Source organism: Rubritalea profundi (assembly GCF_002954445.1).
Lineage (GTDB): Bacteria > Verrucomicrobiota > Verrucomicrobiia > Verrucomicrobiales > Akkermansiaceae > Rubritalea > Rubritalea profundi.
Genome location: NZ_MQWA01000001.1, coordinates 829,602 through 887,272, shown reverse-complemented (window position 1 = coordinate 887,272; position 57,671 = coordinate 829,602). Strand labels below are relative to the sequence as shown.

The following is a 57,671-nucleotide window of genomic DNA, read 5'->3' as shown; positions in this document are numbered from 1 at the left end:
CCAGCTTACGAATGGATCTAATAGATAGGCGACGATTCCAGAAACGGCTATCGGGATGAGCACTGGCTGTAGATAGCCTAACACTTGGCTTCCAATCCATATGAAGCTTACTAACAAAAAACCAATGGTGAAAATGCCAATGCCTGTGAGTGCGCGCCAGAGCGTCTTCTTTTGAAATTTTGTGGGGTAACTTGGATCCATCTCAGGAAAACTAAACGTAAGCAGTCAGTTCTGGCGATTGCAAAATCTAAGAACAATTGGAATACCTTGTTAAATCCAAAACTTTTGGCAAAGCAGACCTAACAAATTACGGCATCGTTAGCATCGATGACTGTGATCGCGTCTTCCTTCTTAAACATCTTAGCAAAAGTACTGCCCATATTAGCAGCTTCGTGCAAGGTTTGAGTCGTGGCGACGTCGGAAACGTTTCCGTTGTCGTCATATTGGACTCGGTAGGGTGGTGAGTACTTCTCAAAGGCCGCGTCGGTGCGACCGATAGGAAATGTGTATTCAACCTCGGGAAAATGCTTCTCAATGTGACTCTTAAGTTGTTTCTGGATCAGTAGCGGCACTACTTCATGAAAGTTGAACTCGTCCGCAATTTCATCTTCGATTCCATATATAGAGAGGGTAAAGGTGAAATCTGAGGGGTCAGCAACAATGCTGATCTCGATGGCCTTGTGGTGGTATTCGAAGTTGAGGCGGACACCGACATTGTAGAGTTTCTTATCCAGTGGGGATTCACAATCCATCAATATGATATCCATTGTGAAGCCACTGTCTTTCACGGCTCGCGCAAGCTTTGAAAACACGGGGACAATGACATCATCCGTGATTCGCTCCATTTCATCACAACCTAGCATGAAATTCTGACGCTCCCAAATTTGGCTATCCTCTTCCTTCGCTGCCTTTACGGCCTCGGTCTCTGCATTTTTTTCAGCTGAAATTTCTTGCTGCATGAATGAGTTTGTAAAATGTAGACGGTTTTTTTGAATTAAAGAATCTAAAAACTAGCAAAGATTTATAAACATGCCATATAATTTTAAGTTTTCTTAAATATGTGAGGGTTATTTTGATAAACATCCGTTTGATTGCGGGTTTTGCTTGCAAAAATAAGACTGATCTAGCATCTTATAAGCCTAAATGCTGTACCCCCAGCTGTTTCTATAGATTATATTGTTTTTAGAAAAGTTAGCAAGAAATCACTTAGACTGGATTATTTTTAAAAAAACTTAAATATAACCTTCTGTTAGCTATTTTGTAACCTAATAATAATGTCCACAGCTGAAAAAATTCCCGAATTTGCTGACCTGTATTTACGGCCATCTGAGAAAGAAATGAAGGATCAGCGAGGGCGCTACCGCCAAGCGGTGCGTATCGGCTTTGTAGAGATGGAAAGAATCTCTGAAGAGGTGGTGATTCCAGAGTTTGAAAAGGTTGGGGCGATTTTGATGGATGCAGGCTACGACGTGGAAATTGTCGTTTTCGATACTGAATCGAATGTGTGCGATGATCTATTTGTCTGTGGTGCAGGTCTTCGAATCTCACGTGGGCACATGCACAGTGCTATTGTTTACACTGGTGACCCATATTGTTTTGAGTTTACCTTACAGACGCATAATTACGTCGGAGCTGTGACCGAAGTGGATGTGGCATACCACAAATTGACTCCAGTTTGGTTTCACCGAAACGTCTTGAGCTTCTTAACGGCTTCTTTCCCAGAAGTAGATTTCAGCGATTTTGCTGAGACTGAGGATGACCAATGGCTCGTGATGGAAGGTCCATTCACCGTCAAATTAGAAGACGAAAGTGGAGATTACCAAACTGTAGCAGAGGCTGAAACAATTGAGGAAGCTATGAAAATGGCTTCCATGTTCTGCACTGCATTTAACTCTGAGGATAAGCTAGTTCTGGAAGATCGGATGGGCCGAAAGGTCTGCTAACAATCTCACAATTGTGGACTGGCAAGAACGTTACCTTAGTGGTGATACTCCATGGGATAAGGGAGCATCAGCGCCTTCTATACAGCCGCTAATCGAGGAGAAACCTGAACTTTTTTCTGGTCATCGAGTCTTTGTTCCAGGATGTGGAATCGGTCATGATGCCAAAGAGTTAGCTAAATACGGCCTAAATGTGGTCGGTGGAGATATCGCGCCCTTAGCTATTGCACGAGCAAAAGAGGAGAATCCCCATCAAGTGGATTTTAGAGAACTCAATATTTTAACAATTCCTGAGTCCTTGGTTGGTAATTTTGATATGGTCTGGGAGCATACCTGTTTTTGCGCATTAGATCCTACGCTTCGAGCTGACTACGTGGCAGCCATGTGGAAGCTTCTGAAGCCTAGTGGAGTAGTATTAGGGGTTTTCTTCACGAATCCTGACGTGATTCCAAATGAAGGGCCGCCCTACAAGACGAGTTGCGAAGAATTACGTGAAATATTTAGCTCCCATTTTTCCTTGGAGTGGGTGGATGAGCCGAAGGCTTTCTATCAGGGGCGAGAAGGCCGTGAGCATCTTATGCTATTTAAGAGGCTCTGATTTTGGAGTCCAAATTTCCAGACTGAGTAAGTTTGGAGAACTATTGCAAATTCTCTCGCTTCTTATACTTGCCGTCAGAGTTAGATTTGCGCAGAGTGCGCAGTAACAACTCAATTGTTCTATGTTTAAAAGAATCGGAAATCTCATCAAAGGCTTTATTGGCCTATTCGTCGGCGGCCTTGAAAAGCGCAGCCCGGAAGCATTGTTAGACGTGGAGAAGGAAAATCTCCGTAAACAGATAGCTCAGTTCAACCAAGGACTGGCGACGCACGCTGGCTTGGTGGAAAAGCTTATCTCACAGGTCAAAAAACTCGATAGAGAGGAAAACGACTTGCGCTCAAAAACTTCTGCCCATCTCAAAGCCGGCAACCATCAGCTCGCTGGTGACTTCGCTCTCAAACTCAAAAAAGTGGATGCTTCTCACGATGAGGTAAAAGACCAACTAGTTGATGCTGAAAAGCATTATAAAGAACTTCTCCGTGCGCGCGACGTGTCTGTGAAAGAGGCTCGTGACAAGATCCAAGAACTGCGCCGTGGAATCGACGATATGAAAGTCAAGAAGGCTATGGCGGAACTCAATGAAATGGCTTCAGGGATGATCTCAGAAATTGGTGGTTCAGGGGATAACCTCAACCGACTCGAAGAAATCGTCGAAGAAGAGCGAACCAAGGCCGCTGGTCGTGCTCGTGTCGCTAAAGACAGCATGGATCTGTCTGATATCAACATGAAACAAGAGGAGCAAGACGCTCTCGCTGAAATGGCTCTTGCCGACTTTGCTGCAGCAGAAGGAATCGAGATTGAAAAGACTGACAATCAAGCTCCACCAAAGAGCGATTCTCAATCTACTAGTTCACAGGGAACAATGGGACCTGGAGTTTCTGAGCAGTAAAAAAAGCTGAATTATTCACCAGGTAAATGGCTGTCTAGGTGATCAAATTCTGTAGGATTACATCTCAATTTATTGTGTGGAGCTCTTAAATGAACATTATCTTGGGCAAGGTAGGCAGAAAGTCGTGTACCGACACCCATGTGACCCTAACTTATGTATCAAAATCCCCAAGGCTAAGCCCCGACTGCTTAAAAGTCTCAAAAGAGAGATAAAATACCTCAAAAGGCATCAACAGAAACTACAGTTTTTGTCCAATTATCTAGGCGAAATAGAGACTAACCTAGGGAAAGGTTATCTATTTTCGTTGATATGTGACCATGACGGAGCTGTTTCAAAACCGCTAGAGTCGATTTATTCTGAGCTAGATGGATTGGGTGAGAAGGTCGCATCCATGTATCAAAGTCTCTTAAAAAATAAATCTGCCGTGAGTGAACTGGAGCCTTGTAATATTTTGGTTAAAAGGTGGGAAAATGGGGATTACGAACTCTACATAATTGACGGATTTGGTAACTCAGACTTCATTAAAGTATGCGATTTTTCACGAATATTCCTTAAGAATAAACTGACTAGAAAATTCAGAGGATTGTGTGAGTTACTGGATTTACCTCAGTCTTTTTTGGATTGAAGATCCGTAACAGAATTGATGGAGATTGGCTCTCCCCGCGCTATGCATGAGGAGTCCTTACCCGTTTCTCTAGACTAGCGATTAAAGAGGGTCAGGGTTAAATACAACCACAGTAAAGCTTGGCGACTCATTATTGTTAGGTTTGATTCAGTTCGATTTGAAAGGTGTGAATTGAGTAATGTCTAATATCGATCAATCACTTGTGAACTCAACCCAACTATAGGAATTCTACCATTTCCCGATAATTTGATCATGCGTAGCGCGTGAAGAGCCTGGGAATTGTCTATGACGTGGTTACTGTCATAGGGCGTTTCACAGTCAATACTTCCTACTCACTCTGTCTAGTGAGTTCGCCAATGATCTTCAGTTGCAGGCCGATATGATCGTTCACAAGGTGACCCGCGAGACGTGAGAAAAATTTTCCTGACCCATAGCGTATGCCCCAATGCGTACGATTGATACTCATGTTAGCTTGGGCAGCGGGGCGAAGATCATCAGTGACGCCGGTCGCGGCAAAGAGGCTGACTGCCTTAGTTTGGCCTCTCATAGTTAGGTCTCCTTCTACTTGTAGATTCAGTGAGCCATCATTGAGGCTACCTTGAGCTTCTGAGCCGGTAAGTTGAAATTTCCCGGTAGGAAACCTATCGGTGTAGAAAAAATCGTCGCTTTCGAGATGCTGGATGAGAGTGTCGTGCACTTCAGGGTTTGTGATGTCGTTGCAGGTGATGCTTTTGAAATCGATGATAAGTTCTAGATCGACGAGGCTGCCGCCTTGGATTTCTAGATGGCCTGACGTGATGGCAATTTCCCCGGAGTGTGAATTGATAAGGTTTTTACCAGTCCACTGGACACATGATTCCTTGGTGTCTATCGGGTAGAGACCGTCGGCTAACTGAGCTGGCTCTGGTTGCGGGCTTAGACCGCTTTCCATAGGATGACCATTGTTAGTCCATCCCGCGAACCCAGAGGTCATGTCGTAGATTCTGTCATAGCCCAGTCGAATGAGCTTTTGAGCGGCCTCTGTCGACTCGATACTACCCTTCTGAGTGCCGTAGACGCAGATAGGAGTGAGTAGATCAGGAACGAGTTCTGCCATCTTATTTGCAAACTGAACATCTAAAAATGGGTTGTTGATTGCGTTTGGAATACGCTTAAAATCGTAATCATCGGCTAGTCTGACATCGATAATAACTAAAGAGGAGCGTGTGGTCATTAACGAGTTTAGCTCGTCTGGGTGAATTGGGTTAGCTGGCATTTGTGTGAGATAAATTGAGATTGGAGGGGACTTATATACACATTATACTTCCCTATAAATTTATATTCTGCGAGACTTAACGTGTCTTATTCTACGATTTTTAAGTCACAAAAAACGCCCATAGGACATTCTCGTCCTATGGGCGTTTTGAGTAAATGTGTTGCAACGAGTTACTTGCTTTGTCCCGTGAGCTCAGCAGTGGCTTGCTCAAGACCTTTTTCTGCGATTGCTTCTTCGGTGAAGCCGTTGTCTTCAGCGTACTTGCGCACGTCGGCAGTAATCTTCATTGAGCAGAATGTGGGGCCACACATGGAGCAGAAGTGAGCGGTCTTGGCGCCTTCTGCTGGCAGTGTTTCATCGTGGTAGTCGATCGCACGTGCTGGGTCGAGACCGAGAGCGAACTGGTCGCGCCAGCGGAACTCGAAGCGCGCCTTAGAGATCGCATTGTCGCGCTCCTGAGCTGCTGGATGACCTTTTGCGAGATCGGCAGCGTGGGCTGCAATCTTGTAGGTGATGACCCCTTCACGCACGTCGTCGCGGTTAGGCAGACCGAGGTGCTCCTTAGGAGTCACGTAGCAAAGCATTGCACAGCCGTACCAACCGATGTTAGCAGCGCCGATGCCAGAAGTGATGTGGTCGTAACCTGGAGCGATGTCAGTAGTGAGGGGCCCAAGCGTGTAGAACGGAGCCTCGTGGCACCACTCGATTTGCTTCTGCATGTTTTCCTGAATGAGGTGAAGAGGCACGTGGCCAGGGCCTTCGTTCATCACCTGGCAGCCTTTTGCCCATGCGCGTGTGGTGAGTTCCCCTTGGATCTCTAGCTCAGCAAGCTGGGCGTAGTCGTTGGCGTCTGCAATAGAGCCAGGACGGAGGCCGTCACCGATAGAGAAGGAAACATCGTAGGCGGCACAGATGTCACAGATCTCATCCCAATGGGTGTAGAGGAAGCTTTCTTTTTGGTGGGCGAGACACCACTTAGCCATGATGGAACCACCGCGGGAAACGATGCCAGTCATACGGCGTGCGGTGTGTGGCACGAAGCGTAGCAGCACTGCAGCGTGGATGGTGAAGTAGTCGACGCCTTGCTCAGCCTGTTCGATGAGCGTGTCGCGATAGAGTTCCCATGTGAGTTCTTCGATCTTTCCGTTTACTTTCTCAAGCGCTTGGTAGATTGGAACTGTGCCGATTGGAACCGGTGAGTTGCGGAGGATCCACTCGCGAGTCGCGTGGATGTTCTTTCCTGTAGAAAGGTCCATCACGTTGTCTGCGCCCCACTTTGTCGCCCACTGCATTTTTTCGACTTCTTCGTCGATCGTTGAAGCAACAGCGGAGTTACCGATGTTAGCGTTGATCTTCACCAAGAAGTTGCGACCGATAATCATTGGCTCGTTTTCTTGGTGGTTGATGTTAGATGGGATGATTGCGCGGCCGCGAGCCACTTCAGAGCGGACGAACTCTGGAGTGATCATTGCTGGAAGTGAAGCGCCGAAGGACTGGCCAGGATGCTGGTGATCCATGCGATTACGAGACACTTGCTTGAATGGATCAATGTCAGATGGGCGTGGCATTTCGTAGCCTTCTGGAGTTGTGCAGAGTTGCTTGATGCGGTCAGACGCGTCAGCTGGAAGGTCTTTGAGATTTGGGTACTTATCAGAAATTGTTTTAAAAATCTCCTTGCGACCGAGGTTCTCACGGATCGCTATGTATTCCATTTCTTTCGTGATAATGCCCTGTTCCGCATACCACTTTTGGGTCACGGGATGACCAGCTGAAGCGCGGAGCGGCTTGCGCTTGAGGCCAGGGTAGACCTTGAGCTTGTTCTTAGTTGCCTTGCCTTCGTTGTATTTCTCAGCGTGCTTTTCAGAAAGGTAGCCGTTGTCAGAAGAGGTGACTTCACGACCATCGTATTCTTCGACATCGCCACGATCGAGGATCCACTGGCGACGAAGCGCTGGGAGTCCTTGTGTGATGTCACCTTTAAATTCTGGGTCTCCCCATGGGCCTGAGCAATCGTAGACGCGGATCGGTGGGTTTTCCTCAATCCGGCCATTTGGGTGCTCGGTGTCAGAGAGGCGGATCTCGCGCATTGCGACTTTTACGTCTGGGTGGATATCACCCTCTACATAGATGCGAGTAGAGTTAGGGAAGATCGTTGGATCTTTCTTAAGAGCAGCAAGCTCCTCTGAGTTGTCGATATCTTCGATAAAATTACCGGTGTAGTCTGCGCGCGCTGAGGAATTTTCAGGCGTTGGAGTTGAGTTGTCTGGTGAAATCATGGCTGGAGTGTGAAGTTATAAATGAAAATGTTAGTTGCTGATGAGGAAATATTTTATGGAAATAAAAAACCTGTCAGCTGAGGGCGGACAGGTTTGGCGGATTTCGGATGATGGAAATGCGACTCCCTTCGCCGGTGCTAGCGTGGCAGGTTCGAAGGGTCACGCGCGGTGATGCACATTCTCAGCCTCATCGGCTCCCCTGTCTGAGTGGCACTTTAGTAGGATGGAGGTAGGATGCAAGAAGTAAGATTTTAGAGCAGCCTTCTGCCGACCGTTTGGAAAGCTGTTTATTGTGTGGACGAGGGTGATTTTTTTCGAATAGTGAATGAAATTTCTAATACTTACGTAGAAAGAAATACCGGAATCACTAAAAATGGCCAACGCCCACCCTATATTCGCCACCATTATAGTTCTTACGGCTAGTTTTCTTTCAGCTGAAGACTCAAAAGTTGCAGCACAAGGGGGGGCTGGCCTGCGCATGGAGGTGAAGACTGAGCACGCTGAAGACCTACGAGTCACTAAGCGTATAGCTCTCGCGGTCGCAGAGGGGGAGTCCCCAACTGCGCTTTTAGCGCCAGCTCAATTTACTGCCACATGGCAAGGTCAGCTGAATATTGAAAAGCGCAGTCGCGTGTATTTCTCGTTTGAAGGGATCGGGGCTGCAGAGCTTTTCATCGACGGAGAGTCCGCTCTGAAAGAAGATTCAAAGCTAGGAAGCTCCGAATCTGATCGACTACGTCTCAACTCTGGTTTGGTTCCAGTCAAAGTAGTTTACACCAGTCCAGAGAATGGAGCAGGGCATTTTCGCTTGATCTGGCGTGGCCGTGATTTTGGAAAAGAGCCCTTGCCTGCTTCATTACTTAAGCACGTGAGTGACGAGAAACTCTCCCAAGCAACTCTCGTACGCAGGGGGCGGGCACTTTTTGCTGAACTAAAATGCGCACAATGCCACGACAGCGCGAGCGGCATGCCTGAAGTGAGTGAAATGGCTCCATCATTGGCAGGAGTCGGAAGCCGGCTCGATGAAGCTTGGATGGAAGCGTGGGTGAAAGACCCTAAAAACCTCCGAGCGTACGCTCGCATGCCTAAAGTCCTAAGCAACGACGACGATGCGAAACACATCGCAGCTTACCTCAAGACTCTCACCGAAAGTGCACCCAAAGTGATCGCTGGCGATAAAGCCGCAGGAGCGAAGAAGTTCCACGATCTAGGTTGCATTGCCTGTCACCGCTCTGAGTCGGATCAAGACATGGCGACATGGAACCACGCGCCTATTGACCTTTTCAATGCTGGGAATAAATACTCAGACGGAGCGCTCGTCGCCTTCCTCAAAGAGCCGGGTAAAAATTACGCGTCCACCCGCATGCCTGACTTTGGTCTGGATGACAAAGAGGCTGCAGATCTCGCCAGCTTTGTACGCGGTCTAGCAGTAAACAAAGCGGTGCTTACAGAAAAAGGGGACGCCTCCAAAGGCAAGGCCCTCGTAGCCAGCAACCACTGCGCACAATGTCACGAAGGCGTGGAGGAATCCGCAGCCAGCTACGCGCCACTCGCTCATCTGTCTAGTAAATCCACCGCCGCCAGCAGCTGCCTAGGCGATACCGGCAAAGGTGCTCACTATGGGCTCCTTGCTGCTGACAAAGCTGCGCTCACAGCATTCCTAGCTGACCAGCAAGCTGTCAAATCTCTAGCACATTTCAACAAAGCTGAGTACGCTGAGCGCCAGTTCGAGAACCTCAACTGCGCCGCGTGCCACCAGATGGATGACGACCTCAGCGGTCTCACAAAGACCCATCCGCTCTCCGCTAAATACTCTGGTGAAGCCTACAAAGCGCCCGGTAAAGGAGCGACACCGCCGGATCTAACATTCATCGGAGAAAAGCTCCGTGCCGACTGGATGACTCAGCTGTTTTCCGGGACCTTAGAGAGACGCACCCGACCGTGGCTCAAGCAACGGATGCCAGCCTTCCCGTCCCGCGCGAAGAATCTAGCAGAAGGTTTTCCTGCGGCTTACGGAGTGATTGCTGAAACGGCAAAGGCGACACCAATGGAAGAGCCTGGAAAGCAACTCTTCGGTATGGTTGGCGGCTTTGGCTGTGCTGCATGTCATGGGGCAGCAGACGCGAAACCCCTCGCAGTATTCGAAGCAGCAGGGGTGAACCTCCAGTTTGCAGGAGCACGGCTTCGCCAAGATTACTACCATCGCTGGATGCGCGATCCGCGTCGGATTGACCCAGCAACCATCATGCCGAAATATTTCGTGGAGGAGAACGTTACGACACTCAGCGAACCTCTCGATGGTGACGGCCAGAAGCAAATGGAGGCCATTTGGAACTGGATGCAGGAGCTCAATGAATAATCTGATAAGTAAGAAATTTCCCAACAAACAACTTAATAACATTCAAATGAAACTAACAACATCAATGCTCAGCGCGGCGCTCTTCGGAGCCGCTTTTGCGAGCACACCTTTGGTCTTCGCTGAGCAGCCTGTGCTGATCACTGAAGAAGAACAAGTAATTGGTTGGAAGCCGCTCTTCGACGGCAAAACACTCAAAGGTATCGACAGCTGGAAAAGCCGTAAGGCGCTCGAAGCTGGTGGCTGGTCCGTCAAGGACGGCGTGCTCACTCTCGCCGCTAAAAGCGGTGGCGGAGACATCTACTTCCCTGCGTCACTCGCAGAGAACTACGAGCTTGAGCTCGAATGGAACACTAAGGGCAATAGTGGCGTGTTCTTGCGTGTGGATCCTAGTGGTAAGGGCGCTATTTGGGCGAACGCGCTCGAAATGCAGGTGATAAACGACACAGCTAATGACCGAGGAACACATTCCGCTGGAGCCCTGTATGACTTCATCGGCATGCGTAAAGGTAGAAAAGTACTGAATGAAGATGGCTGGAATAAAGTGAAAATAATTTGCCGCAATAGCGAGTTCACGCACTATCTCAATGGTAAAGAGCTCTACCGTTACACAGTGGGTGACGAGACTTGGTTTGATAAGCGACTTCCGAAGAGTAAATTTAAAAACAACAAAGACTATGGGATGCTCCAGAAAGGCGTCATTGGCCTACAGGATCATGGCGACGAGGTGTCGTATCGAAATATTAAGTTCCGCGAGCTAACAGGCGCAGATGCCGCCAACGAAGCTCAGAAATTTCGTAAAAAGATTTTCAGCAAGCGTGGCCCAGTGATCGGCAACGTACTCTCCGGCAACGACGACGCCTACGATGTGAATTGTGCGTACTACGTCAACCTCCTCGACGACTCCACCAATGTTGGAGCAGTATTCAATGCTGACACATTCCAGCTCGCGGGAGCTTGGACTAATGGTGGTGGCGCAGGCTTCCACGGCTTGCCTTATCAAGGTGGCCACGGAGCGACTCCTTCTTGGAATGAGAAGTTGGCTCTCTTTGCTGCTAAGAATCAACCTGGCTGGGCAAATGCTGACGGATCATTTTCAGATCCACGTGCGTCCGACGGCCAACTTCCAAACCTCGGCAGCCTGCCGAAAGACTGGGCAAAATTCAATGGCTACTACGTTGCCGATGGCAAAGTTGTTTTCTCCTACAGCGTAGGTGAGGCTTCTGTGTTAGATAGCCCGGATGCTGTGCAAATAGACGCCACCAAAGTGATTGTTCGTCAGTTAGAGCTTTCTAAATTGAGCAAAGCTAAAGAGCTCTACATCGCCGACAGCAAAGGCGAGGTGGCTGTGGATGCTTCAGGTACCATTGCTAAAGTCAATGGCACCACATTTGTCGCTTCTGCAGGAGCTAAGTTCAGTGCCAAAGATGGAGCTATTTACTTAACTATCTCAGCTAACAAGTCCGAGAAATCTATCACACTCGCTGTGTGGACTGGCAAAACAGCCCCCGCTGAAGTGATCGCAGCAGTGAGTAAATTTGCACCACTTTCAGCAAGCATCAAGGGCGGTAAGCCACGTTACTCTACGGAAAAACCAATCGTCACCACTGGAAAGGTTTCCACCAAAAAGGCTCCTTACGTGACGGACAAGATCACTCTGCCGCATGACAATCCATTCGGATTGAAGATACGTGTGGGCGGATTTGATTTCTTTGAAGGCGGTAAGAGCCTCGCATTCTCGACTTGGGATGGCGACCTTTGGAAGGTCACTGGGATCGATGAAAAACTAGAAAAACTCGAGTACCAACTCATCGCAACCGGCCTCCACGAGACACTCGGTCTGACGATTGTTGACAACACAATCTACACTGTAGGTAACGACCAAATCACGAAACACCACGACCTCAACGGCGACGGCGAGACGGACTTCTTCGAAACATTCAACAACGACTGGAAAATCAACAAAGGCTTCCACATCTTCAGCTTTGATCTAAAGACTGATGCTGAAGGCAACTTCTGGTTCGCTCAGGGATCTCCTGTGCGCTCTGGAGGACGTGGATTCGAGCGTATTTCTCCAACTAACGGAAGCATCTTCAAAGTCAGTAAAGAAGGCAGCACTCTGGAGCAATTTGCCTCAGGATTCCGTTCTCCTAACGGTATTGGTGTGGGACCTAACGGTGAAATTACCGCAGGCGACAACGAAGGCTCCTTCATGCCGCGTTGCCCTATCCACTGGGTGACCAAAGACTACTTCGGTGGTGTGGTCGACACCTACGCCCAGAAAGAGAAACTCAAGAGTTCTATTTGGGGTGCTAAACCAGAAGTGAATGATGTGAGCGAGATGGCTAAGCCATTGATGTGGCTTCCTATGGATGTAGACAATTCTGGCGGTAGCCAAGTCTGGACCACAGATGAGCGCTTCGGAATGCCGAAAGATCAGTTGCTGCATTGCTCTTACGGAAAAAGTTCGGTTTACCGAGTCTTCCACGAGACCGTGAATGGTCAAGTTCAGGGAGGTGTGACGAAAGTCCCATTCCCCGCGCTTACTTCTAGTGCCCTCCGTGCGCGTTTCAACCCAGCCGACGGCCAACTCTTCATTGGTGGACTTAAAGGGTGGCAGACAAATGCTGCCGAACTCGGTGGCATCGACCGTATCCGTTTCACTGGCGCGCAGCACAACACTGTGACCCTCGTTCAGGCTAAAGAAAAGGGACTACTGGTTCACTTTAACTTCGAACTCGACGGCGAGCTCGCTGGAGATCCTGAGTCCTATTCAATCAAAGCAGCAAACATCAAATGGAGCGAAGTCTATGGTTCTAAAGAGTACCTCATCGACGATGCTACGAAACAGGGCTGGAGCAAGCTCGCGGTCACTGCTGCAAAGCTACAGGAGGATAAAAAGTCCGTCTTCCTCAGCATCGATAACATGCAGCCAATGCACGAGCTCAAGCTAGATGTTGATGTCGAAACCAAAGACCTAGACGAAGCAATCTTCCCAGTCTGGATGACCATTCACGAACTAGGTAAGTAAGTTCCTATCTATTAAAACAAAAAGCGAGGCCCTCACCGGCTTCGCTTTTTTTGCGATCCTCCAAATAGCGGCATGCGACACGACAGAGTTTTGTTGAGTTGCTTTCTTTTCGTCAGTGGGGGGGATAAGGTGACGACCTCAAGCCCGGCCGTAAAACAGGCAGCAGCAAGCCGAAAGGCAAGCTCAAGAAGAGCGGACTCTGGTCGCTCCGTCGTTTGAACGAAGGCTGATAAAAGTATCACACCTATGATACTTTTCTATTGAGCGCTTACGGATTAGACACACAATATTTACGCAACGCTTACGGATTAGACACACAATATTTACGCAATGTGAAGGTCTCTCCAGGTAGCGCGACCGTCTCGGTCGCTCAAAATGATCCCAGCGGAGCTGCTAACTCACTGCGATTGCTAGGAATTTGCTTTTTGGGTGGCATCCTTGAGGGTGCCGTTGAGAGGGAGGAAAGGGGGGTGATGAAGAAAGAGTAAAACGCGGGGAATCAAACGCTCGCGTGGCAGCTACTTTTTCTTCTTCGCTTTCTTCTCTTCGCGGGCCGGCATGATGGGGGAATCCCATCCGGCGAGTTCGGAGGGCTTCACATTCTTCACATTGCCGCCGAAGGAGAAGGTGCTCGGCTGGTAGGGGCCGACGAATGAGATGTCGAGACCGGGCTTGATGACTTTTTCCATGCCAGCCGCCCACAGGACGCCGTTGATGATCATGCGGCGGTAGTTTTCATCCAGAATATCCTCTGATGCGCCTTGGGTGGAATGGAAAACGCGGTGCTTCTTCCCGTCCTTGGTCTCGTAATGCCTAGTCCATGTGGATGGCATTGGCGGTTTTTTTGTGTCAGGCTCGGCGTTAGGATCCATCGAAACGAGCGGCTGCGATTTGGTCAGAACGGTGAAGTCGGGGCCGGGTTTTCCAACATATGCACCGGCATGGGTGAACGCATTGTCGCTAACACCCGTGAGGATGGCATGCTCCTTCTGTGCGGGGATGATCTGGATGCGGGTACCCTGTTTGTGGTTGGTGCCGTAGTGGCCGACCCAGGTATTTCCAAGGATCTGGTGGCCGAAACCTTTTTCGTATCCTTTGACGTTGGATTTGAAGTCATACTTCGCATACTTCGAGTTCTTGGGAATCTTGAAAGCATGGGAGGAGGTACGCAGCCCGACGACCGGGCCACCGCGCTCAATGTAGGATTCGATGTGAGCCATCTGGTCGTCCGGCGGATTCAGGAACCGGGCGAAGATGAAGAACAGGTCAGCATCCTTGAGCGCTTCCAATCCGGAAATATTCGAAGAACCAGCCTCGATGAAGCCATCTTTATCAACTCCGAAAACGACTGTGCACTTGAAGCCGAGGCGTTTTGCGAGGATGCGAGCGAGCGCTGGGCTGGTTTCTTCAGTACGATATTCGTGATCGCTGGCGAGGAAGACGATGTGCTTGCCAAGTCCTGGACCGGCATCTCCTTGGTAAACGATGGAGGTGTCGGCCTGTGCTAAACCTGTGAGCAAGGCGAAGAGTATGAGGATATTTTTCATGGTATGAATTGTCTTTGTTTCAGTTTGAATTGGGTGGAAGTCTATTTCATCGGATGAGCTTTGAGCAATTCCTCGGGCTTCCAGAAGATGCTTCGGTCACTGGTGGCGGCGCGGACTTTTTTCACTGTCTCAGCCTTCACCGGCGCGGCCTTGTTGCCCCATGAGTTGCGGACGTAGGTAAGGACGGCGGCGGTTTCTTTGTCGTCGAGGAGTGAGCCGAAGGCTGTCATTGGCGGGACGCCTTTCGTCGGGTCGTAGGTTTTGCCTTTGACTTCAATCTTACCCCAGAGTCCGTGGAGAGTGAGCTTGGCAAGTCTTTCTTGGTCTCCAGTGACCCATTGGCTGCCGGCGAGTGGAGGATAGACGGGGTCCATGCCCTTGCCATCCGGTTGGTGGCAGGTGGCACAATGGGCATCCCGGTGGAATATCTCGCCGCCGAGCTTGTAAGCCACAGCATCCGCGCCGGAAAGGTGGGCGGGAACGTCGATTTTAAGTTTTTTCTCAACCTCCACGATTTGGGTCGCCATTTTCCCTTGAGTCGGGTCGGCTGGTCCCCAGAAATGCTTTACTGTCGCGGCGGCGATGCGGGCGTGCTGCTCGGGGGATTCGAGCAGGGTGGCGAGCAATTCCTCGTTGCGGACATGATTTTGCTGATACAGCCAAAGCGCTTCAAGAAGGGGAAGGGCATCCTCAGCTTTCTTGGGGTTGAACTGTGTCACCCATTCGCCGAGAGCGGCGATGACCTCGTCGGACTTGCGTGCGCTTAACTCAACCCGCGTACGATGGCGGACGCCATCGACAGGATGTTTCAAGTTGTCGAGCAGGGCGGCGACCGGTTGGCCGGCGATTGCTACCGGTTTTTGCAGAGGTCTGTCCTTACAGATCAGGCGGTAGATACGGCCGTGCTTCTTGTCCCGATAAGGATCGCGGATGTTGTGCTGCATGTGGCCAATGATCACGTTCTGCCAGTCGGCAATATAGAGTCCTCCATCTTCGCCGAAGACTGCATCGGTGGGGCGGAAGTTTTTGTCGTCGCTGTAGAAAAAACTGTCGGTCGGGGTACCCCAGATTTCACCGGGCTTGTATTCTTTTTTTCCGTCAGTGAAGCCGTCGCGGTGGAGTTTGTAGCGTTTGATGCCGAGGTAGCCGATGGTGTTACAGACGAGGAAATCCTGCTGCAGGTCATCGGGGAAATTCGAACTGGAAACGATAGCATCTGCCGCTGCCGGCCTGACTTCCTTTTTCAGCAGAGTGAACATTTTAAACCCTTTGCCCGAAGGGCGCACCTGGTAGGAGCGTCCGCCGGTGCCGTCGTTGGCGAATTGGTATCCCCAGCGGTCGAAGCTGATCCCGTGGGGGTTTGGGCGGTTGCTGGCGTGGAAGGTGATCGTGTGCTGGCGCGGGTCGAACCGATACATCCCGGATGCCGTCGAGGACAAAGAGGGACCCCACGGATGCTCGAAATTGTTCTGCAGGAAGATCCCGCTTTGCCAGTAGAGCGCACCGTCTGGGCCGACGACGAAATTGTTGGCCGCGTGGTGGGTGTCGGAGGATCCGATACCCTGGACTAGGACGATGCGGAGGTCCGCCTTGTCATCGCCATCCGTGTCCTTGAGGAAAATGATGTCAGGCTGGGTTGCGACGATCACACCGCCGCCCCAGAACTCGAAGCCCAGCGGGTTGTGAACTCTAGCGAATTCGATCGCCTGGTCGGCGACCCCATCGCGGTTTTCATCCGGTAGGATTAGCAGGCTGTCGTTCATTTCCTTGAGAGGCTCCCATTTCGGGTAAGTGTTCCAGCATGCAGCCCAGAGGCGCCCTTTGGCATCGACCTGCATCTGCACAGGGTTCGCCATTTCAGGGAACATTTTTTCATCAGCGAACAGGTTCACTTCGAATCCCTCAGGCATGTGCATCTTGGAGATCGCCTCCTTGCCGCTCAGGTAGTCCTTGTTGCCTTCCTTAGCAGCGCTGGAGCTCTTGCTGCCGCCGCCAACGTTGGAAATCACCTCGATCGGTTTGGGTACGTTCGAGTCGTCCACTTTGTATTTCTTGCCCTGTGCCACCGCCCATACCTTCAGGTCGCGGTTCGCTGTGGTTACATCGAGCATCGAGAGTTCATGCTCAAGCACTTCGCGGTTGGTTTGGCCGTTGACGAATTTCAATCCAGAGCGGCCGCCCCAGATATCATTGCCATCGACTGCGCGGTAGCGGTTATGCCAGTGCCAGTTCTTATCGAGCACGGCTTGGCGGAGTGGTTCAAGTGTAGCGGTAGCCTTAACTTCTTTGCCGGTGAGCGCCGAAGCAATCACTTCACCAAGCTTGCGATTGCCCTCGGGTAGGAGATGGATGCCGTTCAAGGTGAGTGGGGTGTCAGCTTTGCTATAGAGTCCCTGGGTTGCAGAAAATAGATCAACAAATCCCACACCCTTCTCGTCGGCGACTTGTTTGATGGCACCTGTGTAGAGGGCTAGGTTGACGTTGTTGGAGTTGCCGTTCGGCAATAGCTGCGTGCCGTGGTCCTCATGGGCAATCGGGGAGAAGAGCACCAGGCGCGGCGCGGACTCGCCATTGAATTTGATACCCTTGTATTTGTCGATCATGCTGCCGAGGTCGCTCTTGAATTTCCCAACCTGCTTGTCGCCGCCGAATGACTCATTGTAGCCGAAAAAGACGAAGATGGCATCCGTTTCGCAGTGTTTCAGGTAGTCTTCCGGTGAGGTGAAACCCTTGTTGCGTGGGCGGGAAGTCACGGTGTCTCCGGTGAAGGAAAGATTTCGGAAGGACAGTTTTTTGTCGGCCATCTGGCTCTGGATCACCGTCTCGACCCAGCCGTCGTGCTGCATACGGTCGGCGAGACCATTTCCGATGATGCTAATCTTGTCCCCGTCTTGCAGTGGAAGCTGGGCGAACGCGGAGAGTGGTAGGAGGGCTGCGATCCCTAGTGAGAGGGCCGTGTAAAGCGAAGAAGGGGTAGGAATACTGGATTTCAATTTCATGGGAAAGTGCAGTAAACTGCTAACAATTGGCTTTTTAGAAGGCGGCCTTGACGGGCGCCGTTGAGAGGGGAAAAGGGGGGGGCGGGGGGATGAGTGGACAGTGACGAGTGGACTACGCTCAAGCAAGGGGGAAATCGCAAAATAATGGAAAATGAACAGAATCGCGGAGGGGTGGACGACTGACTGCTAGGGATTTACTTTTTGGCTGCGGCAATGCTCAAATGCCACCGCACATGATGCTCGCGTTACTTGTTTATTGCTACAGCAATGGAATTTTAAGCTCTCGAAAAATCGAACGCGCCACCTACCGCGATGTTGCCGTGCGCTTTCTAACCGCGGACACCGATCCCGATCCCGATACGATCTGCACCTTTCGCCGAAAGAATCTGCCAGCCATATCCAAGGCATTCGTTGAAATCCTTCAACTAGCCTGTGAGATGGGTTTACTCAAAGTCGGGTAAGTAAGTACCGAGGGAACGCACATCAAAGGCCGCGCCTCAATCAATCAAAACGTCACCTACAAGCGTGCCAAAGAGATTCGGCAATCCTTGCAGACAGATATAGCCGAACTTCTTAGCAAAGCTGAAAATACTGACAAAAATGAAATAGACGAGCAGAAACTCCCTGATGAAATAGCCCCCAGAGACGCCGAGACAATAGCAATGGAGAGCACCGCGCACGTCAAGCCGCCCCTCTACCGCAAAGTAGTTCATAGATGAAGGACGCTAAATCTCCTTCACGCGCTCACTCTGAATCCAGCCGCGGGTGCCGTTGGCGAGTTCTATGTAGGACCATGAGCCGCGCTCTGCGATGATTCTGCAGGGCGATGCTGGATTTGCTTTGATCATAGTTTTTTTATCGAGTTCTTTACCAGACACATCAACGGGTTCGGTTAGGACTGAGGCGAAGTTAGTCACGATCCCAGGCTTGCCCGTGGTGGTGGCGATCCGTTGGGGGTGCTTGAGCCAGGCGGCTGAGGAGAGGACGATCCAAAATGGGCTGAGAATGATGAGTGTGAGCACCAGGGCAAACCTGCCATTGTGCAGATAAAAGAGCTTCAGCGCGATGAGTGCTAGAACCAGTGTCCAGACTCCGAGAAAGATGGATTGTTGGTAGGCTGCGGCGGGGAGTTCTGAGATCCATTGTTCTAGCTCACTGAGCTTCGGGCCGAGGATGCTTCCCTGGGTTTTCTGAGTGAATGCGAGGTTCTTGGATGCTTCAGAATGGAATGGATCGATCACCAGAGCTTTCTTGTAATAGAGCGCAGCCATGCCCGGTTGATTTGTCCGGTAGTAACTGTCGGCCACATTAAATAGAAGGTCGGCGGACTCTGGGTTTTGCTGGCTCGCCGCGAGGTAGCCATCGAGCGCGGTCTGGTAGTCGCCTGCTTCCCAAGCCTTGAGACTTAGCTCGTCCGCACGGCTCTGCTGGCTAAACGTGAGGAGAGCTATCAGAGTGAGCACCGAGAGTGACTTGAGCAATTGCAGGATCGAGCCGCGTTGTTTCGAATCTAGATTTTGCTCAGTATCGGGTTGGTAGCACTGGCTATCACGTTGATTGAGGACCGCTTGGGCTTCCATGGAGTCGGTTAACCAACGCTCGACGTAGCCACCAGCTTCTTTGAGGAAGTCTTGGTCGTTGATCGAGTTGAGCTTTTTAAGTTCATTTATCTGGAGAGATTTCTCCAAGTTATTCTGCTTTGAGTCACTGAGTTTGCGTTTGCCGGCAATGACTAACATGACGACTAGTATGAGAGCGGGGATTGCCTGCCAAATCCAGACTGGAAGCTGTGCGATTGTAGAGCTCACTGGCTTTGTGGGCCTAACATCACTCAATGGTCCGAGGATGTCTTGCATGGATTCTAAGGGAACAGCCGTGGCTGGAAGGACCGCACTGCCAGTCACTTCTGGGACTGTCACACTGATAGCACTGGTCGCAGTGGTATTGATAACGAACTCTTCGGCTACAGGGTCGAAATGCGCGAAGGTGAAACGTGGTAGAGCATTGGCTCCACGCTGTGGTTGTAGGATATAGGTGAACTGGCTTTGGCCACTAAGTTCTTTGCGTTCATCACCTTGTTGGACGCGTGAGACGTCGATCACTTTCCAAGTCGCTGAATCTTCTAGCACAGGTGCGACGATGTTCGGCAGGTTGCCAGTTCCCTCGATGGTCACAGTTGCTGTGATCGAGTCATTTAGGCTAATGCTCTCGTTTGCTGGGAGGTTAGCTTCGATAGTGAACTGGCCGACGGCCCCTTTGAATTCAGCGGGTGGAGTGCTGGGAAATGGTAAAATATCAAGTGTTAGATTATCTGAGGTGATTGGCATCTCTGCTGTTTGAGTACGGTTGTAACCAAAGCGCGAGTTGACTCTTGAGGGGGCGATAATGAGCTCGGTGGTGAGTGGGCCAAAGCTAGCATCGCCAGCCTTGATCGAGCTAAGCACCGTGGTGTAACTACCGACGACGTAACCTTTGTTGTCGATAATGGCTTGGCCTACGTCGCGGTTAGAACTCGGCGGTGAAAAGCGCCATGCCGTGCAGTTGAATGTCTTATCCGGCTTAGGGAGTCCCCATCCTTGAGGGTTAAGATTAGCTGGGAGGTAGATTTTATATTCCACCTTAGTTGACTCACCTGGGTAGAGTGAGGTCTTGCCGATAAATACCTTTGAGTAGCAACTTATGGTGTTTTCCTGATACTTGAATCGTTCAATTTTAAGGTCCTTAAGAGGGACGACCTGAAAACTTGCGGGCTGGGATTTGACGGTGGTTCCTTGGAGCTGGAGTTCGAGAGCTGGGATAGTATAGTTGCCAGCCTTGGCCTCAGTGATGGGATACTGATAGATGAAATAGCGGTCGCCATTGACGAACTGCTGTTGGAAACCGCGCTGGGTGAGCTTCATGCCGCCAAGATCGATCGACTCGGGTGGGGCTTGCTTTGGATTGACGCCGCGGTAGATCAAACTAAAATAGCCCACTTCTCCTTCAATCAGGTTGGTGGAAGAGATCTGTGTGATGATGGATACTTCTTGCTGCGCCTGTGCGCAGCAAATGCCGAGTAGGGTGAAAATAAGTGTGAGAAGTCGCATAATGCCTTACCAATCGATTTCAGGTTTGTTGATTCTCCATTGATTCCGCGAGGAATCTGGTCGTTGTTGCATGTCCGCGTGGCGCTCTAGCAGCTCGCGGGCATCTTTTTGTTCTTTAATGGCATAGCCATTTTCCTGGGAATTTTTGTCTTGGTCTCCTGCGGGAGTCCCTTGTTGACCTTGTTGCGGATCACCAGCCTTCTTTGGGTCGCCGTCCTCTTTCTTGTCACCATCCTCCTTCTGATCCCCGTCCTCTTTCTTATCACCGTCCTCCTTCTTGTCACCGTCCTCTTTCTTATCACCGTCCTCTTTCTTATCGCCATCCTCTTTCTTATCGCCGTCCTCCTTCTTATCACCGTCCTCCTTCTTGTCCCCGTCCTCTTTCTTGTCGTCCTCTTTCTCTTGATCCTGTTTTTGCTGCTGCTCGAGAGCTTTGCGCACTTCTTGGATGGTTTGGATGACTTCTTGGCTGGCAGTGGCGTTCTGCTGGCTGATGGTTGACTTGCTCGTGTTGTTACTAGATTGAAACTTTTCTAAAGCGTTAGCGAATCCTTCTTCATAGAGATCAAGATCTTCCTTGGTGAGTTTCCCTTCACCTTCTGGGGCTTGTAGGCGCTGCATGAGATAGTCCTTGAGCGCGCCGTCTCCAATCCCATCGAATTGGCTCCATTGATCCTTAAAGAGGGTATTTCCGAGGTTGTATTGAGCTTCGTTCTGGAGAGTGTTTTGTTCAGATAGCATCGCCTTCGTGAAGGCTTCTGAAGCCGCTTTGTAGTCACCACTGCGGTACAGCGCCTGGCCGAGAGCTGAGGATAGTTTGGCGTGATTTTCGCCGGTGGTGTTTTTACGGGCGCTTTTAAGAGCATCGATAGCCGTTTTATAATCCTTTTGCTTGAGCGCCTGGTAGCCGCGTTTCTCATCAGCAGGACCGGTGAATAAATTGTGCTTTTGTTGCTCGAACCAAGAATCTTGTGCGTCTACCTGAGTGGGGCTCAGGCTGATAAATCCTGAAATAAGCATGAGGAAAGCAGTCTGGCCTCTCCACCTAGCTCGCACAAACGCCGAGAGCAGGGCAAAGGATACCGCTGGAATGACGAACCAATAGTAGCGTTCGTGTGGAATCACCTGAGCGCGTCCTTCTTGCTCGAAACTCTTCATTTTATTGATGGTTGAGGTGATCACGGCGTCTGGGCGGTTGTTTACTGAAGTATACGCGCCATTGGTCTTGATTGCCAATTCTTGTAGTAGAGACTCGTGTAGCTTGGTGTGGACGACCTCACCTTTGTTGTTGCGGTGCTTGCCGTCGCTTTCTTTTGCTGAAGGGATAATGCCTCCAGATGGTGTGGCCACACCGATGGTGATGATCTGAACTCCCGCCTTGTTGGCTTTTTCTATAGCCTTTTCAATCCCGCTGTCGTGCTCTTCACCATCACTGAAAATAACTAGCGCGTTGGCTCGCTTGCCAGTGGTTTTTAATGTCTCAACTCCTAGGATCACTGCGTCCGCTAGATTTGACCCCCCCATAGGAATCGAGTTTGTATCTAGCTGAGATATCGTATCGTGGACCGCTATGTGATCCACTGTCAGTGGTGCAATGACATTACTGCTACCAGCAAAAATGAGCACGCCGATCCGATCCGTCGGGAAGCGTTCTAACATCTGCAGAGAAAGTGACTTAGCGGCTGTCAGGCGGTTGCTAGAGACGTCTTGGCAGAGCATCGACTTTGAGGTGTCGATCGCTACCAGAATGTTGCGGCTCTGAATTTTCTCGTGGGTAATATGTTCGCCCTGGTAGGGCCGAGCGAGTGCCACGATGATGCAACCAAAGGAGAGAAGAGCTAACGCCAGAGCTATCCAGTGGCGCACTGTTGGCGCCTTGTTGATCAGTTTGCTAGCTAGTCGTGGAGCTACCAGTGACTGCCATGCTCGTGTTTGTGATCGCCTTGATAAAATCGCTAAAATGGCGAGCAAGGGGATCAAAGCGAGGGCGTAAAGCCATTCTGGAGTGAGGAAGTGCATCGTTGGCTATTCGGGTCCTGCGGATTTGTGGAAGCAAAGGATAACTAAGTGGCCTAACAAACTGAGGGCAGCAGCAAAGGTGAAGTAGTGGTGGAAGTCTTGGTAGGTAGCCACCACTTTTTGAGTGCGTTCAGTTTTCTCTAGGGCATCAATGCTGCTGAAGGCCTTGACCAAATCATTAGTGGACTTGGCGCGGTAGTATTCACCGTCGGTGATTTTAGCGATTTGCTCAAGCGTCTCAGTGTCGAATTCTTGTGCTGCATTGCGCTGGCCATTGAGGCGGCCGCCCTCGGTGCCAATAGCCACAGTGTAGACCTTGATGCCGAGTGTCTTGGCTGCTTCAGCTGCCTGAATAGGGGAAAGTTTCCCTGAGTTGTTAGAACCATCTGTCAGTAGAATGATAATGCGTGACTTGGTGTCCTGGCGCTTATCTAGGCGAATAGCGGATGCTGAGAGAGCCGAGCCAATAGCAGTGCCTTGTGAGAGTTCTCTGTTAGGACGCACTTTATCTATCTTACCAAGCAGCCAATCATGCTCAAGAGTGATGGGTGATTCTTGATAGGGTTGCCCAGCAAAAGGGATCAGGCCGATCCGGTCGTTCGGCCGTTGCTTGATGAACTGCTTCACCACTTCACGCGAGACGAGGTCTCGCTGGACCGTGCGTCCATCGAATCGGAAGTCGGCGATTTCCATCGAGAACGAGACGTCCATGCTGATGATGATATCAATGCCGCTTGCTTTGCGTTCGGTGTGGCTATTTTGCTTTTGCGGACGTGCTAAGCTGATGGCTGAGAAAATGATGAAGAGCGAAAGGAAGGCGAGAGAGATACGGCCGGCAATGTCGCGTTGGCGAGTTCCCAATGAGCCTAACAAAGAGAGCGAGGAGAAAATGATACTACTTCGCGAGCCTGCTCTATTTTTCAACAAGGCAAGCGGGATAAGAGCCAAGAGGAGGAGTAACCACCATGGCTGCGTGAAAAGATATCCTGTGAAATGCGTGTCGATAGGGCTTAGCTCGCTTGAGTGGTTACTTGTGGGGCGGACAAATCGATGGAGTCGAGGTTGCGTAAGAGCAACTCCGCGTTTTCAATCAGTGATTCTAACGCCGCTGGATGATTAGGGTTCGGCGCGTATTTGTGATCCGCTACCGCTGTGAGGTAGTTCTTGAGTTGCTCCGTGGCTTCCGGTGAGAATCTTTCTAGCTCAGTGGAGCGAGCATGGAATTCTTCATCAGTTTCAAACAAAGCCGTATCGCCAAATGAGCGTTGGATGAATTTTCTAACAATCAGTGAGAGGTGGACAGCGAGTCGGTTACTGTCGTTTTTTGATGAGTCCAATGCCGTGAGCTGCTGCAGGGCTAGGTCGAGATTCGAATGCGAGGGGAGTCTAGGTTGTCCCTTTTTGCGCTTTAAAAGAAAGCTCAACAGATACAAAAATAAGCAAACTCCTATGCCTACTAGCGCCCATTGCCACCACAAGAAGAGAGGCGATGGATCACTGGTTTCAATGATGTCGTTTATCTCAGGCATTATTCTTAAGCGTGTTTGCTAGAGCGTGTTTTGAAAAGTTGATGGAGCAAGGGCAGGTAGTCGGCATCTGTGGCGGCGTCGACGTGGTCGATTTTATATTTTGCCAGCGCCTTTTGTAAGCCTTCTAACCTGCGTTTATTGAGCTTTTTATAGGCGATTCTGACGTTAGCGTTAGAGGTGTTGACCATTGTTTCCTGACCAGTTTCTGGATCAGTTAGGTTGACCTTTCCTACATCTGGAAGTTCTTCTTCTACTGGGTCAAAGATCCGGATAGCAATGGTTTCATGCTTTTGGCTCAGTGTTCCCAGTTTCTTGTGAAAGTCGTTGTCGACGAAATCTGAGAGCATGAAAACGAGCGCCTTACGTTTGATCGTGCGGTTGATGAAATCACATGCTCCAGCAATGTTGGTGGATTTTTTAGCAGGATGGGTAGCCAGAACCTCGCGGATCATTCGTAGAGTGTGACGGCTTCCTTTCGCTGGAGGTAAATAGAGCACCGGCTCTTCAGCAAAAAGCAACAGCCCCACTTTATCTCCATTATGTTTGGCTGAAAATGCGAGGACTGCAGCGATTTCGGCAGCGACCTCGCGTTTTGAAAAATGCTGACTGCCAAAGTCAAAGGAGCCAGAGATATCCACTGCCAGCAAGACCGTGAGCTCGCGTTCCTCACGGAAGGTTCGGATGAACGGGGTGTTCATCCGCGCGGTCACATTCCAGTCAATGAAACGGATTTCGTCTCCATGTTGATACTCACGGAAGTCCTCGAAATCGAGCCCTTGCCCTTTGAACGAGGCATGGTATTCGCCCGAGAATGATTCGCGTGAAAGCCGCCTAGCCTTGATTTCAAGGTGGTGGACTTTACGCATCATTTCTTCGATGGAATGCTCTTCTGTCAGTGAATTCTGCAAATTAAGTAATTACTCGGGTTAGTCGTAGAAGATGCCTCTGGCTTCTTTGGATTTTGAGCTTTTGGTCTAGCGCTGCACGCGCGCTACGACTTTGGCTGCTGTTTCTTTGAAAGCGGCACTGACTGTAGAATTTGTTTCAGAAAGTAAGGCGATTGGAGTGCCGTTGTCTGCGCACTCACGGGTTTGCACATCGATTGGGATTTGACCAAGCAATGGGACCTTGAGACGCTCGGCCTCGCGCACTCCGCCACCTTCACCGAAAATAGGATATCGAGTGCCGTGATCACACTCGAACCATGCCATGTTTTCCACCACCCCGAGGATGTCTACGTTGACCTTGGCAAACATAGAGGCCGCCTTGCGCGCGTCGATCAATGCCACTTCCTGAGGAGTGGTCACGATGACTACTCCGCTGAGTGCGACAGTCTGGACGATAGTCAGCTGGATGTCACCAGTGCCGGGCGGGAGGTCGAGAATCAGGTAGTCCAGCTCACCCCACTCGACTTGGCGGAGGAATTGCTGAGTGTAGCGAGTGGCCAGTGGACCACGGACAATCACTGGAGAGTTGTCATCGAGCAAGAAGCTCATGGACATCAGTTTGATCCCGTGAGCCTCGATCGGGATGATCTCGTCGCGCTCGTTTGCCAGAGGCTGTTGCTTGGTGCCAAACATTTGAGCCGTGGATGGTCCATAGAGGTCGCAATCACAGAGACCTACTTTGGCGCCAGTCTTAGCCAGCGCCACTGCGAGGTTTGTGGAAATTGTCGATTTGCCGACGCCGCCTTTGCCAGATGCCACTGCGATGATTTGTTTGACACCTGGGATCGAGGTTTTCCCCCCAGCTGTCGATTGATCACCACCAGCTTGCGCTTCCGGGTTTTTCACGTCGACATTGACGCGAGTCGTCCCAATCCCATCGATCTGGTTGAGAGCATCTTGGCACTCTTTGAAAATGGTTTCAGGGACCTTGGGGTCCTTGGTTTGGATCGAGATAGTGACTTCCACGTCAGAGCCGTCGATCTTGATGTCTTTGACGAGTCCAAATGCGACGATGTCGCGGGAAAATCCTGGGTATTTGACGTTAGATAACGCGCTTTTGATAATTGCTTCAGTCATGATGCGAAAGTTGCTCAGCGATTGATGCGGGGAAACTATGCGCAATATGAGCGAGGGGCAAGCGTGAGAATGCAGAATATTTGCTATTCCGCGCTTTGACTAAAGGAATTTTGGCGAGAGTTGTTACCGAGTTGATTATCTTCGGATCCGCTGGTGCTGGCTGAGCTGTAAACTATAGCAGTTTCCCCGCTGGTAAGAGAGGAAAGGGGAAGGGTGGTGGTGTAGACTTGACCCGGGATCAGGCTATTGATGCTGATGTCTGTGGTGCCGTTAGGAGTCTGGATGCGCAATGGGCTATTGAAGAGTGTCTCAGTCCCTTGGTTTTGCACCACGATAGTGACCACAGGGCTGCCAGCGCTGTTGCTTCCTAGTACTTGGCTGGTGACTGCGATGTCGTAAATTCCCGATTGGCCGTTTTCTAGTGCCCTCCCCAGATCCAGCGAACCTTGCCCGTATTGTGGATCGCTGCCAACTTGGCCTGCTTCGTTAGAGAGTTGGAGTACGAGGTCTGTCGCTTGTTGCGCTGTGTAGCCTGGGTTTTCTGACATGACCGCCGCGATCGCTCCGCTGACAAATGGGGTGCTGGCTGATGTGCCGGTGAATGCCGTTAGTTGGTCTTCACCCCACGCAGCATTCACCTCGTAACCAGGTGCCACGATCGAGAGATTCTTTCCCGTGTTAGAAAAATCGAGGTGCTGGCCGCCGGCATCGATAGCCCCCACAGAAATGACTCCATCGTAGGCCGCTGGGTAGGCCGGTGTGCTGTAGCCTTCGTTGCCAGACGAGGCAACAATCACCGCACCACGCCCCTGCGCGTAGGTCACTGCATCCGCTACGACAATGCTGTTTCCCTCGGAGCCCATCGAGATGTTGATGATTTGCGCCCCCCCATCCACCGCCGCTATGATGCCCTCTGCTAGAGTGAAGGAGTTTGAAGCCCCTTGGTCATCGGTGATACGAATCGAAAGAATGTCAGCCGCTGGCGCCACCCCCAGTGTCAATGGATGGTTTCCTGAAATGATAGAAGCCACTGCCGTGCCATGCCGAGCTGGGTGACATCATCGGCCAGTTCCGTGAGTGTGAGTCGCTTGATTCCCTCTTCTAGCGCAATATGCTGGTTCACCCCAGAGTCGATAACGGCGACAGTAATGCCTTTCCCCCATGTTGAATTATCGCCGAAAATCCCGATAGCTTCGAGGACGTTGGCTCCAAATGCCTGGGCGCCAGCTTGGACGCCGACTTCAGGTGGAGAGGGTATGAAAACTGGAAAATTAGGAGAGATCTCAGAGCCGTCTATACCTTTGAGTTGGTCAAAATTTGTAAACCCCACACGCACTGTCTTTAGAGTATCAGAGTTGCCGAGAAGACGAAGGCCTCGGCTCGAAAGATTATTTAAAAAGGCTCGATAGTTTTCATCGTCTTTAAAGCGGACGAGTCCTTCCTTAGGCAGTTCGGAGTCTAGGTTTTTAGCGGCTTCCTCCGCGAGCCCCGTCGGGCTCTGCTTGCTAGCGCGATGAGTAGAAGGGCTTCGTTGAACCGACTCTCTTGGGCTGGATTGCTTACGCTCAGCATCTTTTGAACTCGATTCTGAACCAGGGAAAGTCGCCATCAGAAAATAGCCGAACACTGCGATCAGCACAATGCTCAGGCTCCCCACTAGTATTTGTCGTTTCGCCATCATATCCCTGAAAAACTAAACTACTCCCGTTCGCAAAAGTTGCACGGATAAATATTTTAAGGAAGCCATTGTATTCTAGCGGCTATCTGCAAATTTGATAAAGTCACCAGACTTTCGACATTTTGACCTTCGACACATCGATCCATTGATGAGCCTCCTCTCTCCAGTTTCTCTAACGATTCTCTGAATCAACATCGGGAATGTGGGTGAAGGAGATACGCATCGGCGCGGCGGAGAGTCCGTCTTGTTCGCAGGCGAGGTGAATGGATTTTTGACCGTGCTTTTGCCGGATGGAATCGAGCGCTTGGTTCAGTCGCTCTCTTGTTGGGTCTATCTGAGAGAAAAGTGAAGGCGTGTAGTTGTTTTGTTCTAAAAGGTGGTTAAGCGTCATAGCTACCTGCAGCAGGGGAGCTTGCTGGTCAGGGCGTTTTTTCCAGAGCGTGCGGACTACCTTGGCGAAGTGGAGTGAATCGTTCGAGTGCTCGAAGCGCATTTCAGCTGACCACCCCGGGCCATGCAGGTAGCGAAGCTGGAGCTGGAGTGCGCCTGCGAGGTAGCCTTCTTTTCTCAAACGAATCGAAGCTTTTTGCGTGAGCTTGTGCACCACTGGAAGCGCCATATCTGGTTTGCGTTTATCTGGTGGCAGGACGTGGCTGTGGCCGATGCTGCGGCGCGTGGTTTTCTGTTCGCTTTGTTCAATGCCGTGGAGGTCCATCCAGAACCGGTCACCCCCGATGCTGCCCCAGATACTGTGGAGAGTTTGCTGGGAAGCGGCGCAAATCTCCGCGACACTGTGGATGCCACGGGAGTGCAGTCTGAGCTCCATGCTGCGGCCCACCCCCGTGAGGTCGGAGAGCTGGAGCGAGTGCAGCGCATCCGGAAGATCCTTCGACTCAAGAATCAGAAACCCATCTGGCTTTCGCATTTTTGACGCCATTTTTGCCAACCATCGGTTAGGCGCAACACCAATCGTGCAAGTGATATTTGGGCTGACCTGATCCGCGATGGCGCGCTTGATATTCTGACCTATTTCGGCGAGCTGCTCTAGGCTCCGCAGATTGTAAGGAAGCCAGCACCAGAGTTCATCGATCGAGAGAACGGCCTCGACGTGAATAGTTGATTCTATCGCGGCAACCAGTCGATGGTGGTATTGGACATAGAGTTCCGGCCGGGCTGCAACAATCGTGATGCCTGGGCAGAGTTGCCGAGCATCGCGGATCGACGTTCCCGTCTTCACTCCATGCGCCTTGGCTTCATAACTCGCCGCAATACAACAAGAAGTCTCAGCATCCACCGGTGCAATGCCGATAGGACACCCCCTCAGATGCGGCTGTAGATGCTGCTCCACCGAGGCAAAGTAGGAATCAAAATCAAGAAATAGGGCGCTTAGCGGTAGCTCGTGCATTACAAAAATGTAATGTTCAAATGAACATTAGTCAATGCTGCTAGAGTGAGCAAGGGCTACCTCCTCCCCAGTACGCTGAAACCAACCCCTACCGCGAAAAGGCCCTTTGCACGAAACGCTTTTCTGGCAAGTGCAGCCTGATGATCAGCCTGCCAGGGTAAATCGATAAACAATGAATCAATTCTCCATTTACCTAGTTGCTAAAGTTGACCGAGTAGGAGGTGATTTTTCCTGCTACAAAAAATGCCGAGAGGCTGACATTCACTGTCAACAACCCGGCATCTGTAAACTCTTTGTGAGCTTCTCTGATTGGTTCCTTCCTTACTTGCTCGTTTCCTTGACGGCGGTGTCGATCAAGTTCTCGATGGCGGAATTGTCCGCCCAGGCGCTGATCTCAATGGCCGCACTCTTGCCTTTGATCGACTTGGGAGCCGCGGCTTTGGCTGAGAGTGATTTGGCGGGCATGGTGTAGAAAAACGGAGTGTCCGTGCCACCGAAGTGGTTTTTCCAGCCGTTGGCCAGGGCGGAAAGCTCGGCGCCGTAGTTGGCGGCTTTTTCACCTTCAAACATGTTTTCGCTGCAGAGGAAAAGGATTCCCTTTAAGCTGGCAGGACCAAACGAGTGGGTCATGACGTAGTAGGCCTGTGAGGCATCGGTGGTGACGGCACTCGGCAGCGACGGATAGCGTCCCCAGGGGGCTCCATCGGGCACTTTTTTTGGTGGCGATGAGCTGCGGGATGTATTCGCCCCAGAGCTTTTTCCAGTCGCCCATATAACGTTTGGCGTTGGCATCGTAGATGTCGTTGCCGGGGTTGATGGTGGCGAGCTGTTTGTAATCGGTCATTAAGCTGGGTGCTTGCTTGAGGTAGGCATTGGGGATCCAGTGTTTGAGGTCGAGCGGGACGCGCTTGGCTTTCTTTTGGCCAGGCACTTTCACGCTTGCGGTTCCCTGCATGATAATGATTCCGACAGGGTTGCCGGATTTGGAGGCGAGCCGTTGGCCGAGTGCCAGAGTTGAGCCGCTGGCGTCTGCCCAGATAGAGGCAAAACGGTTGAGCGGAGTGGTCGAGACACACACGCTGTAAGGTCTGGCCCGGCCAGCCATTCCGCCCTTGGCCTTGCGCTGCATGACGCGGATGATACCTTTTGATGCCGGGTTGCCTTTGATCTCGAGATTTAGATTCGGTGTGGCCACATACCAGACGTCACCGATGACGACGTTTTTGACGGTTCGTTCGTGGATGACTTCGCCGTCGATGGTGAATGTCACCTTCAGTGTTTTTGGTTCGGCGCTAGGTTTCATGGCGGGCAGGACGACCTGCCACCGTTTCATGCCGGCTATGACCGGGATGGTTTTTTCCACACCTGCAAAGCTGAACTTGATAACGGCTTCGCCATCGGCATCGTGGCCCCAGTCGTGGACTGCTGAGCCAAAGATGGTGACGGGAACGCCAGATTGGAACACGGCGTTGTCGCGGAACTGGGTGCTGAGCAACGGCATTTTGCGGTAGGCGTAAACTTTGCCACCCATGTTCGGGTCGGGCACGACGCCGGCGATCTGGATCGGATCGTGGGGCCATTCTTTGGCGGTCACCATTTTGTGATCGTAGAAAATAAACGGAGTGGTCGGCAGCAGTGCCTTGTTGTAGAGGTTCGGCTGGAATCCGATACCACCGGTGCCGTAGGAAACGCCACGGGGGGCTTTGACTCCGGCGGAGGTGACGATGGCTTGATTGCCTTCGATCTTCACCGTGGCCGGGTGCCAGATGCGGTCTTCACCAGCGAGGGAGAAGAGCCCTACTTTATCGGCTCCGTTCGGAATGACAGTCGGGACGGCGACGCTCTTCGAGTTGGTTTGGGTTTCGGCAACGACCAGTCCGCCTTCTGCGTGGTCGAATTCGATAATCAGCTTGTTGCCCTCAACTTTGTAAGACTTGAACATCGGTCCGTCGGCGACGATTTTTTTACCGTATTGGTTTTTCAATGCGTGCAGTGCGAGGCGCTGGCCGGGGATGGCTTTGTTTTGGTAGTGGATGGCTCCTTCGATATCGATCTGGCTGGCCATGTTGGCATGTGGGATATCGCGTGCGAGCCAGGTGCCGGCGCGCATTTCAGCGGTGCTTCCGATGCTCGGGTGGTTGTGTTTACGACCACCTTTGACGCGGGGGCAGTAGAACTGGTGGAAATAGACGGGGAGCTCTGGCTTGTCCCAGAGTTTGCGCCAGCCACGGATCAGGCTGTGCAGGTTGTTGTAGTAAACTAGGCCTTCACCCATGTTGGCGTACCCTTGGTTCCAAATGGCACCGCGGATGGCGCAGGGGATCATCGGGTTGAGGCGGGCGTTGAACAGCCAGGTGGCGTCGCGGTTGCCGCTGAGGTTGCCCGGAGTCTTGGTTGGAATTTGCTTGGCCGGCTTGCCATTTTTTACAAGTTCGGCATTTTCTTTGATCGTGTTTTCGATGTCCTGATAGAACTTATCCCATGCGGCTTTGTGCTCGGGTGTGGACGGGTCGGTCTCCAGCGTTTTTAGGTAGAGTGCCTTGCTGTAATCATCCTTGGCGTCGATGTATCCAACGCGTGGTGTCCATGCTTGGATGGCGGTTTGACTGAACGAGCAGTTGAGAATACCGATCGGCACGCCGAGCTCTTCGTAGAGCTTGTGGGCGAATGCGAAGGCGATGGCGCTGTAAGTTAAATAATCCCCATTTTTCCATACGCCGGTGGCGTGTTCGATCGGGTGCAGTGCGGCGAAGTAATTGGTCACCTTACATTCACGGATCGGGGCGACCCCGTTTTTGTCCTCCACTATTAAATCCTTACAAACGCTCTTGGCTGTAAGCCATTGCATGTTCGACTGGCCGGATGCCATCCAGACTTCACCGACGAGGATATTTTTCAGGGTGACCTTTTTGCCTGTGCTTTCGGTGATGAGCATCTCGGCGGGTTTGAAGCTGGCTTTAAGCGGAGCGAGCTTGAGCATCCACTTGCCGTCTTTGTCGGTGGTGGCGGATTTTTTCTGACCGGCGAAAGCGACGGTCACCTTGGTGCCCGGCTTCGACCATCCCCAGACGGGAAGATCCATTTGCCGCTGCAGGATCGCGTTATCGGCAAAGGGTGCACCGAGTTCGATGGCGGGTTTAGGTTTTTCCGCATCCTTGGGTGCGGGGATATTAGCGGCCTGGACAGCCAGGCTACCTGCGAACAGCACCATCAGTGCCAGCGATTTTGATTGGAGTAATCGTTTCATAAAGTTTAAAAGATCTGGTTTATAAGGTTCTGTAAATGATTGCTAGATTTTTTAGGTAAGCTGTTCGGAGGAACCGGGATGGGGGCGATTGCTGCCGATCGCTCAAACAGAGCATTGGCAGGGTTTTGTGCTAATCCAGATTTTCAATCTGAACTTTGATGACATCGGCACCATACGCGGCCTCTATCGCAGTGGGTAGCTCTGAGAATGGCAATTTCTGGCTGATCAGGCCCGAACGTCGATCGCTCCTGAGCTGATGAGAGCCATCACCCGGTCAAAGACATTGGCAAAGCGCCACGATCCTAGGTATTTTATTTCCCGAGTAAGCAGGGTGTTGGCTGGAATACTGATGCCATTTTCAAGAGTGCCGACCTGGACAACTGTGCCGCCCTTGGCAGTAAACTCGAATGCCTGGTTCAGCGCGGCAGGGACTCCTGAAGCCTCGAATGCGACTTCGAACCCATCCGGGGCGAGGGCATCCATTTGCTCACGGAAATCTTCCGCCGTCGGATCAATAGCGGCGCTGGCTCCCTGCTCTTCAGCGAAGGTGCGGGAAAATGGTTTAACATCAGTGACCACTACCTGACTGGCTCCGAATGCTTTGGCGACGATGAGAATCATCTGACCAATCGTGCCACCACCGGTGATGAGCACGGACTTTCCGGAAACTCCACCAGATCGCATGATGGCATGCGTCGCCACGCTCAGAGGCTCTAACAATGCACCCCAGGCAAACTCAAACGCATCGGGGATAGGGACACAATTTTTAGCTGGCGCTACGACATATTCTGCAAAGCAGCCATCACTCGGTGGGGTGACGCTGGCTGAGCCAAAGTACACCATTTCTGGGCAAAGGTTATAACGCCCTTGGCGGCAGATTCTGCATTGACCGCACGGACGTGAGGGGTCTACGGCAACACGCGTGCCTAACAAAGATTGTTGATCGGCATCACCGACAGCCACGATTTCACCAGCAAATTCGTGACCCAGAATAAATGGACGGGTTGGAACAAAGTCACCACAGCGTCCGTGGGAATGGTAGTGAAGATCACTGCCACAGATCCCGGCTGCGCGGACTTTGACGAGAACCTCATTAGGTCCAGGTTTCGGTTTAGGAACTTCTTCAAGGCGGACGTCTTTGGCTCCGTGAAGGACGAAGGCTTTCATGTTAGATGAATCTGGCATCAAGGTAATATTAAGGTAAAGGAACGGTGAAGAGGCGGGTGAAAACTAGCTCAGTTCCCAGCGCGAAAAGAACAGCGGTCTGAGCGAGTGGCAGTAAGTGCGCTTTCTCCCATCCTGCGATGATATTTCCAATCAGAAAGATAGAGACGCTGATCACCAGAATGTAGGGCACATTGAATTGTAGCGCGATGATCGTCAGAGCGAACACAATCAGCGAGAGAGTAGCGGGCTTGTTGAATCGGGAAGATTGCTTTTCGCCACCCATTTGATCCTCCGGCGGGTGCTTCAGGATCAACATGAGGAAAAATAAAATAGCCACGATGATGATGATGTAGAATGGGAAATCGGGCGTTTTGAGCGTCGTGGGTGTCATCACACTCTTGAGTGCTTTTATACGGTTTTTAAGATACTCATCGAGCTCGCTTCCGCTGCGCATAACAGGATCAATCGATAGCTCATCAAGTTCTTTGATCAGGTTAGGGTGGGTGAATGCCTTTTCCAGAGCAACACGCATGGTATCGATGATGTGTTGTGGAGTGCCCTTGGGCGCGAACCAGTAATACGCATTGTTGGCAACGACAGGGAAGCCCTGCTCGGTGCATGTGGCTAGCTCAGGCACAGAAGGATGGCGCTCACTATCGAACGAGGCAATGGCTTTGATATTCTCAGAAGGTGGTGTGTCTTTAGAAGCTAGGAAATCGTGATACTCTCCTAAGTTGAAGATAGCGGCGTCCAAATGCCCTCCTAAGAGATTGGTCAAACGCTTTGCGCCCCCAGCAGAGGGGATGTATTTCATCTTTGCTCCGTCAACATGTTTCTCTAATGATAAGGCAGCCGCAAGGGCGTCTGACCCAGCATCGGCACCAAAATTGATCGTGTTAGGCTTAGCGGCAGCCTCATTAAGCAATGACTTGAGATCGGTGAAGCGCGAGTCCGCCCGCACTACGACAACTAAGATCACTTTTCCCGTCTGGATGATCGGTAGTAAGTCCTCAGATCCAAAATCAACGACGCCCGAGAGCTTGGCCGTGAGCATTGCTTCGTGGTGACAGAGCAGCTTATAGCCATCGGGAGCAGCATCTATCACGTCCAGCGTTCCTATCGTGCCGCCTCCACCCGCTTGGTTGAGTATGGTGATGCTCTGTGGTAGCAAGTTTTGTTGTTTGAAAATGGGCTCGACTTTACGAACAAACGTGTCCGTTCCTCCACCGGCCCCGTAGGGCACTACGATACGAACAGTCCTTTGCGGCCACTGATCGGAGTTTTCTCCAGTCGGGACAAAACGCCAGACTAGAAGCGCAAGGATGATGAGCGATAGAAAATATTTCACTGCGTTAGATTTCATGATCGAGTTTAGGCTGGATTCATTTTTGATTGATTACGCATTTTTTTGAAAATAGGTAACAGCAGCATGAATACGGCAACAGCTATGAAGACGATTGAAATCGGCCTGGTGAAGATAGGCGTCTCTGATAACAACGCGATGGTAAGGTTTTCTTCGGCAATCGGCCCTAATACAAAACCAATGACAAAGGGAGCGAGTGGGATGTTTTTGCTTTCGAGAAGAAATCCTAACAAACCGAAGCCCAGCATTACCCAGATATCGAACACTCGGTTATTCAGGCAAATGAGCCGATGATGCAGAACGCTAGAATCAGCGGCATCAGATAGGGGAGTGGTATTTTGGCCAGCTTGGCGAGAAAACGCATCGAAACCAACATGATGGCGGCCATTGCAAAGTTCGCCATGATGGTGGCTCCCATGATGGTATAAACCATCGACGGTGATTCAGTGAAAAGGCGTGGTCCGGGCTGAAGTCCGTGCACAATCAGCGCACCTAGCAGAACGGCTTCCACCACCGAGCCGGGAATTCCCATCGCCACCAGCGGGATCAGAGCGCCGCCAATGGTCGCGTTGTTAGCGGACTCAGCGGCTACAACTCCATCTTCGTGACCGGTGCCAAATTTCTCGGGCTCCTTCGAGGTCGATTTAGCCACCGAGTATGCAGTGACCGATCCAATGTTTGCCCCGATGCCAGGCAACAGCCCAATCCAGGTGCCGATGATTGACGAGCGAACCATATTGACTCCGTGCTGGGCAAAGTCTTTGAGTCTAATTTTTGCCCCTGTAGTATGAATAGCGGGAGCTTTGCTGGTTTTGCGGCTGTTGATTATTTCTCGAAAGATCTGATTTACAGCAAACAGGCCAATCAGGACTGGCAGGAGTTTGAAGCCGTCGTTTAACTCAGGGAGATTGAAAGTCAGCCTCGTCTGACCGGTCGCAGCTGCCATGCCGGGCATCGAGAGCAGGATGCCTAGAAAACCCGCAAACAAGGACTTACTCAGTGACTTACCACCGATGGTAGCGATAAGAACAAGCGCCATAAGTACTAGAGTGAAGTATTCCCAGGGGCCAAAATTAAGCGATAGTTTTGCAATGGGTTTGGCCAGTAATATCAGAAACCCCCACGAGATAAGGCCGCCCACAAAGGACGCCATCACACCAAGTCCTAAAGCGCGTTCAGGTTGTCCTTTTTTCGCCATCGGATAGCCATCGAACGTCGTCACGATGGATGCCGGTGTTCCCGGCATACGCAGTAAAGTAGAGGTGACCATTCCTCCCGAGATAGCCCCTACATAGATAGCAATCAGCAGCGTCAGCGCCAGGTGCGAGTCCATCGTATAAGTGAGCGGTAAAACTAGGGCAATAAGCATGACCCCTGTGAGCCCGGGAATAGCACCCACAAAGATGCCGAGAGCTGTTCCTAGTAGGATGAAAAATATCCCTTGAAAAGAGAAGAGAGTAGAGAATGCGTCAGCCACGGTCTCGCGAACGTTACAGAAATCACACCGAGTGCATAGTAGATAAAATTCAATTCTCCTAGCTTCCCCGTTAGTTGATGAGAAAGGAGGTGTCGCGTCAAATTAATGGTAACATTGCGTGATGTTATCGATCTCCCCCCATGCCAACCCTTCTGAGTATCTTACCTCAAAAGTCAATTTCTAGCAGTCAATAAAGTTACGATTTTACTGGCAATATAAAAGACCTCGCTGCATTTTTTCTTATTAAAAATAAAAGTGGTGTACTACCGCTTCACTAGATCTCTCTTCTATCTATATGAAAAAACTCATCAAAGTCCTAGGAATTTTAGTGCTGACTACAGCCCACCTTATTGCTGCACCGTCTGGTAAGATGAAAATACCTGACTTCCTCAAAGGCGATGCTATCCCCGAGGGCGCGACCCATGACTGGAATCTCGGCGCAACTGGAGCTCGCGGATGGATCTTCAGCAATCAAATGGTAACTTCCGAGGCTCGGCAAATCTATATCACCAAAGTAGATGCACGCTCACCTGCCGCCAACGTACTAAAAGTGGGTGACGTAATACTTGGAGTCTTCGGCAAACTTTTCTCCTATGATCCAGGAACCGAATTCGGCAAGGCACTCACAATCGCCGAGTCGGATGCCGGCAAAGGAAACCTCTCTCTAATCTGTTGGCGCCAAGGAAAGCAGAAGCAACTAGTGGTGAAACTTCCTGTTCTCGGCACCTACCGCGCCATCGTAGAACCCGCACCAAGTGGAATTATGTTTGCCGACCAAATCCAGACAGCAGGTCTGAAGCTTTTTGCCAAGCACGGCATTAGCGAGGGTATTGAGCTGACTGCAGCTTATGCAAAAAACATGAAACAACATGCGAGTGAGAAACGTATTACCGTAGTCATGGAGCTTATGAAGAGCTACGGAGCTCACGGACAGCGCGCCATACCGATGCTTGAGGATGCAATTGACTACTTCGATAACAAAGAAAAGAGCTTCCCCAAAAGACTCGGAGAATTCAAGTCCAAGACCGTAAGAGATGCCATTAAAGAGATCAAGGAATCCACTGAACGGCCGAAGCTCCGAAGCATCAAGTCAGCGCTCTAACCATTACCAAAAGCAACCATCATGATGAAAAAATTATTTTCAATAGCAACGATCTCGACCGGATTATGCGCTGCCGCACAATCGCAGGTGAAAAGCGATTTCCACCAAGCCAAGATTATCAAAAAAATAGCGTTTGGTTCGTGCAATGAACCGAAGAAAGGGAACTCTCCGATGTATGAGGCAATTCTTAAACACAAACCCGATGCGTTTCTCTTCCTCGGCGACAACATCTACGGCGACACCGCGGACATGGAGCTCCTTTCGAAAAAATGGCAAAAACTCGGAGACAGCGAAGGCTACCAAAAACTTTGTAAAAACACTCCTGTGATCGCGACATGGGACGACCACGACTACGGCATCAACGACGGCGGCAAATCCTACAAGATGCGTGAAGAGTCACAACAGATCTTCCTCGATTTTTTCAAAGACCCAGCCGACTCACCGCGACGCAAACGCGCTGGAGTCTACGCCTCATACACCTTCGGTACCCCTGGCAAAACCTGCCAGATATTGATGCTCGACACCCGTTATTTCCGCGACGAACTACCACGCACAAAAGGACCGAAAGCGAAAGGAACCGTCGGTTGGTACAAGCCCACCGACGACACCTCCAAGACTCTTCTGGGCGAGGCACAATGGAGGTGGCTCGACGAACAACTCCAAGTCGCTGCTGACATCCGCATCATCGGCAGCAGCATCCAGGTGCTCGCTCACGAAAAGGGCATGGAGAACTGGGGCAATGTCCCGCACGAAAGAAAGCGCCTCTTCGAATTACTCAAGAAGCACAAGGCGGTGCACACCTTTGCGATCTCTGGCGACGTGCACTTCGCGGAGCTATCGAAGACGGATGCCCTAGGTTACCCGTTTTACGATCTTACCAGTAGCGGAATGACCCATGCAAGCAAGGGATGGGCCAACGCTAAAAACTCATTCCGAGTCGGCAAATCATTTCCCGTACAAAACTCCGGGCTCATCGAAATCGATTGGGACGACAAGTCGATCGCGCTCAGCATCATCAACAATGCAGGCGAAAAAGTTCTCCAGCATCCGCTGAAGTTCTCAGAGCTCGAATTCAAATAGAATCTCATGCGCTGGCACAGGCGCAGAGATGAGACCAAAGCTCACTTAGTATCGGTGAGCTTGAACTTCTCGTCTTTGTGTTTTGCTAACAATGCATTGAGTCGTGGTACGATTTCAGCTTTGTTGCCGAGCACCATCCAGTTGCAGTATTCCAAGGTGGATTGCGGGCCGAGGCGGACGGTTCCGATCGGTGCTAGGTGGATGCACTGACCATCATCGGTGAAGCTGGCCATGATGTTGAGTTTGGGTTGGGCTCTGGCCCATGGTGGGCCAGGTTTCTGGCTAACCATCTCCCACCGTCATTTTTTCTTCTGGGTCGCCTTGTCCCACTGGTTGAAGGAGTAGTAAACGAGGTTGATCCCGAGATTTATTGCGGCGTCGCGCATTTTTCGGCGTCACGTCTATGGACCCCTTCGATTTCCAGGCATCGTTCATGTCACCTGGGTGATAGAATACGCACCAGCGCCCGTCGTGCTTAATTCCCAGAGGGCGCCTGCACCGTGGTGCCAGAAGGCGGGAGGCCCATCAGGGAATCCGTTAGGCAGTTGGTAGATCATGTCGTCGTCGGCGATATCTACGAGGGCTTTGTCCGGAAAGACCTGCCGCATGAAGTGGAAGAACGATTGGTGGAATTTCGCCTACCGGCATCGGCGATGAGCATTCCGCCTTTGAGGCAGTATTCACGGAGGACTTTTGTACCTGCGGTGCTGACCCGTCCCATGCTTCCGTTTCCAGTCAGGTAAACGAAAGGAGGGAAGCCGTCATCCGGATATTTTTTCAGAAGCCCGACCGCGTGGCTTTCGCCTTTCTCGGCGACCTTGAATCCGGTCGCTTTACCGAAGGCTTGCAGAAAATTGGTGTCGGCTCCGCTTTTGCCCATGCCATCGTCCCATCCATTTCCACCGTGATTGAGGCGGATGAAGCGAACCTTTACATTCGCCATAGCCTTGGGAAAACCACGCATTGGGCTCACAGCTTTGCACTCTGACACTCTTCCGCGCTCCGGCTTGGTGGTGGTCTTGTAGGTTAACTGTGTCATCAGCTCCATATATTCATCGATCTCTTCCGTGATCTGCGGGTCCTCAGCGTTGAGTGAGGAAAAGGAACCCACTAGGATCACCAAGGTCAGATGGATGGAGCGGGAGAACATGTTTTGATTTTTTCTCATTTGCTCTTCTTCTGGATCGCGCTCGTTGAGCTGGTTGAACTGCTAGAAATTTACCTTTTGGCTAAGGTGTTCGGAGGGCTGGCATGGGGGAAGATAGCGGCTTGTCTGCTCACCGGTAAAAAGATGGGGGAGTGAATCACGGAAGGGTCACCGGCCCGATGTCATGCAGGTTGCCGTTTGGATCGAGGTATTTGAGTTCATAGGTTCCTGCTGCAACCCCTTTGGGTTCGATGTAGCCCGGGTAGGTTTTTTTTCGTCCGACAAGACTAGATCCTCCGGCCAGCCTAAAATCGGCAGTGATGTGGATCTCCTTTCCGACAACCGAACTGTGGACTTTGGACATCCATTGCGCTGAGTGGATAATCGCCGTCTTGAACTTGATCGGGATTCTATGGGTTCCGTCTTTCTGAACCGTGGGGGCAGTTACGATAATCCCTTTTGGAGCAAAAAAGTTACGAGATTTCTTTTCGGCGGATGCGGTTCCGAGGCTGATGGTGATCAGTAGGGTGGTGATGAGGATTCCTTTGATCCCGAAAATGAGCGGGTTCTGATTTGCAGACGTTGGTGTTTTCATAGGATGCAATAGTGGCGTGGGATTGTGAAAGAGTATGTAAATAGACTGTAAAATCCGAATGGCCGGAAGCATTTCCTAAGAAATTTCAGCTTGGAGTGGAGCCAGGTTTCTGGAGAAGGAAAGGGGGCTGGCATGAGAATCTATCGCTACTCGCCGCTTCCTTTACGGCTCACGAACAGAAAGACTCCTTTTTTATTTCCGACGCCGAGGTCGCTTTTACCATCGCCGTTGACATCTGCTGCCACCAACTGGGTTCCTGCCCCGGAATCTGAGTCGAGGAGATGGGGGATGAAACGCGCCCCCTTATCGTCTCTAACAAGCTCATACCAATAGAGCACTGCGGCTCCTTTGGCGTCCGGGTCTCGACCGTCGTGGGCCCAGTAACGCTTTCCTGTAGCGAAGTCAGTTAGGCCGTCGCCGTTGAAATCACCTGTTACCAGCGCATGTGACTGTGTGAAACTGACTCCTCCGACGCCGGGAGACTTGTCCTCAGGAATGAGCACGTGCTTCTTAAAATGAATCTGGCCATCTCGCTTTTCGTTCTCGAACCATGCAAGACCCCATGCGTGGGCACTGAGGCTGGTCACGATATCCTGATCACCATCGCCATCGATGTCATAGACTAACATTTGAGCGCCACCTTTTTTTGAGGATAAGCTATAAGGGTGAAATTTCCAATCGCCGGGCTTAAGCGGATCAGCTGGCGCTTCATACCAACCTTCCTTTTCCAGAATATCAATTTTTCCATCGCCATTGAGATCACCAAAACCTAGACCGTGGTAGTAAGGTGACCCTGTGCGCTTAGGTGAGATGGGGTGAAATACCCAAGGTTTCTCTGCGTTTTCCCAGTCTGGGGTGAAGAAGCCAAACCGCCCTTCCTGCATTGCGATGAATTCCGGCTTGCCGTCTCCTGTCAGGTCGCCCATCTCGGGTGATTCATTACCGACCTTTGCTGCTACGCGGTGGCGAGGCCAGTCTTCTGAGGGATTTTCGGGTTGCAGGTAGAGATCAAGATGGAATTTTCCATCGTGTGCCACTTGGAAGATGTCGGCTCTGCCGTCTCCGTTCATATCCATTATCCAGCTTTGAAAAGAGTTGTGGGCGTAGCCTTTTGGAGAAACGGCTTCGCCAGCGCGGTAGCGATGTTTTTTCTGGAAATCCGGTCCTTGCCACCATAGTGGGCCGGCAACAAGATCGATCTGGCCATCGCCATTGACATCTCCGAAGGATGCTCCCTCGGTGTAAATCCCCGGGGCGAGGACTATTTTCTGGTGGTTGGTAGAATCGGAATGAGAATCGATGGCTGCCATGAGCATGGCAACTAGACCGAGGGGGATGATGAGATAGATGGTTTTCATTTTTATGGAATTCTATTTTGTTTGAGTCTCGATAAGGAAAGGAGCTAGGCGTTGGGTTGAATTGACAGCTAGGGTGAAGCGGTCATCCGCTCCCCCGGCATTAACTACGATTGTTGCGGGTCCTTCTTTAGGGAGTTTGATTTCTTTGATGCCGTCAAAAAGATACATCTGGTGAGTATTATTTATTTTTAGAATGACTTTGCCCTTCTTTTTAGAGCCTAGACCAAATCTAGCGACCCCCCAACGACTATTTCCCCTGCCTTTGACTATCGGAAGATCACCTGGACGGATTCCCCCATTGACGCGACTGACTAGTGGAGTCCACAGGTAGCCTTTGAATGGCTCGGCGAAGATAACTGCTCCTCGGTGAGCGATCTGGTCAGCCACTCTCTTGTGAGACTGAAGCACCTTCCATTTACGAATAACCTGCCGGGCATCGGTTTTGAAGTCACCCTCTTTGCCGAGCTCGGAAAGGAACCGGACTAGGTCGATAAATTCGTCTTCCCGCAGGCTTGCGGTGAGTCCCGGAGGCATCATGGAAACCGGGCTTATTTTGAGGGACTTAATGTCAGCTCTGGCGATGCGGATGCTTTTGCCAGCAAAGTCACGCAGAACGACTTCCTCTCGACCTTCGCTCACAAGCCCGCCAGTGTGGGCATTGCCATTTTTCTCAATCACCGACGTGGTGTGGTAACCTTCTTTGATCTTGTCATTGGGGTTAAGTAGCGAGGTGATGAGGTAGTCTACAGGGGCACTTGCGCCGATGCTGACAAGGTCGGGACCAATGGGAGAGCCTATCCCTCCGATAGCGTGACATGCCGTGCACTGCATAGCTACACGACGGTAGATGGTCTCGCCACGATGAGGGTCGCCATCAGTATTGACGCGCTTCACCATTGTGGCCATATCCTTCGCCGAGAGCTTTTGTGTCATGGGCTTGAGTTTTCCGGCAATCTTGAGTGCTTCCATCAAGTCTTTTGGTGGCTTTCCTGAAGTTCCTGCGCGTTGTAATCCAAGGCTGGCAATCTTGGGTGAAAGCGTTTTTCCTTTCAGTGCGTTAGCGAGGGCTGTGGAAGCTTTAGGGTTTTTCAAGAAGAGACTCAAGAGGCTGTGCCGATCTGAGCCATCATCCTTTGCCAGTAGTTCAACAGCGGCAGCCGCGGCTTTGTCGGGCGCAAGACTCGCCAGTTCCCTAACGGCAAGAATGCGAAGTGGCTCGTCCGTGTTTTGCTGAATCATTTTTTCAAACAAGGTCACCGCCTGAGCTCCCCCGTAGAGCCTAAGGCCTTCCGCCGCCGCTTTACGTTTTTTGGGTGAGTCCATCAATGCTGCAACGAGTTTTTTGCGCGCAGGGGCAAGCTTCCACAATCCAGCGAGTTGTGCCGCTTTACTGAAAATTTCCGGCTGATCACTCTCCAGTAATGGGAGGATTTTCTCTAGCCCTTTAGCTGGCTGAAGCTTTCTGATTTTTTTAGCCGTGATGAGATGATCCAGTACGGCCGGATTATTAGGAGCAAGATCGAGCAGGCGTTCCAAATCCTTGGCATTGCCAACCTGCGAGATCACTTCAATGGCTTGAGCCTTTTGTTGCGCGTCGAGCGAGTCGTCATCAAGTCCTTTGAAAATGATCTTCAATGAGAGCGGTTTGCCGAGTGACTTCATCGCAAAGAGAAGATGAGGAAGGTTGCCGTCGAAGATGTTTTTTCCCGATTCAAATTGCGGAACCCAGTGAGCTTCGTGCTCGCGCACAATCGACCAGAGCGCAAAATCGATGGGTTTGTCCACGGGGTGATCCAGCGCACGGAGAGCCAACGGGACCGATTGAGAATCGGGCATTTGCGCTAGACAACTGATGGCCCCGAGACGCACCTGAGCGTTCTTGTCGTCAATGGCTTTCCTAACAATTTCCTTCGCTCCCGTCACTTCATCGTAGCGATGATAGATCAAGCGCAACGCAGCAGCTCGGTAACGAGGGTCGCTGGATGAAGCTAGAGTCGTTACGATGTCGACGTTGGTCGAGTTGAGCGCTTGATACGCCCACATGGCTTGTAGCAGTGAAAAATCATCCTTCAGACCAGCGCTCCATGACTTCAGTTTCGGAAAAGTCTCAGATTTTTTGCGATTCCGGAGTTCGGTCCGCGCCAGATCACGGTGGACGCGTTCCTTTGAAAGCAGGCTGCTTAGAATCTGATCAATCGTAGCCTTGGAAAAATTCTTCTTCTCAATCAGCGGGCGATCCTTGAACGTGACGCGCCAGATTCTCCCCCTTGTGTGGTCTCGTCTTTTGTCCCGGAAATCCACTTCACCGTGCTGAATGATAGGGTTATACCAATCGGCAATGTAAACCGCTCCGTCTGGTCCCATTTTCACATCAATAGGTCGAAAGGCCCGATGGGATGAACTCAGGAAATCTGCAATCCGAGTCGAGGTGTAGGTGCTGCCGTCGGGTGTGAGTTTGTAGGTGTTGATCCGATGGCCGCGGAAGTCTGGTGAAATCATCACACCGCGCAAGGCATCGGGAACATGGGAGCCTGAGAGGATTTCGAGTCCACAGAGTTTTGGCTGGCCTGGGTTAAGCCCTTTCATCACGCGCTTGGCTCCGGGAGAAGGGTGAAAAACTGATCGTGGGAAAATATAGTTGATACCTTGTCCTCCTGCCCCATCGGTAGCAAAGGTTTGACCGTAATCGTCGAAGGCAAATCCCCAGGGATTCCAGAGACCTTTGGAAAGGATTTCTGCGCGTTGGGTCTCTGGTCTGAAATGCCAGATTCCACCACCCATCAGACGACGCACGCCATAGGGAGTTTCAAGATGACTATGAATATAAACCGATTGCATAAAATAGATCATGCCATCTGGCCCCTGCTTCAGGGTGTGCACAAGATGATGCGTGTCTTCGGTTCCAAAACCTGAGAGTACAACGGTCCGCTTATCAGCCTTGCCATCACCATCAGTATCTTCCAAGAAGAGAATCTCGGTTGAGTTAGCAACATACGCTCCACCATCGACAGGCAACACGGCTGTTGGGATGTGTAGATTTTCGGCAAAGACAGTGCGCTTGTCAGCCTTGCCATCACCATTGGTATCCTCAAGCACCAGAACTCGATCATTCTCCTCAGCTCCGGGAACGATGTGGGGATACATTCCGCTCGAAACAAGCCAGAGACGACCTTGCGTATCAAAATTCATTTGCACGGGTTTCGCGATCATGGGATCGGACGCGAAAAGTTCGATTTGCATGCCCTCCGGTAGATTGAAGCCTTGCTTCTGTACGACCGGATCAGGATTAGGAATATCGGTTAGCCCGCGCTGAGCGTGGGCAGAGAGAGTGCAAAACAAGACGGTAAGTAAGGTTCTCGGGATCATTATTTGACGGTTGAAATGGATTGTCTGAAGGTTTCGATCTCTTTTTCACGTTCTGCAATGAAAGGATCAAACATGGGTAGTTCCTTGACGTTGTTTCCCTGTTCATGCTTACGGAAAAGACGCAGGTAGGTTTCGTTGGCTGGTCGCCAGCGGTGGAAGAAAAGTTTGTTTTTTGCTACGATGGTTTCGCGGAGCTTGCCACCCCGCTCGCTCTCAAGCTGGCTTTCGTTAGGTGGAGTCAGTCCAAGAGCCTTGGTGAACTTCGGAGCGATTACACGATAACCTTTTTCATGGAAATGTAGTCCATTATCGGTGAGACCCTTCCCTCCGGTCCCCACTGCAGTATAAAAATCGGCAAAGGAAAGCTTCCTCTTCTTGGCTAGCTCGGCAATTGCATTCGAGTACTGTGCCAAACGCTGGTTGTGCTCCGTCATATCGGGCATGGGATCTCCAAGGCTTTCGGCCGGAGGTGGTGAAACGAGAACAATCTCACGCGGGTTTGCCGTCTCCGCGATCATATTTAAGAGACCTTCGTATCCCGCGATAAATTCTGGCAGTCCTTTATCTCCCTCAAAAGCGGCTAACGCGCCGTAGCAGACGATGACCACATTCGGCTTGAGCTCAGCTAGGTCGGCCTTGAGTCGACCGATTCCATCTTTCGGAGGCCCGAAATAACTGCGAGCGTGCCCAAAAACGCTATCACCACTCCAGCCAAGGTTTCGAAACTTGAGGTTCTTTTTCCCAGCAGCCAAAGTGACTGACGTCTCCAAGTGGCCATACTTTTGCGCGCGTTCGATCACGGTGTTTCCCAGAAAAACAACCACATCGCTGTCCTTAAATGTAATTGCCTCCAGCCGCGGGATTGACAGCAGGGTGACCAAAAATAATACTCTTCCTAACATTGGAAAAAGGCTTCTCTTTATGAGGACATATGACAAGGATGATCTTATGAAAGTTTTTTTCCTCACCATCAACGCAGTCCTCTAGAAAGCCATCCAAAAATCAAATTCCTAGCAGTCAGTAGCAGTAACTTGATGTTTGCTGAGTCTGAGTGAAATATAGTACTACAAGCAAACGTTTTAAAAGAGATCATGAAAATCAGAATGACAATTTTTGCTACATTAGCTGTGGCTTTACTTGGTGGACCGCTAGCGACTGCCGAACCATTATTTAACGGGAAAGATCTTGCGGGCTGGAAGACCGATGTGCCAAGTGCCGATAAAACCCCTGGCATTCAGCCCAGCTTTATTGTGAGGGATGGAAAATTGGTGAGCCTTGGCAGCCCTCGCGGCCATTTAATCTCTGACAAGTCTTACGAGAACTATCGTCTTACCGTGGAGTATCGTTTCACTGGAAAGCCCGGCAATTGTTGTGTGTTGGTTCATTCCTCCACGCCACGAGTTCTTTATGGAATGTTTCCAAAATCGATCGAAATTCAGATGCAATCCGGTCATGCCGGAGACTTCTGGTGTATCGAGGAAAATATTGAAGTCCCCAACATGGATCAGCGCCGGCCGAAGAAAGAGGGACAAAAATATGGTGGAAGTAAAGGCGATGCACGTCGCATCCTGAACCTTACGGATGATTCCGAGAACAAGCTAGGTGAGTGGAATAAAATGGTCATCGAGTGTAAAGCTGACGAGGTGAAAGTATGGGTCAACGATATCCTTGTAAACCATGGGACTAAATCAACAGCCAGAAAAGGGCAAATCGCGCTTCAAGCCGAAGGCTCCGAAGTTGAATTTAAAAAAGTCGATCTTGAACCGTTAGCAAAGAAGTAGGTTTGCCTCGAAGGGGATTGGTAGACATCCTTTATTTTTTTGCTGGCAGTGCCCCCCTGGCCAGAGTCTTGACCGAGTAAAGCGACTTCCTAGCTGTGATGAACAAGGTATCGAAGTCCTTGCCACCAAAACAAACATTGGCTGGATGTTCCTGTATCGAGATCACGCCGAGTTTTTTGCCATCCTTATCAAACACATGGACACCACCTTTGGAAGTGGTGTAGATGTTTCCTTTGGTGTCGATACACATACCATCGCAGCGTATCGGAATCTCGAAGACAGGTTTGTCTCCGATGGTATCTCCTAACACGTCGAAGGCTCTGATGATGCCCACCTTGCCCGTGTCTGCGATATAAACGCGTTTTTCATCAGGAGAAAAGGCAATGCCATTTGGCATGTCGAAGTCCTTGTATATCACAGTGATCTTCTTCGTTGTTACATCGAGCCGGAACACCCACTTGCCTGGAAGCTCGCTTGGTTTTCCCCGTAACCCGTAGCTAGGGTCGGTGAACCAGATCGAACCATCGGATTTGATCGCGAGATCGTTGGGGGAGTTTAATTTTTTTTCTTCAAATTTATCGACGAGCACGGTGATGGTGCCGTCGGGTTCGGTGCGGATGATGTTACGTCCCGCATGTTGGCAGGTGAGAAGTCGGCCTTGCAGGTCAAGGATGTTGCCGTTCGAGGCCTCGGATTTTCTGTAGGGCAGGAGTGCATCTTTTTCCGACCACTGCATTAGCATGTTGTTAGGGATGTCACTGAAAACGACCATGCTATTCTCAGGCAGCCAGACTGGCCCCTCGGTGAACTTCATGCCAGTGGCGAGTAAATTGACCTCGGTGCCGGGTGCGATGATGCTGTTGAGATTCTTGTCCTGCGCTGGTGCCACAAGCGCGAGGTAAAGAAGTGTCATGGGGACGAAAAATGGCGATTTCATAAGGTAGTTAGACTGGCGTTTTAAGGAGGACGCATCAAGGATCAAGATAGCAAACCCGCCGAATCAGATCAAGTGCTAGAATGGTTCGTCGAGCAGCCCAAGCCTGCCTTTGCTCTCCACGGACGGTCACTATTCCTCAGTGTTTGGTATGTGGATCTCCCCTTTGATTCTTGGGACAGGAACAAGCTCAACTTCTGGAATTGCGATTTTACCAAGGAGATGCTTGGTCGTTGATTCCGGCTCGACGACTTCTAGCTCAGGTTCTGGGCAAACGATGCCTTTGAGGACATTAAGGATAGGATCAGGATCTGCATGAACCGGGATGGTTTCAGAGGTCTTGTCGGGTCCGGACTCAGTGTTCTCAGTGGCAGTGGTTTCTTTTTGTTGGCAGGAAGCCAAGGCGAGAGTGGCGATGCTGGCTCCGAGGGTGAGTGGCCTAGCGAGACGAAATGCACCACAGAGCTTGCCGCCGTTCTGAACTTTGAGAGCTAGGATTTCATCGCAGGAATAGTCGGTGAGGTCGTGGACATGAGTGCTGCATTTATTGCAAAATTTCTGGCGTTGTTCTCCAGTCATTAGGTTCCAGTCTTCGTGGCAGGGTGTCGGTATATAGTCTTGTGGGTTCATCGTAATTCTATGGTTTCTATGACCATTGGCATGGCCGCCTCATAATGTGACATGAAAATCGATAAATAGGGGCGCGAAGGTGGGGAAAGTGGCTTCCAATTAGGAGTCCTAGATTTTATCAATTGGCCCAGTCTCATCCGTGGCGTTAGTGAAATCCGTGGTAGATGGTGTTTCATTATCCTAGTTTCATCGTGCTCGACTTTTCGTCACTTTCGCGTGTTTAGCGATAGAATCGTTTCGCCAGTCCGTCTTTGTTGATAGAGAATGAAGCTCGTTTAAGTGGAGATTGTGCGTTAAAATTCTCAAATGGGCTGTTCTGATTTAGCAAGTGAACCACTCCGTATACTGACTGCGGTGCCTCTGTGTGATGGGCATGATAGTGCGGTGATGGCGGTGAATCAGGCGCTTATCCTTCAAGGGTACGAGGTGGTGTACCTAGGTTACCATCGGTCGGTGCAAGATATAGTCAGGGCGGCGATCCAAGAGGACGTGGTTGCGGTTGGTATTTCTAGTTACAATGGTGGCCATTTGGAATTTTTCAGAGAAGTCGTGGAATTGTTAGAGGTGAAAGGACGCTGTGACATAGGAGTGTTTGGAGGAGGAGGTGGGACGATTACCCCTGCGGATGTGGTACTGATGAAGAGCTATGGTGTGGATGAAATTTTTCTAGCGGGGACGAGTTTTGAGTTTATAGATGAGAGGCTCAGAGAACTCTACGGCGGTGGGCGAGATCGAGCTGAGTGTGAGCTGGAAATAGCGAATGATGATAGAGGTTTGGCGATGGTGCTGAGCTCGGTGGGTAGCTTAGAAATAGATCGGAAGAAATGGGTTCGAGGCTCAGCTAAGGTGATTGGTTTTACTGGGCCTGGTGGCGCGGGTAAGTCGACATTGATAGATGAATGGGTGCGTGGTTATTTGGCTGATCATCCAGTCGGGCGGGTGGCGATCTTAACTCACGATCCTAGTTCTATGGAGAGAGGTGGGTTGTTAGCGGATCGGGCATCGATGGTATATGCGCAGGATGATAGGGTGTTTATGCGGAGTCTGGCTACTAGAGGGAGGCAGGGTGGTTTTGCTCCTTCGACTGAGGTTTGTTTGCGGGTTCTCGCTAGTGTGGCAGCGGGGTTTGATCATGTGTTAGTCGAGACAGTGGGGACGGGGCAGGAAGCATTGCCGTTTGAGAATTCTGTGATCGATACGAAGGTTTTGGTGCTCCACCCCGAGTACGGAGCTCGGGTGCAATTACAGAAAATATTGATGATGGATAGCGCTGATGTGGTGGTGCTTAATAAGACCGATTGGGCGAGCGCTGCGAGGGCGGTGGAAGAGGTGGCTCATCAAATTTCGCTGAGCAATGAGGGAGAAGTTAGGCTCTATCAGACACAAGCGAGTGAGCATGGCAATGTTGGTGTGACTGAGCTTAGAAAGGATTTGTTAGGGTGAAGGTACTTAACAAAGTTGTCTCAAGCGTGGAGTTGTTTAACAAAGAGGTGGAGCAACGAGTGTGCGAGGCTAGAAATGATGCTGAAGTGGGCGCGAACTGGCTGCTGCGTTGGAAAGAGATTCAGAATTCGATCCCGCAGGTGGTGACGCTACAGGGATTTCGTTGCCACGGCTACCCCTGCCTGAACTCGATGAGCCTGGAGCGATCGCTCGCTATCTTTGCGGCGAAGGTCTACCAGGCGAGTTCCCATTTCTTAGCTCAGCGTATCCTGAAATGTACCTCGACCCTGAGGATGGGAGTAAACCGCAAGAAGAACCTACTCGGTTATTTGCTGGGCTAGGAACGGCTGAGGAAACCAACGCACGCTTTCATTTGCTCACTAAAAGTCAGAAAAGTCACCGTCTGAGTACGGCATTCGACGGACCGACTCTCTACGGAATGGACAGCGATGCCGATGGTGTCTTTGGCAAAATTGGTGAGGGAGGAGTGGCGGTGGACACGGTGGAGGACATGGAGCGGCTGTTCGATGGTTTTGACCTCAGTGATCCGCAGACATCGGTATCAATGACGATCAATGGACCCGCACCAACTATTATGGCGATGTATGTGGCGGCAGCAAAGAGGCGATTTGGTCCAAATGTCGAGAAGGTGTTACGAGGGACCGTGCAGGCGGATATTCTTAAAGAAGTTCAGGGGCAAAATGAGGTACTCTTTCCTGTGGCTTCGTCTCTTCGGTTTTTGCTAGATATGATGGAGTATAGTGTTTCCCATTTTCCGAAATGGTATCCCATTTCTATCAGTGGTTATCACATCTCTCAAGCTGGAGCCACTCCAGTCCAACAGGCCGCCTACACGCTTTCTAACGGATTCTCTTACGCTGATATGATGCGTGAGCAAGGAGTGGCAGTGGATGTGTTTGCACCGAGGCTTTCATTCTTTTTTGACTGTGGAGTGGACGTGGAATTTATCGCCCTGAGTAGGGTGTGCCGTAAAATTTGGGCGATCGGGATGCGTGAAGTTTTCGGTGGCGATAACAGATCGCAGTTATTGAAGATGCACACCCAGACCAGTGGGAGGTCGCTGGTTTCTGCGGAATTTAAAAACAATCTAACAAGGACAGCGCTAGAAATGATGATGGCATATATGAATGCGACGAACTCATGCCACAGTAATAGTGCCGACGAGCCATTTACCACACCCAGCGAGGAGTATGTGAAGCTGGCTTCGCATGGCCAATCGATCTTGTTGGAAGAATCCGGCTTATTTCGGCACATGATGAATGGTCTGAGCGGCTCACCAGGGATGAAGGCGGTGGAGCGTGCTGTGGAGTCTGAAATTCTAAAGGAATTCGCCGAGATAGAAAGGCTCGGTGGTGTGTTGGGAGCTATGGAGCACCGGTACCAACGCAGTCAGATCCAGGCTGCCTCATACCGTTACGAGCAACAAATACTGAGCGGCGAACGACGTGTGATAGGGCTGAATCGCTATGCTGATTCGAATGATGCTGAGCTCCCCTCTGTAGTGCGTGTGACGGATGCCGTGAAGCTCAAGCAGCTGGAAAGAGTGCGCGCCTTTAAAATGAAAAATAAAGAGGCCGCTGCCGAGGCTCTGGATGGCCTGAGCCAAGTGGTTGAGAATGGGGGGAATGTTTTTGCGCAGTTAGTTGAGACTGTAGAGGTTTGCTCGCTGGGTCAAATCACAGAACGCTTGCAACGAGATGTCGGCATTTTCAGGCCAATGATTTAATTCTGCAAATCGTTCTTCCATGCTTCACAGTGTGGTTTCAATACGATAGATTGCGCGGCAATAATGAGTGAACAAGAATCAGTCTGGTATTATACCCAACACGGGGAGCGCAAAGGGCCAGTTACTTTGGACGTGTTGCGTGGGGCGATCGAGCATGTGAAGATTGATCGCCAGAAGGATCTCATTTGGGGACCAGGTTTGAGTGATTGGGTGACCATGGACAAGGTTCCTGAGCTGCAAGGTCTAGCCGCTGGCCCACCTCCAGTAGCACCCGCTGGTCCACCAGAAATAACCGCTTCAGCAAAGGTAGAACCACCAGCGCCGATCGCTCCAACTGAGAGTCCGCCTTCACCGCCAGCAAGTGGCATAGCTTCGGCTCCAAAGCCAGCTGACGCACCAGCTTCGGCCAATCCTTATGAATCTCCAGCAAGTCTAGAGGATGACACTGCTTTAGCAGACGCGATGGCTGCGAGACGTGTGGGGGAGAGCTCTACAGGAATGGGGCGGTTGGCGTACTTTTTATGGAGCCTATTGATAAATGTCGCAGGAGTCATGGTGGTATTTTCTATAGCTGGTAGATATAAGACTCTAGTGGATGAGACTGGAGTTCGTGAGGACGGTCTAGTCGTTGGAGTTCTAGCAACCATATTGGTGCTTGGTATTCTGGGCTTGGTTGTCAGTCTTTCACGTCTTAAAAACCTATCGATGTCACGATGGAATTTCCTTTGGAGCTTCGTGCCATTTGCCAATATCTGGTTGGGATTCAGGATGATTGCCTGCCCTCCTGGCTACGCTCAACACAAGAAATTAGATGTACCAGGTAAAGTAATGTTAGTACTATTTGTTGTCTACATACTGTTCTGCATAGCGACGCCTGTATTGTTCTCGGGAGCTAGCTATTACAAAGAGGCGGCGGATAAGGCTCAGCAACAGATCGAGGAGCAGCAGCACGCTAAAGAAGGAGAATCTGACTAAATAGTATGAATATGCACTTCCGTAACCAGGCAATGGCGTTGATTTTAGCCGAGATTTTTCTCATTAGCACTTCGGCGTTTTGGGAAAAAGAGCTTCAAGGAGGGTATTGGCTCACATCTATTTATTTCATATTTTTCACACTTGGTGGCTATGCCTTAGCTCAGAATAAAGGCTGGCTCTACCGATACATAATTCTCTGTGTCGGCAATCTGTTGTTGAACCTAATGGTGGGCGGTTTCTGGGTCGAGTTGTTAGCTTGCGTTTGCTCTACGCTGGCCCATTTGATGATTTTCAAGGTTTTGGTTAAGCATAGCTTTTTTAGGAAGAATGTGCCGAAATCAGATAGGGTGCTGTCGGGGATAGCGGGTTACATTTTGTTAGGTCTGTTTTGGGCTGGCATTTTTATCTTTATCGGTGAGCAACAACCGGGAGCTATCTTGAATCAAGTTTCTGGGGAGGCTGCCTCCGCTGCAGAGAGACTCTATTATAGCTTCGTGACGATCACCTCGCTGGGCTATGGAGACATCGTGCCTGTGAGCCCGATTGCTAAAATTGTAGCTATCTTTGCAGGCCTCAGCGGCGTGCTTTTTACTACCATCTTTATTGCAGCTCTAGTGGGGAGCTTGATGATCAAAGGAGTAAAGGAATTCACCGCATCATAGTTTTGACTTGTCAGGTGTTCAAATGAATGTAACTATGTTCTAAAGAACACGAGTTTAAAATTATGAATGATAAATTAACAAATAGGCAGCAAGAGGTTTACGATTTTTTAAAAGAAAAGTTCAGAGAGTTTGGAGTGATTCCTTCCTCCAGAGACATCCAAGACCACTTTGGTTTTGCCAGTCAGACGGCAGCGATGAACCACCTTCGCTCACTTGAGAAAAAGGGGGTGATTAAACGAAACGAGGATAAGAGGCATCAGGTGGCCTTCACCGATGAGCTAGACCGAGAAGAAATCGTGGACATTCCTGTCTATGGAGCCATCGCGGCAGGTCTGGGAGAAGATCAAGAACAGCAACAAGATGGTTGCATCTCTATTGATATTCGGAGTTTGGGGATTCCGCGCAATGCTCGAACATTCGCTCTCAAGGTTCGGGGGGACTCAATGATCGATGCGCATATTTGTGATGGCGACACAGTGATTCTTGAGTTCCGTGAGCCACGCCGTGGCGATGTCGTAGCAGCTCTAATTGACGGAGAAACAACTCTCAAACGTTATGTCATACAGGGGAATAAACCGTACCTGCAGGCCGAAAACGAAATGTTTCCAGATCTAATCCCCGCACGTGAGCTGATCATCCAAGGAGTAATGGTGGCATTACTCAGAAATGCGGCGTGATTCGCTACGCTCGAATTAGGAAGTCAGAATTAGGAATTAGGGGTACGAAAATCTGGTTTCGAGAGCACTGGATAGGCTTTTCATTCAACTGGTTAGCTTTCGAAAATTTCGCTATTTTCGCGGTTAGAAATTAGTGAAGTATATGTCAATCTGTGACTGAGTTCGGAGTGTTGGCTTGGAAAACGCAAAACTTGATTGGCGCAGTCAAACAAGCTGTGCTAGCTCTAGAGCGTGGAAAAACCATCATCATTGACTCGTTATGCGCTGCAAAGGCGGCGTGTGCATGCGAGCTGGAAGACGACATTGATTTGTGGGATTGTGGGCGGCGGCATTTTTCTGGCTACAGGCTTGATGGCGACTGGAGGAGTTTTTTTAGTTGTATTGTTGTTAGTACTAGTGCGTCCAGCGATGGAGATCTATTATTCTAGACAATGCATTTGCCCTCACTGTGAAGCGGACCTCTTTTTAGAGGTGTGCGAGATCGAAAACGCCGGTGGGATCGAACAAGGATTGGCTTGCCCTCATTGTGGTCGTGATGCTTCAAAGGTGGATTCGACAAATGGGCCTGTGATTGACATTGGCTAATCTCGAATGGCTTGTATTGCTTAGGATATGAAGAAACGGTTGATATTGGCATCGGGCTCTCCGCGGAGGAAGGAATTACTGGCTGAGTTAGGTTTTAGCTTTGAGGTTATTACTTCCGACGCCGAAGAAGAGCATCGCTCGGATATACCACTTACAGTGCTTTGTGAGCGGAATGCAGAGCTGAAAACTCAGGCGGTAGCATCGCAGTACCCAGACGCAGTAGTGTTAGGTGGCGACACCTTGGTGTATATCGATGAGGAACCACTGGGAAAGCCTAAGAGTGAAGAAGAGGCTGTAGTGATGCTGAAGCGTTTGTCTGGCCGAACACATCAAGTGTGTTCCGGAATGTGTCTTATTGAGGAAGGGCGTGTCGTGCCCTTTCACGCTGTGACGGATGTGGTTTTTAAAACGATTAGTGAGGAAACGATTAGAAGTTACATGGCGAAAGTCAATGTGATGGATAAGGCGGGGAGTTATGCGGTCCAGGAATGTGGCGATATGATCATCGAGAGCGTGAGTGGCGATTTCTCTAACGTGGTAGGCCTACCGCAAGCCTTAGTTCTAGAGCAATTACAATCTTTCGGGTTGCAGCCAGAGCCAGATCTAGCATCATAGGGCGATGCAGGCAGCTCAGTCTCGTTACCCATTGCTATACAACCCGAATGCACGCAGCCAGAAAGGCAAGCGGGCATTGCAGTTCTTGATGGCGAATGCTCAGGATTTTATTCTCTATGCTACGCGTGACATCGATGATGCCAGAGAGTTAGCAGCAGACTTCGCTGAGAAGGGTGAGACCGTGGTTCTTGCCGCAGGAGGGGACGGTACTCTCAATGCGGTGATCCAAGGATTGGCTGGATCTGAGACAGCTCTCGGTATTCTGCCTGCGGGCACGATGAATGTGTTTGCCCGAGAAATGGGGATTCCCGTGCCTAATCTACAGAGCTCTAAGCTATCTAAGGCATTGGAAATTATCGATGCCGGCTTTGTACGTGAAGTCGATCTCTTTGTCGCGAACGATCAGCCATTTGTGCAGATGGCGGGGATTGGTTTTGATGCGCAGGTGATTGAGGACACGACTGTCGAATCTAAGAATTTGTTAGGGCCTCTGGCGTTTCTCATGTCTGCGGTGAAGGTGTTAGGGGAAAAGCCTCCTAAAATGCGAGTCATCTGTAAGGATGGTAGGGAGTTTGAGGGCGTTGCAGTTCTTGTGGGCAATGGCCAACTCTATGGAGGACAGGTGAAATTGTTTTCTAAAGCCTGTAATGAGGATGAAATGTTAGATATTCTTGTTTTTAAAGAATCGGGTTATAAGTTTGTGTTAGATACGATCAAAGGAATAGCAGGCGTGATTGACTTGGTAAGTTCTTCGGTTGAATACGTTCAGGCTGACGAGTTCACCGTGATTTCTGACCGTGATGTTCCAGTGGAAGTAGATGGCGAGTACGTTGGGCGATTTGAGGAAGTAGATTTCAAACCTGCTGAGCGAAAGCTCAGAGTGCTAGCGCCTGAGCATGTCGAGGGAGGTTTTGCGCATCTTTGGAAAAATTGGCAGGACTTGCCACGTAAGCTAGCTGGTGATGGAAAAAACTCAGAAGTTAAACAAGACTCGAAGTAAGCGCTGGATTTGGATTCGTAGAGGAATCTACGTGTCGTTGTTGTTAGGCCCCACTTTGGTTAGTTTCACTTGGTATGCTAATGTGATCACAGATGCAGCGGGGGAGGGGAAGATCTATGAGGATGTTAGTCTAGTGCCTGATGGGCGAGTAGCACTGGTGTTGGCTGTAACCCCAAGGTTGAGGGGCGCGACAATCTTTATTTCACCTACCGGATCGCCGCAGCTGAGTCATTGTGGAAGGCTGGGAAAGTGACAGGGTTTATAGTGAGTGGAGACAATCGCCGAGACTCCTACAACGAACCAGATGCTATGAAGGAAGCTCTCGTTGCACGGGGAGTTCCAGCTGAGAACATCGTTTGTGATTACGCAGGATTGAGAACTTTTGATTCGGTCGTGCGTGCTAAGCAAATTTTTGGCGTGAAGAAAGTAGTCTTCGTTTCACAGCGTTTTCAGAACGAGAGAGCTCAGTACATGGCCACACAATGTGATCTCGATGCAGTCTCGTATGTTGCCAAAGATGTGACTGGTCGTGGTGGGCTGGGGACCAAACTGCGTGAAGTGCTCGCCCGTCCCCAAATGGTATTAAATTTTAAGCCGCTAGCGACGGAGCCCAAACACCTTGGCCAGAAAGAAATATTACCTTTTCAGTAAGCTAGAAGTTTAGGCCCAACCTAGTGGGGGACTATTTCAGTGTCGGAAGTGGTTTTTCCTGCTAGAATGGCAACTGATGCAGGTGAGAAATAAGAGTCCATGGACGCGGCTAAGTAAGCTGATCTTAGCTGGGGCAGCAGCCCTGGGGCCACTGGTGGGGACTATTTGGTTGGTGTACATAATCTATAAACTTTTGCTTAAAGTGGGCGACAGCATGGTCCATTTTATATGGCGCTTTGTGCTCTATCTTAGTGATCACACATCGACTCCACCTCAGTTCCCCGGGATTGGATTTATCAATTTTCTCCTACCACTATTGGTTCTTCTAGGCGCTGGGTTTCTATTAGCTAATCCCACCGGAAAGAGAATGTTGAGAGTCGCTGAGGCTGTGCTGATTCGCCTGCCTTTGGTCGGCTTTATCTACAAGGCTCTATCACAATTTGTCGGAGCGATTGAGGGCCTGGAAGGTGAGAGGAAATTTAAGAGTGTGGTTTTTGTGGAGTATCCTAGTCCAGGGTGTCGGTTGATTGGCTTTGTGACTGGGGAGTTTCAAGAGCATTCGGAGTGCGAGGGGCTGACCTCAGTCTTCGTGCCCACCAGCCCTAACCCACTTACAGGGTTTCTTATTCTAATAGAGAATGAAAAAATTAGGCCTAGCAACATGAGCGTCGAAGAAGCTAGCAAGTTGGTGCTTTCTGCTGGGTTAGTGACTCCTGGAGAAGTGAGAAGTGAGAAGTGAGAAGTGCCAGGTTTCTGGGCTCGGCACTAGCCACGGCTATAAAAGACCTGTTCGGCTCCTTCGGAGGCGTGCT

The 57,671-nt window shown here is 50.6% G+C and carries 51 protein-coding genes (1 of these 51 only partly in view); 20 read left to right on the top strand and 31 right to left on the bottom strand.

What is annotated here, in order from left to right; all coding sequences use genetic code 11:
- Together BSZ32_RS03890 and BSZ32_RS03885 are read right to left on the bottom strand one after the other, a co-directional pair.
- Nucleotides 1-201, bottom strand: partial view of an AI-2E family transporter gene (locus tag BSZ32_RS03890; protein WP_105042213.1) — the start only. 1,101 nt of this gene lie to the left of the window's left edge; the window shows 201 of its 1,302 coding nt (coding positions 1-201); the start codon lies at nucleotides 199-201; the stop codon falls past the left edge of the window.
- 98 nt (nucleotides 202-299) lie between these two features.
- Nucleotides 300-959, bottom strand: coding sequence for a hypothetical protein (locus tag BSZ32_RS03885; protein WP_105042212.1), 660 nt, complete (start codon nucleotides 957-959; stop codon nucleotides 300-302).
- Between the two features lie 315 nt (nucleotides 960-1,274).
- Here BSZ32_RS03885 and BSZ32_RS03880 point away from each other — a divergent pair, with 315 nt between their 5' ends.
- The 4 genes from BSZ32_RS03880 (at nucleotide 1,275) to BSZ32_RS20525 (ending at nucleotide 4,052) form a co-directional block, all read left to right on the top strand.
- Nucleotides 1,275-1,943 (top strand): hypothetical protein, encoded by a 669-nt coding sequence (locus tag BSZ32_RS03880; protein ID WP_105042211.1) that lies wholly within the window; start codon nucleotides 1,275-1,277, stop codon nucleotides 1,941-1,943.
- 13 nt (nucleotides 1,944-1,956) lie between these two features.
- Entirely contained in the window at nucleotides 1,957-2,538 is a 582-nt protein-coding gene (locus BSZ32_RS03875) for a methyltransferase domain-containing protein (RefSeq protein ID WP_165788631.1), read from the top strand.
- Nucleotides 2,539-2,659: 121 nt separating this feature from the next.
- Complete coding sequence (locus BSZ32_RS03870) at nucleotides 2,660-3,427, top strand: PspA/IM30 family protein (RefSeq protein ID WP_105042209.1); 768 nt, start codon at nucleotides 2,660-2,662, stop codon at nucleotides 3,425-3,427.
- Nucleotides 3,428-3,503: 76 nt separating this feature from the next.
- A complete protein-coding gene (locus BSZ32_RS20525; protein WP_165788630.1) occupies nucleotides 3,504-4,052 on the top strand; it encodes a YrbL family protein in 549 nt (182 codons plus the stop codon).
- Between the two features lie 328 nt (nucleotides 4,053-4,380).
- Here the strand turns inward: BSZ32_RS20525 and BSZ32_RS03860 are convergent, their stop codons facing one another.
- Nucleotides 4,381-5,307 carry a YceI family protein gene (locus BSZ32_RS03860; RefSeq protein ID WP_105042207.1) on the bottom strand — a complete coding sequence of 309 codons (927 nt, stop codon included), beginning with the start codon at nucleotides 5,305-5,307 and terminating at the stop codon, nucleotides 4,381-4,383.
- A 170-nt stretch (nucleotides 5,308-5,477) separates the two neighbouring features.
- Nucleotides 5,478-7,583 carry a phosphomethylpyrimidine synthase ThiC gene (gene thiC, locus BSZ32_RS03855; protein WP_105042206.1) on the bottom strand — a complete coding sequence of 702 codons (2,106 nt, stop codon included), beginning with the start codon at nucleotides 7,581-7,583 and terminating at the stop codon, nucleotides 5,478-5,480.
- A gap of 373 nt (nucleotides 7,584-7,956) precedes the next feature.
- Here thiC and BSZ32_RS03850 point away from each other — a divergent pair, with 373 nt between their 5' ends.
- Both BSZ32_RS03850 and BSZ32_RS03845 read left to right on the top strand, forming a co-directional pair.
- A complete protein-coding gene (locus BSZ32_RS03850; protein ID WP_105042205.1) occupies nucleotides 7,957-9,942 on the top strand; it encodes a c-type cytochrome in 1,986 nt (661 codons plus the stop codon).
- Between the two features lie 46 nt (nucleotides 9,943-9,988).
- Nucleotides 9,989-12,970, top strand: a complete 2,982-nt coding sequence (locus BSZ32_RS03845) for a 3-keto-disaccharide hydrolase (RefSeq protein ID WP_165788628.1) — start codon at nucleotides 9,989-9,991, stop codon at nucleotides 12,968-12,970.
- A 518-nt stretch (nucleotides 12,971-13,488) separates the two neighbouring features.
- Here BSZ32_RS03845 and BSZ32_RS03840 read toward each other — a convergent pair.
- Nucleotides 13,489-14,517 (bottom strand): ThuA domain-containing protein, encoded by a 1,029-nt coding sequence (locus BSZ32_RS03840; protein ID WP_105042203.1) that lies wholly within the window; start codon nucleotides 14,515-14,517, stop codon nucleotides 13,489-13,491.
- Between the two features lie 41 nt (nucleotides 14,518-14,558).
- Complete coding sequence (locus tag BSZ32_RS03835; RefSeq protein ID WP_105042202.1) at nucleotides 14,559-17,516, bottom strand: PVC-type heme-binding CxxCH protein; 2,958 nt, start codon at nucleotides 17,514-17,516, stop codon at nucleotides 14,559-14,561.
- A 221-nt stretch (nucleotides 17,517-17,737) separates the two neighbouring features.
- On the opposite strand from BSZ32_RS03835, the gene BSZ32_RS03830 reads away from it, so the two are divergent.
- Nucleotides 17,738-17,977 carry a transposase gene (locus tag BSZ32_RS03830; protein ID WP_105042201.1) on the top strand — a complete coding sequence of 80 codons (240 nt, stop codon included), beginning with the start codon at nucleotides 17,738-17,740 and terminating at the stop codon, nucleotides 17,975-17,977.
- Between the two features lie 36 nt (nucleotides 17,978-18,013).
- Here BSZ32_RS03830 and BSZ32_RS19130 read toward each other — a convergent pair whose 3' ends face one another.
- From BSZ32_RS19130 to BSZ32_RS03755, 16 genes are all read right to left on the bottom strand, one after another.
- Nucleotides 18,014-18,229 (bottom strand): hypothetical protein, encoded by a 216-nt coding sequence (locus tag BSZ32_RS19130; protein ID WP_105042200.1) that lies wholly within the window; start codon nucleotides 18,227-18,229, stop codon nucleotides 18,014-18,016.
- Between the two features lie 12 nt (nucleotides 18,230-18,241).
- Nucleotides 18,242-20,602 carry a BatD family protein gene (locus tag BSZ32_RS03820; RefSeq protein ID WP_105042199.1) on the bottom strand — a complete coding sequence of 787 codons (2,361 nt, stop codon included), beginning with the start codon at nucleotides 20,600-20,602 and terminating at the stop codon, nucleotides 18,242-18,244.
- Nucleotides 20,603-20,608: 6 nt separating this feature from the next.
- Nucleotides 20,609-22,621 carry a VWA domain-containing protein gene (locus BSZ32_RS03815; RefSeq protein WP_105042198.1) on the bottom strand — a complete coding sequence of 671 codons (2,013 nt, stop codon included), beginning with the start codon at nucleotides 22,619-22,621 and terminating at the stop codon, nucleotides 20,609-20,611.
- 6 nt (nucleotides 22,622-22,627) lie between these two features.
- Nucleotides 22,628-23,548, bottom strand: a complete 921-nt coding sequence (locus tag BSZ32_RS03810; protein WP_206018712.1) for a VWA domain-containing protein — start codon at nucleotides 23,546-23,548, stop codon at nucleotides 22,628-22,630.
- 83 nt (nucleotides 23,549-23,631) lie between these two features.
- Nucleotides 23,632-24,150: a DUF4381 family protein gene (locus tag BSZ32_RS03805; RefSeq protein ID WP_105042196.1), complete on the bottom strand. Its 519-nt coding sequence runs from the start codon at nucleotides 24,148-24,150 to the stop codon at nucleotides 23,632-23,634.
- A gap of 5 nt (nucleotides 24,151-24,155) precedes the next feature.
- Entirely contained in the window at nucleotides 24,156-25,058 is a 903-nt protein-coding gene (locus BSZ32_RS03800) for a DUF58 domain-containing protein (RefSeq protein WP_240610557.1), read from the bottom strand.
- 66 nt (nucleotides 25,059-25,124) lie between these two features.
- Nucleotides 25,125-26,174, bottom strand: coding sequence for an Mrp/NBP35 family ATP-binding protein (locus BSZ32_RS03795; protein ID WP_105042195.1), 1,050 nt, complete (start codon nucleotides 26,172-26,174; stop codon nucleotides 25,125-25,127).
- An 83-nt stretch (nucleotides 26,175-26,257) separates the two neighbouring features.
- The gene (locus tag BSZ32_RS03790; RefSeq protein ID WP_105042194.1) at nucleotides 26,258-27,205 is read right to left on the bottom strand and encodes a S8 family peptidase; all 948 of its coding nucleotides are present in this window, start codon (nucleotides 27,203-27,205) and stop codon (nucleotides 26,258-26,260) included.
- Nucleotides 27,172-27,855: a hypothetical protein gene (locus BSZ32_RS03785; protein WP_105042193.1), complete on the bottom strand. Its 684-nt coding sequence runs from the start codon at nucleotides 27,853-27,855 to the stop codon at nucleotides 27,172-27,174. The genes BSZ32_RS03790 and BSZ32_RS03785 overlap by 34 nt, the downstream gene beginning before the upstream one ends.
- A gap of 169 nt (nucleotides 27,856-28,024) precedes the next feature.
- Complete coding sequence (locus BSZ32_RS03780; protein WP_105042192.1) at nucleotides 28,025-29,257, bottom strand: DNA polymerase Y family protein; 1,233 nt, start codon at nucleotides 29,255-29,257, stop codon at nucleotides 28,025-28,027.
- Between the two features lie 321 nt (nucleotides 29,258-29,578).
- The gene (locus BSZ32_RS03775; RefSeq protein WP_105042191.1) at nucleotides 29,579-29,827 is read right to left on the bottom strand and encodes a hypothetical protein; all 249 of its coding nucleotides are present in this window, start codon (nucleotides 29,825-29,827) and stop codon (nucleotides 29,579-29,581) included.
- Nucleotides 29,820-32,504 carry a hypothetical protein gene (locus tag BSZ32_RS03770; protein WP_105042190.1) on the bottom strand — a complete coding sequence of 895 codons (2,685 nt, stop codon included), beginning with the start codon at nucleotides 32,502-32,504 and terminating at the stop codon, nucleotides 29,820-29,822. Before BSZ32_RS03770 ends, BSZ32_RS03775 begins: the two co-directional genes overlap by 8 nt.
- A gap of 225 nt (nucleotides 32,505-32,729) precedes the next feature.
- Nucleotides 32,730-33,689, bottom strand: a complete 960-nt coding sequence (locus BSZ32_RS03765) for an NAD(P)-dependent alcohol dehydrogenase (RefSeq protein ID WP_105042189.1) — start codon at nucleotides 33,687-33,689, stop codon at nucleotides 32,730-32,732.
- A gap of 10 nt (nucleotides 33,690-33,699) precedes the next feature.
- Nucleotides 33,700-35,034 carry a tripartite tricarboxylate transporter substrate-binding protein gene (locus BSZ32_RS03760; protein WP_105042188.1) on the bottom strand — a complete coding sequence of 445 codons (1,335 nt, stop codon included), beginning with the start codon at nucleotides 35,032-35,034 and terminating at the stop codon, nucleotides 33,700-33,702.
- 8 nt (nucleotides 35,035-35,042) lie between these two features.
- Nucleotides 35,043-35,300 carry a hypothetical protein gene (locus tag BSZ32_RS19125; protein WP_206018711.1) on the bottom strand — a complete coding sequence of 86 codons (258 nt, stop codon included), beginning with the start codon at nucleotides 35,298-35,300 and terminating at the stop codon, nucleotides 35,043-35,045.
- Nucleotides 35,301-35,308: 8 nt separating this feature from the next.
- Nucleotides 35,309-36,511: a tripartite tricarboxylate transporter permease gene (locus tag BSZ32_RS03755; RefSeq protein WP_206018710.1), complete on the bottom strand. Its 1,203-nt coding sequence runs from the start codon at nucleotides 36,509-36,511 to the stop codon at nucleotides 35,309-35,311.
- A 295-nt stretch (nucleotides 36,512-36,806) separates the two neighbouring features.
- Between BSZ32_RS03755 and BSZ32_RS03750 the strand changes: the two genes are divergently transcribed.
- On the top strand, nucleotides 36,807-37,613 hold the full coding sequence (locus BSZ32_RS03750; protein ID WP_105042187.1) for a DUF6288 domain-containing protein: 807 nt from the start codon (nucleotides 36,807-36,809) through the stop codon (nucleotides 37,611-37,613).
- Between the two features lie 21 nt (nucleotides 37,614-37,634).
- The gene (locus BSZ32_RS03745) at nucleotides 37,635-38,693 is read left to right on the top strand and encodes an alkaline phosphatase D family protein (protein WP_105042186.1); all 1,059 of its coding nucleotides are present in this window, start codon (nucleotides 37,635-37,637) and stop codon (nucleotides 38,691-38,693) included.
- Nucleotides 38,694-38,734: 41 nt separating this feature from the next.
- Here BSZ32_RS03745 and BSZ32_RS03740 read toward each other — a convergent pair whose 3' ends face one another.
- The 7 genes from BSZ32_RS03740 to BSZ32_RS03715 form a co-directional block, all read right to left on the bottom strand.
- Complete coding sequence (locus BSZ32_RS03740; RefSeq protein WP_105042185.1) at nucleotides 38,735-38,983, bottom strand: hypothetical protein; 249 nt, start codon at nucleotides 38,981-38,983, stop codon at nucleotides 38,735-38,737.
- 141 nt (nucleotides 38,984-39,124) lie between these two features.
- Nucleotides 39,125-39,301, bottom strand: a complete 177-nt coding sequence (locus tag BSZ32_RS18655; protein ID WP_165788625.1) for a DUF4159 domain-containing protein — start codon at nucleotides 39,299-39,301, stop codon at nucleotides 39,125-39,127.
- Complete coding sequence (locus BSZ32_RS03735) at nucleotides 39,268-39,843, bottom strand: DUF4159 domain-containing protein (protein ID WP_165788624.1); 576 nt, start codon at nucleotides 39,841-39,843, stop codon at nucleotides 39,268-39,270. Before BSZ32_RS03735 ends, BSZ32_RS18655 begins: the two co-directional genes overlap by 34 nt.
- A 154-nt stretch (nucleotides 39,844-39,997) precedes the next feature.
- Entirely contained in the window at nucleotides 39,998-40,435 is a 438-nt protein-coding gene (locus BSZ32_RS03730) for a hypothetical protein (RefSeq protein ID WP_105042183.1), read from the bottom strand.
- A gap of 146 nt (nucleotides 40,436-40,581) precedes the next feature.
- The gene (locus BSZ32_RS03725; protein ID WP_105042182.1) at nucleotides 40,582-41,793 is read right to left on the bottom strand and encodes an FG-GAP repeat domain-containing protein; all 1,212 of its coding nucleotides are present in this window, start codon (nucleotides 41,791-41,793) and stop codon (nucleotides 40,582-40,584) included.
- A gap of 12 nt (nucleotides 41,794-41,805) precedes the next feature.
- Nucleotides 41,806-45,159, bottom strand: coding sequence for a PVC-type heme-binding CxxCH protein (locus BSZ32_RS03720; protein ID WP_105042181.1), 3,354 nt, complete (start codon nucleotides 45,157-45,159; stop codon nucleotides 41,806-41,808).
- Complete coding sequence (locus BSZ32_RS03715; RefSeq protein ID WP_165788623.1) at nucleotides 45,159-46,061, bottom strand: SGNH/GDSL hydrolase family protein; 903 nt, start codon at nucleotides 46,059-46,061, stop codon at nucleotides 45,159-45,161. The genes BSZ32_RS03720 and BSZ32_RS03715 overlap by 1 nt, the downstream gene beginning before the upstream one ends.
- A gap of 189 nt (nucleotides 46,062-46,250) precedes the next feature.
- Between BSZ32_RS03715 and BSZ32_RS03710 the strand changes: the two genes are divergently transcribed.
- On the top strand, nucleotides 46,251-46,940 hold the full coding sequence (locus tag BSZ32_RS03710; protein ID WP_105042179.1) for a 3-keto-disaccharide hydrolase: 690 nt from the start codon (nucleotides 46,251-46,253) through the stop codon (nucleotides 46,938-46,940).
- Between the two features lie 31 nt (nucleotides 46,941-46,971).
- Here BSZ32_RS03710 and BSZ32_RS03705 read toward each other — a convergent pair whose 3' ends face one another.
- The gene (locus BSZ32_RS03705; RefSeq protein ID WP_105042178.1) at nucleotides 46,972-47,877 is read right to left on the bottom strand and encodes an SMP-30/gluconolactonase/LRE family protein; all 906 of its coding nucleotides are present in this window, start codon (nucleotides 47,875-47,877) and stop codon (nucleotides 46,972-46,974) included.
- Nucleotides 47,878-48,006: 129 nt separating this feature from the next.
- Complete coding sequence (locus BSZ32_RS03700; protein ID WP_129589577.1) at nucleotides 48,007-48,504, bottom strand: hypothetical protein; 498 nt, start codon at nucleotides 48,502-48,504, stop codon at nucleotides 48,007-48,009.
- A gap of 306 nt (nucleotides 48,505-48,810) precedes the next feature.
- Here BSZ32_RS03700 and BSZ32_RS03695 point away from each other — a divergent pair, with 306 nt between their 5' ends.
- From BSZ32_RS03695 to BSZ32_RS19605, 10 genes are all read left to right on the top strand, one after another.
- Nucleotides 48,811-49,947 (top strand): cobalamin-dependent protein, encoded by a 1,137-nt coding sequence (locus tag BSZ32_RS03695; RefSeq protein WP_105042176.1) that lies wholly within the window; start codon nucleotides 48,811-48,813, stop codon nucleotides 49,945-49,947.
- A 109-nt stretch (nucleotides 49,948-50,056) separates the two neighbouring features.
- Nucleotides 50,057-51,694, top strand: a complete 1,638-nt coding sequence (locus BSZ32_RS03690) for a methylmalonyl-CoA mutase family protein (protein ID WP_165788622.1) — start codon at nucleotides 50,057-50,059, stop codon at nucleotides 51,692-51,694.
- Between the two features lie 63 nt (nucleotides 51,695-51,757).
- Nucleotides 51,758-52,669 carry a DUF4339 domain-containing protein gene (locus BSZ32_RS03685; protein ID WP_105042174.1) on the top strand — a complete coding sequence of 304 codons (912 nt, stop codon included), beginning with the start codon at nucleotides 51,758-51,760 and terminating at the stop codon, nucleotides 52,667-52,669.
- A 5-nt stretch (nucleotides 52,670-52,674) separates the two neighbouring features.
- Nucleotides 52,675-53,331, top strand: a complete 657-nt coding sequence (locus tag BSZ32_RS03680; RefSeq protein WP_105042173.1) for a potassium channel family protein — start codon at nucleotides 52,675-52,677, stop codon at nucleotides 53,329-53,331.
- Nucleotides 53,332-53,393: 62 nt separating this feature from the next.
- Nucleotides 53,394-54,008, top strand: a complete 615-nt coding sequence (lexA, locus tag BSZ32_RS03675) for a transcriptional repressor LexA (RefSeq protein ID WP_105042172.1) — start codon at nucleotides 53,394-53,396, stop codon at nucleotides 54,006-54,008.
- A gap of 231 nt (nucleotides 54,009-54,239) precedes the next feature.
- Complete coding sequence (locus BSZ32_RS18255) at nucleotides 54,240-54,593, top strand: hypothetical protein (RefSeq protein WP_129589576.1); 354 nt, start codon at nucleotides 54,240-54,242, stop codon at nucleotides 54,591-54,593.
- Between the two features lie 27 nt (nucleotides 54,594-54,620).
- Nucleotides 54,621-55,208 (top strand): Maf family protein, encoded by a 588-nt coding sequence (locus BSZ32_RS03665; protein ID WP_105042170.1) that lies wholly within the window; start codon nucleotides 54,621-54,623, stop codon nucleotides 55,206-55,208.
- A 4-nt stretch (nucleotides 55,209-55,212) separates the two neighbouring features.
- The gene (locus BSZ32_RS03660) at nucleotides 55,213-56,208 is read left to right on the top strand and encodes a diacylglycerol/lipid kinase family protein (RefSeq protein WP_105042169.1); all 996 of its coding nucleotides are present in this window, start codon (nucleotides 55,213-55,215) and stop codon (nucleotides 56,206-56,208) included.
- Nucleotides 56,209-56,457: 249 nt separating this feature from the next.
- Complete coding sequence (locus tag BSZ32_RS03655) at nucleotides 56,458-56,859, top strand: SanA/YdcF family protein (protein WP_240610556.1); 402 nt, start codon at nucleotides 56,458-56,460, stop codon at nucleotides 56,857-56,859.
- A gap of 76 nt (nucleotides 56,860-56,935) precedes the next feature.
- Complete coding sequence (locus tag BSZ32_RS19605) at nucleotides 56,936-57,598, top strand: DUF502 domain-containing protein (protein WP_105042167.1); 663 nt, start codon at nucleotides 56,936-56,938, stop codon at nucleotides 57,596-57,598.
- Nucleotides 57,599-57,671: the final 73 nt, after the last annotated feature.

What these genes read in the sequence shown, in the direction of transcription:
- BSZ32_RS03665 (WP_105042170.1), top strand. Translation starts at nt 54,621, where the DNA reads ATGAAGAAACGGTTGATATTGGCATCGGGCTCTCCGCGGAGGAAGGAA.
- BSZ32_RS03680 (WP_105042173.1), top strand. Translation starts at nt 52,675, where the DNA reads ATGAATATGCACTTCCGTAACCAGGCAATGGCGTTGATTTTAGCCGAG.
- BSZ32_RS03660 (WP_105042169.1), top strand. Translation starts at nt 55,213, where the DNA reads ATGCAGGCAGCTCAGTCTCGTTACCCATTGCTATACAACCCGAATGCA.
- thiC (WP_105042206.1), bottom strand. Translation starts at nt 7,583, where the DNA reads ATGATTTCACCAGACAACTCAACTCCAACGCCTGAAAATTCCTCAGCG.
- BSZ32_RS03740 (WP_105042185.1), bottom strand. Translation starts at nt 38,983, where the DNA reads ATGGTTAGCCAGAAACCTGGCCCACCATGGGCCAGAGCCCAACCCAAA.
- BSZ32_RS03730 (WP_105042183.1), bottom strand. Translation starts at nt 40,435, where the DNA reads ATGAAAACACCAACGTCTGCAAATCAGAACCCGCTCATTTTCGGGATC.
- BSZ32_RS03710 (WP_105042179.1), top strand. Translation starts at nt 46,251, where the DNA reads ATGAAAATCAGAATGACAATTTTTGCTACATTAGCTGTGGCTTTACTT.
- BSZ32_RS03820 (WP_105042199.1), bottom strand. Translation starts at nt 20,602, where the DNA reads ATGCGACTTCTCACACTTATTTTCACCCTACTCGGCATTTGCTGCGCA.
- BSZ32_RS03750 (WP_105042187.1), top strand. Translation starts at nt 36,807, where the DNA reads ATGAAAAAACTCATCAAAGTCCTAGGAATTTTAGTGCTGACTACAGCC.
- BSZ32_RS03880 (WP_105042211.1), top strand. Translation starts at nt 1,275, where the DNA reads ATGTCCACAGCTGAAAAAATTCCCGAATTTGCTGACCTGTATTTACGG.
- BSZ32_RS19605 (WP_105042167.1), top strand. Translation starts at nt 56,936, where the DNA reads ATGCAGGTGAGAAATAAGAGTCCATGGACGCGGCTAAGTAAGCTGATC.
- BSZ32_RS03765 (WP_105042189.1), bottom strand. Translation starts at nt 33,689, where the DNA reads ATGCCAGATTCATCTAACATGAAAGCCTTCGTCCTTCACGGAGCCAAA.
- BSZ32_RS03885 (WP_105042212.1), bottom strand. Translation starts at nt 959, where the DNA reads ATGCAGCAAGAAATTTCAGCTGAAAAAAATGCAGAGACCGAGGCCGTA.
- BSZ32_RS03835 (WP_105042202.1), bottom strand. Translation starts at nt 17,516, where the DNA reads ATGAAATTGAAATCCAGTATTCCTACCCCTTCTTCGCTTTACACGGCC.
- BSZ32_RS03795 (WP_105042195.1), bottom strand. Translation starts at nt 26,174, where the DNA reads ATGACTGAAGCAATTATCAAAAGCGCGTTATCTAACGTCAAATACCCA.
- BSZ32_RS03870 (WP_105042209.1), top strand. Translation starts at nt 2,660, where the DNA reads ATGTTTAAAAGAATCGGAAATCTCATCAAAGGCTTTATTGGCCTATTC.
- BSZ32_RS03725 (WP_105042182.1), bottom strand. Translation starts at nt 41,793, where the DNA reads ATGAAAACCATCTATCTCATCATCCCCCTCGGTCTAGTTGCCATGCTC.
- BSZ32_RS03775 (WP_105042191.1), bottom strand. Translation starts at nt 29,827, where the DNA reads ATGTTTGAAGGTGAAAAAGCCGCCAACTACGGCGCCGAGCTTTCCGCC.
- BSZ32_RS03695 (WP_105042176.1), top strand. Translation starts at nt 48,811, where the DNA reads ATGGGCTGTTCTGATTTAGCAAGTGAACCACTCCGTATACTGACTGCG.
- BSZ32_RS03850 (WP_105042205.1), top strand. Translation starts at nt 7,957, where the DNA reads ATGGCCAACGCCCACCCTATATTCGCCACCATTATAGTTCTTACGGCT.
- BSZ32_RS03845 (WP_165788628.1), top strand. Translation starts at nt 9,989, where the DNA reads ATGAAACTAACAACATCAATGCTCAGCGCGGCGCTCTTCGGAGCCGCT.
- BSZ32_RS03700 (WP_129589577.1), bottom strand. Translation starts at nt 48,504, where the DNA reads ATGAACCCACAAGACTATATACCGACACCCTGCCACGAAGACTGGAAC.
- BSZ32_RS03860 (WP_105042207.1), bottom strand. Translation starts at nt 5,307, where the DNA reads ATGCCAGCTAACCCAATTCACCCAGACGAGCTAAACTCGTTAATGACC.
- BSZ32_RS03745 (WP_105042186.1), top strand. Translation starts at nt 37,635, where the DNA reads ATGATGAAAAAATTATTTTCAATAGCAACGATCTCGACCGGATTATGC.
- lexA (WP_105042172.1), top strand. Translation starts at nt 53,394, where the DNA reads ATGAATGATAAATTAACAAATAGGCAGCAAGAGGTTTACGATTTTTTA.
- BSZ32_RS03705 (WP_105042178.1), bottom strand. Translation starts at nt 47,877, where the DNA reads ATGAAATCGCCATTTTTCGTCCCCATGACACTTCTTTACCTCGCGCTT.
- BSZ32_RS19130 (WP_105042200.1), bottom strand. Translation starts at nt 18,229, where the DNA reads ATGAACTACTTTGCGGTAGAGGGGCGGCTTGACGTGCGCGGTGCTCTC.
- BSZ32_RS03785 (WP_105042193.1), bottom strand. Translation starts at nt 27,855, where the DNA reads ATGATGGCGAAACGACAAATACTAGTGGGGAGCCTGAGCATTGTGCTG.
- BSZ32_RS03770 (WP_105042190.1), bottom strand. Translation starts at nt 32,504, where the DNA reads ATGAAACGATTACTCCAATCAAAATCGCTGGCACTGATGGTGCTGTTC.
- BSZ32_RS03805 (WP_105042196.1), bottom strand. Translation starts at nt 24,150, where the DNA reads ATGCCTGAGATAAACGACATCATTGAAACCAGTGATCCATCGCCTCTC.
- BSZ32_RS03840 (WP_105042203.1), bottom strand. Translation starts at nt 14,517, where the DNA reads ATGAAAAATATCCTCATACTCTTCGCCTTGCTCACAGGTTTAGCACAG.
- BSZ32_RS03760 (WP_105042188.1), bottom strand. Translation starts at nt 35,034, where the DNA reads ATGAAATCTAACGCAGTGAAATATTTTCTATCGCTCATCATCCTTGCG.
- BSZ32_RS03685 (WP_105042174.1), top strand. Translation starts at nt 51,758, where the DNA reads ATGAGTGAACAAGAATCAGTCTGGTATTATACCCAACACGGGGAGCGC.
- BSZ32_RS18655 (WP_165788625.1), bottom strand. Translation starts at nt 39,301, where the DNA reads ATGCGGCAGGTCTTTCCGGACAAAGCCCTCGTAGATATCGCCGACGAC.
- BSZ32_RS03830 (WP_105042201.1), top strand. Translation starts at nt 17,738, where the DNA reads ATGCCACCGCACATGATGCTCGCGTTACTTGTTTATTGCTACAGCAAT.
- BSZ32_RS03780 (WP_105042192.1), bottom strand. Translation starts at nt 29,257, where the DNA reads ATGCACGAGCTACCGCTAAGCGCCCTATTTCTTGATTTTGATTCCTAC.
- BSZ32_RS03815 (WP_105042198.1), bottom strand. Translation starts at nt 22,621, where the DNA reads ATGCACTTCCTCACTCCAGAATGGCTTTACGCCCTCGCTTTGATCCCC.
- BSZ32_RS03720 (WP_105042181.1), bottom strand. Translation starts at nt 45,159, where the DNA reads ATGATCCCGAGAACCTTACTTACCGTCTTGTTTTGCACTCTCTCTGCC.
- BSZ32_RS03715 (WP_165788623.1), bottom strand. Translation starts at nt 46,061, where the DNA reads ATGTTAGGAAGAGTATTATTTTTGGTCACCCTGCTGTCAATCCCGCGG.
- BSZ32_RS03735 (WP_165788624.1), bottom strand. Translation starts at nt 39,843, where the DNA reads ATGTTCTCCCGCTCCATCCATCTGACCTTGGTGATCCTAGTGGGTTCC.